The organism is Streptomyces sp. LUP47B (assembly GCF_001746295.1).
GTDB lineage: Bacteria > Actinomycetota > Actinomycetes > Streptomycetales > Streptomycetaceae > Streptomyces.
This window is the reverse complement of the sequence record NZ_MJAH01000004.1, coordinates 286,911-344,581: the sequence shown is the minus strand read 5'-3', so window position 1 is coordinate 344,581 and position 57,671 is coordinate 286,911. Positions and strand designations below refer to the sequence as shown.

The window sequence follows — 57,671 nt, the reverse complement described above, 5'->3', positions numbered from 1 at the left end:
TTCACGCCGAAGGAGCAACCGGCCGGGCAGAACACGGAGTTCGAGGTCGAGCTGGCACAGACCGGCACGACGGTCACCGTGGCCCCGGACGTCTCCGTGCTCGACGCCGTGCGCGCCTCGGGCGTGGAGGTGCTGTTCTCGTGCACCGAGGGCACCTGCGGCACCTGTGAGACCGACGTCCTCGACGGCACCCCGGACCACCGGGACTCGGTGCTCACGGACGAGGAGCGGGAGGCCGGGGAGACGATGATGATCTGTGTCTCCCGGTGCCGCGGGAAGAAGCTGGTACTGGACCTGTAGCCATCCCGAATCGGTCGCGAGGCCCGCGACCGTCTCCAGACTGCTCGCCACCACCTCGCCGCCCCGGTCCGCACCGGGGCGGCGAGCGAGCGCAGCCCCTGCTCCAGTCGCCTTCAGGGAGTTACCGCTTCCCATGAATGTCAACAATATTGTCAGCCAAAGGCATTGACCCCACCCCCGCGAGCCCCATACCTTTCGCGCTGAGCACCACTGTGCGGTCTGCGCACAGCCTGTCGGAACATCAAGTCTGCACAGGAGGAGCCATGCGTCGTCTGCTCGTCGCCCTCGCGGCCGGAGCATTACTGGTCACCGCGTCGGCCTGTGGTTCGTCCGGCGACTCGGGGGCCTCGGACTCGGGATCGTCGTCCGACGGCACCACCACCGTCAAGCTCGGCCTCATTCCTATCGTCGATGTCGCGCCGGTCTATCTGGGCCAGAAGAAGGGCTTCTACGGCAAGCACGGCCTGAAGCTGGAGATTTCGAACGCGTCGGGCGGCGCGGCGATCGTGCCCGGCGTCGCCAGCGGGCAGTTCCAGTTCGGCTTCTCCAACGTCACCTCCCTGCTGATCGCCCAGTCGTCCGGGGTGCCGGTCAAGGCGGTCTCCAACGGCATCGCCTCAACGGGCTTGGCTGGCAAGGACTTTGCGGCGATCGCGGTGAAGAAGGGCAGCTCGGTCAAGTCCGCGAAGGACCTGGAGGGCAAGAAGGTCGCCATCAACACGCTGAAGAACATCAACGAGTCCGCGGTGCGCGAGTCGGTCCGCAAGGACGGCGGCGACCCGGACAAGGTGAAGTTCGTGGAGCTGGCCTTCGACCAGATGCCGGCCGCTCTCGACAGCGGTCAGGTCGACGCGGCCTGCGCGGTCGAACCCGCGCTGGCCACCATCAAGAGCCAGGGCGGCCAGGTGATCGCCTCTCCCATGGTGGACGTGGCGCAGGGCACCACGGTCGCCATGTACTTCACCTCGACGCGGTACCAGCAGCAGAACGCCGACGTGGTGAAGAAGTTCCAGGCGGCCACCGCCGAGTCCCTCGCCTACGCGGACGCCCACCCGGACGAGGCACGCCGGATCATCACGACGTACACCAAGATCCCGGCATCCGTGCTGGCGCAGGTGACTCTCCCGAAGTGGCCGGCCGAGCCGAACAAGGAGTCCGTCGAGGCGCTGGCGAAGCTGGGCGAGGAGGACGGGTTCTTCAAGAAGACCCCCGACGTGGACGCGCTGCTTCCGTGAGGTTCCAGAACGCGGCGCTGGGCGCCGCCGGCCTCGCGGCCTTCCTCGCCCTGGGCGAGGCGGTGCCGCGGCTCGGTCTGGTCAAGGAGGAGTACTTCCCGCCGACCAGCCGGATCGCGAGCGCCTTCGCCGACGAACTCTCCGACAGCGCCTTCTGGACGGCGCTCGGCGACACCCTCACCGGCTGGGCCCTGGGCCTGGCCATCGCCGTGTCGGCGGGGATCGTCATCGGCGTTGTCGTCTCCGTCGTGCCGTATCTGCGCGAGGCGACGGCCTCGACGATCGAGTTCCTGCGGCCGATCCCCTCGGTCGCCCTCATCCCGCTGGCGGTGCTGTTGTACGGCAGCGAACTGCGCTCGGTGCTGTTGCTCGTCGTGTACGCCGCCTTCTGGCAGGTCCTCGTCCAGACGCTCTACGGCGTCCAGGACGTCGACCCCGTCGCCGACGAGACGGCACGGTCGTACGGTCTGGGCACCTGGGCGCGGGTCCGGCATGTGCTGTGGCCGACCGCGCTGCCGTATGTGATGACCGGTGTCCGGCTGGCCGCGGCCGTCGCGCTGATCCTCGCCATCACCGGTGAACTCGTCATCGGCGCACCGGGGTTGGGCGCCAGGATCGCGGTCGCGCAGAACTCGCAGGCGGTCCCGGAGATGTACGCGCTGATCGTGGTCACCGGTCTGCTGGGGCTGCTCATCAACGTGGGCGCGCGTACCGTGGAGCGACGGGCGCTGGCCTGGCACCAGTCGGTGCGCGGGGAGGTGACGGTGTGAAACGGGCCGTTCTGCGGCTGGCCTTCGTGCTCGCGCTGCCCGCGCTGCTGGTCGCCGTCTGGTGGTTCGCGTCGGACGGCAGCAGCGACGTCTTCTGGCCGCCGCTGCGCACCATCCTCCAGACCTTCCCGGACGTGTGGACCGCCGAGCGCCTGCGCGCCGACGTCCTGCCCAGCATCTGGCGACTGGCGGCCGGTTACGCGCTGGCGGCCGTGGCCGGGGTGGCGGTCGGCACGGTCATCGGCTCCTACCGGCGGGTGCGGGCGGTGTGCGAACCGGTCCTGGAGTTCCTGCGGGCGGTCCCGCCGCCGGTCCTGGTCCCGGTCATCATGCTGTTCGCGGGCATCGGCGACACCATGAAGGTCACGGTGATCGCGAGCGGCTGTGTCTGGCCGATCCTGCTCAACACGGTCGAGGGCGTGCGCGCGGTCGACCCGGTAATGCTGGAGACGGCCCGTTCCTACGGCATCACCGGCCCCTCGCGCCTGCGCGACCTGGTACTGCGCTCGGCGAGTCCGCAGATCTTCGCGGGTCTGCGCCAGGCCCTCTCGATCGGCATCATCCTGATGGTCATCAGCGAGATGTTCGCGGCCAGCAACGGCATCGGCTTCACGATCGTCCAGTTCCAGCGCAGTTTCGCGGTCCCCGACATGTGGACCGGGATCCTCGTCCTCGGTCTGCTCGGCTATCTGCTCTCCGTCGTCTTCCAGCTGGTCGAGCGGCGGGCCCTCGCCTGGTACCACGGCCTGCGTGCCTCGGCCCGGCGGTCCCCGTGAATCACCCGAACCCGAAAGGGCGGTCCATGCACGCGCTTCTTGGCGTATCCGGCCTCAAGAAGGTCTACGACGGGTCCGGCCGCCGTGTGGAGGCGGTCCGCGACCTCACCTTCACCGTCGAGGCGGGCGAACTCGTCTGTCTCGTCGGCCCGTCGGGCTGCGGCAAGACGACCCTGCTGAAGTGCATGGGCGGCCTGCTCACCCCGACCGCCGGCGAAGTCCACCTGGCGGGACGGAAGGTGAGCGGACCCCCGCCCGGGATGGCCTTCGTCTTCCAGGAGTACGGCCGCAGCCTCTTCCCCTGGATGCGCGTCGCCGACAACGTCGAACTGCCGCTGAAGCAGAAGGACTTGAGCAAGGCCAGGCGACGTGAACTGGTGGCCGACGCGCTGGAGTCGGTGGATCTCACGGAGGCCTCGGGGGCGTATCCCTGGCAGCTGTCCGGCGGGATGCAGCAGCGCGTCGCGATCGCCCGCGCGCTCGCGTACGAGCCCGAAGTACTGCTGATGGACGAGCCGTTCGCGGCCGTGGACGCCCAGACCCGCGCCGACCTGGAGGATCTCGTACGACGGCTGTGGCGGGAGCGCGGCATCACGATCCTGTTCGTCACCCACGACATCGACGAGGCGGTCTACCTGGGCGAGCGGGTGATCGTGCTGTCCGCCTCGCCCACGGTCGTGCAGGAGCAGCTGAAGATCGATCTGCCGGACGAGCGGGATCAGTTGCACACGCGTGTGGCCCCGCGCTTCGCCGAACTGCGCACCCATGTGTACGAGCAGATCCAGGCGGCGAAGCGCGGGGTCGTTCAGGACGCCGTCGTCACGAAGTCGAGTACGCCTCCACTTCGCTGAACTGCCCTGCGGGCCAGCCGGAGTTGGCGCTGACCGAGAGGCGTAGGTAGCGCAGGCCGGTACCGCCGGGCAGGGAGACGGTGGCGGTGTTGCCGGTCGCCGGGTCGAAGCGGTAGCCCTGCGCGCCGACGACGGTGGCGTAGCTGTTGTTGTCGGTGCTGCCCAGCACGGTGAGGGTCTGGGTGCGCGCGCCCCACGCGGAGGACGGCGGCAGCTTCAGCACCAGACGGCGGACCGTCTCCACCGAGCCGAGGTCCACGGTCCAGGACTGCGGGAAGGCGTTGTTGGCGGACTCCCAGTAGCTGTTCGCGTCGCCGTCGACCGCCTTGCCGGGTGTGTAGACGTCCTGGGAGCCGGTGGCGGTGGCCGGGCGGCTCTTGGCCAGGTTGCGGTTCGGATCGGGGTCCGGGTTGCCCTGTCCGGGCTGCGGCCAGGTCGAGCAGTCCGACCAGGTGGTGCTCCAGCCGGAGTTGCCGCCGCCGTCGGTGAGGGCGAAGGTGCCGGAGTTCGCCGGGTAGGGGCAGTTGTAGACGCCTGCCGCGCCGACGCCCGTCGCCGTGACATCGCGGAAGGTGGCGGCGCCCTGGGCCTCCGCCTGCACGACGACCGTGCCCGTGTTGCGGACGGTCGCGCCGTCCACGGTGACGTTACGGACGGGATACCCCTGTCCGCCGCCGGACACGAACTCGAAGGCGCTGTACGGGCTGTCGGTGATCGTCGTGTTGGTGATGTTCACCGTGGCGTTGATGGCGCTGTCGTACGAGTCTACGCGCAACGCGCCCATCGGGTGGTTCCAGTTGGGGTTCATCGCGCCGGTGCGGACCAGGGTGTTGCCGTCGACCGTGATGGTGCCGGACAGCGGGAAGAACGGGTCGAGGAACTTCTGGTTGGAGATCGCGATGCCGCTGCCGAGGGCGTTGGTGTCGGAGACCAGGTTGTTCCTCACCGCGATGTCGGTGCCGCCGTAGATCGCGATGCCGTTGGCCAGGTTCGGCTGGCTGATGGTGTTGTTCTCGAAGCTGCTGTTCGTGTCCGGCGCGTACAGCGACCACATGGCGAGCGCGTCGTCACCCTGGTTGCGCAGGAAGTTGTTCCGCACGCGGACTCCGCGCGCGTTGCCGTTGAGGTTGAGGCCGTCGGCGGTCATGTCGAGGAAGCGGTTGTTCTCCACGACGAGGTTGTCGTTGTCGCCCGTCAGCCAGAGGCCGACCTTGAGGTGCTGGAGCCACATCCCGGACACCGAACTCCCGGCCCCCAGGGAGCCGTTGACGAAGTTGTCCGGGTTGGAGTCGACGCGCTCCGTCACCTCGCCGATGACCGCGAAGTCCTTGATGTGGACGCCCCCGGAGGAGCCGGACTGGTCGATGAAGCGGGAGGAGTGCACGACCGAGTGCCAGTTTCCGGCGCCCTGGAGGGTGACGTTCTGGACGCCGCTGAGGGCGGACGTCAGCCGGTAGTCGCCCGGCGGAATCCAGACCACTCCCCCTTGGGCGGCGGAGATCGCGTCCCGGAAGGCCTGGGTGGAGTCGCCGTTGCCGGTGGGGTCGGCGCCCTTGGAGGTGACGGACACGGACCCGGCGGGCTGCTCGGCGGCCGCCGCGACCTGCTCGAAGTCGGCCACGTCCACGGTGACTTGGGTCCCCGCCGCCTCGAAGGCGACCTCGTCGCCCGCCTGGACGTTCTGGCCGAGCAGGAGGCGGGCGTTGTCGAAGAAGTGGTGGGTCCTGGCGCCGGGAATCCAACTGGTTTCGACGTAGGAGTACTTGGAGGTTACCGGGAGCGTCCTCGCGAGCCTGGTGCCGTTGACGTAGACGTTCAGCGTGCCGGACTGGCCGTCGGGGACGCTGTAGGCGACGTTCACGGCGTTGGCCGCGCGCGGCACGGTGAACTCGACGCGTTGCCCCGAGCCCAGCCGTACCGCCTGCCGCCCGGACGCCTCCGAGGCGAGCGTGCCCTGCGTGTGGTCGGGGCCGATCCTCGTGCCGGTCGTGGTGGCGGACTCGGCCTCGACCGAGGTGAAGGGGAGGGTGGCACCCGCCGCCGCGTGGGCGGTGGGCGCCGTGGCGGTGAGAAGGCCGGCGGAGAGGGCCACCACCATGACGGTTGGCATGCCCCTGACAGATCTGCGCATGTGCTGATCCCTTCGTGTGGGGGTACTGCGGTCTCAGCTCCGGAGCCAGACCGCGGTGTCCTCGGGCAGTCGGCCCGCTCCGTCCAAGGGGCCGCTGGCAAGCAGCAGTGCGGTGTGCTCGGGCAGGTCCACGGCGGTGTCGGCGAGATTCACCACGCACAGGACACCGCCCGCACGGGCGAAGGCGAGAACGCCCTCGGGCGCCGGTAGCCAGGTGAGCGGGCCGTCGCCGAGGAGCGGCCGGAGCCGGATGCCCTCGCGGTACAGGCTGAGCATCGACCCCGGGTCCACGACCTGCCGGTCGACGGCGTACGACGCCCAGTCGGCGGGCTGCGGCAGCCAGGGCTCGCCGCCGAACCCGGCATGGGGCGCCCCGGCCGCCCACGGCAGCGGCACCCGGCATCCGTCGCGCCCGGGGTCCGTGCCGCCGGAGCGGAAGTGCATGGGGTCCTCGATGCGCTCCCGGGGGATCTCCGCCTCGGGCAGGCCGAGCTCCTCGCCCTGGTAGACGTAGACGGCCCCGGGGAGGGCGAGCGAGAGCAGAGCCGCCGCGCGGGCCCGCCGGGTGCCGAGGTCGAGGTCGCCCGGGGTGCCGAAGGCCTTGGCCGCGAAGGCGAACCCGGTGTCCGTACGGCCGTAGCGGGTGACGGTGCGGGTGATGTCGTGGTTGCACAGCACCCAGGTGGCGGGGGCACCGACCGGGGCGTGCCCGGCGAGGGTCGTGTCGATCGAGGTGCGCAGCCGCCCGGCGTCCCAGGGGCAGGTCAGGAAGGAGAAGTTGAAGGCGGTGTGCAGCTCGTCGGGGCGCAGGTAGCGGGCGAAGCGTTCGGTGTCCGGGAGCCAGACCTCGCCGACGAAGACTCCGTCGTACTCGTCGGCGATCGCCCGCCAGGAGCGGTAGATGTCGTGGAGTTCGTCGCGGTCGACGAAGGGGTGCGGGTCGGGTCCGTCGGCCAGGTCGGGCAGCGCGGGGTCCTTGGCGAGCAGGGCGGCCGAGTCGATGCGGACGCCCGCCACTCCCCGCTCGAACCAGAAGCGCAGGATGTCCTCGTGTTCCCGGCGGACGGCCGGGTGGGCCCAGTTGAGGTCGGGCTGCTGTGGGGTGAACAGGTGCAGGTACCAGTCGCCGTCGGGCAGCCGCGTCCACACCGGCTCGGCGGAGCCGACGAACTGCGAGGGCCAGTCGTTGGGCGGGAGTTCGCCCCGCTTGCCGCGTCCGCGCCGGAAGTGGAACAGCTCGCGTTCAGGGCTGCCCGGGCCCGCGTTCAAAGCTGCCTGGAACCAGGGGTGTTGGTCGGAGACATGGTTGGGCACGACGTCGACGATCGAGCGGATGCCCAGCTCCCGTGCCTCCGCGATCAGCTTCTCCGCCTCGGCGAGGGTGCCGAAGGCGGGGTCGATGGCGCGGTAGTCGGCGACGTCGTAGCCGCCGTCCTTCATCGGGGAGAGGTACCAGGGGTTGAACCACAGGGCGTCCACGCCGAGTTCGGCGAGATACGGCAGCCTGGCACGGACTCCGGCGAGGTCGCCGGTGCCGTCCCCGTCACCGTCGGCGAAGCTGCGGACGTAGACCTGGTAGATGACGGCGGAGCGCCACCACTCGGTGGGCTGTCCCACGAGGAGGTCCCTTCTGTAGGCGGACGGGCGGTGTCAGCCCTTCGTGCCGCCCGCGCCGATCCCGGCGACGATGTGCCGCTGGAAGACGAGGAACAGGGCGACCATCGGGATGCTGGCGATCACCATCGCGGCGATGAGCACGGTCAGTTGGATGTTCTGCGACAGCTGGACGAGTGCCACGCTGATGGGCTGCTTGTCGGTGTCGGAGAAGACCATCAGCGGCCACAGGAAGTCCTGCCAGACGGCGACCAGGGCGAAGATCGAGACCACCCCGAGGACCGGCCTCGACATGGGCAGCACGATCGACCACAGGACGCGCAGCTTTCCGGCCCCGTCGATCTCGGCGGCCTCCAGCACATCGCGCGGGAGCTGGTCGAAGAACCGCTTGAGCAGATACAGGTTGAAGGCGTTGGCGACGGCCGGCAGCCAGATGGCGAGGGGGTCGTTGAGCAGGCCCAGGTCGGCGACGGTCAGGTACTTCGGTACGACCAGGGCCTGGGCCGGGACCATCAGCGTGGCGAGGATCCCGCCGAGGACCACCTTGCCGAAGACGGGCCTGAGCCGGGACAGGGCGTAGGCGGCGGCCGTGCACAGGACGAGCTGGAACGCCCAGGCACCGGCCGCCTGGACCACCGTGTTCCACAGGTGTTGCGGCAGCTGCATGAGGTCCCAGGCGTCGGTGTAGCCGTCGAGGTGCCACTGCTCGGGGACGAGGGTGGGCGGCGTGCGCGTCACCTCGTCCGGCGACTTCATCGCCCCCGTGACCATCCAGTAGACGGGGAAGAGGAAGGCGAGCGCGAAGAGCACGACGACCGTGGTGAAGACGGCCCAGTAGACGGCCCTGCCGCGCGGACGGGCGAGCGTCGCCGGGGAGATCAGGGTGCGGGTGCTCATGCGGGATCCCCCTCCGAGGACCGGGTCAGCCGCAGATATACGGCCGAGAAGGCGCCCAGCAGCACCAGGAGCATGACGCTCAGCGCACACGCGCCGCCGAAGTCGTTGTAGAGGAAGGCGTACTTGTAGATCAGGTAGAGAACGGTGACCGTGGCGTTCTCCGGTCCGCCACCGGTGATCACGAACGGCTCCGTGAACACCTGCATGGTCGCGATGATCTGAAGGAGCATCAGCATCAGCACTACGAACCTGGTCTGAGGAAGCGTCACATGGCGGATGCGCTGGAGGAGGTTCGCCCCGTCCAGTTCGGCGGCCTCGTACAGCTCGCCGGGGATGGACTGCAGGGCGGCCAGGTAGATCAGGACGGTGCCGCCCAGGTTGGCCCAGGTCGCCACGATCACCAGGGAGACGAGTGCGGTGTCGGCGCCGTTGGACCAGTTCGAGGTGGGCAGGTGCAGGAAGCGCAGTACCTCGTTGGCGAGGCCCGCTCCGGGGTCGTAGAACCACTTCCAGAGTAGGGCGCTGACCACCGGCGGGATCATGACGGGCAGGTAGACCACCACCCGGAAGAACGCCTTCGCGTGCCTCAGCTCATTGAGCACCAGTGCCATGACGAAGGGGATCGCGAAGCCGATGAGCAGGGCCAGCAGGGTGAAGGCGAGGGTGTTGCGCCAGGCTGCGGCGAACTCCGGGTCGTGCCACACGCGGGTGAAGTTGGCGGTGCCGACCCATTCGGGCTCGGCACCCGGCGTGTACTTCTGGAAGGCGATGACGACGGCGCGGAGCGCCGGGTACCAGGAGAAGAGGGCGAAGCAGAGCAGTCCGCCGAGAAGGAAGCCGTAGGCGCGGACCTGGTCGGCGAGGCGGCGCCGCCTCCGGTCCCCTGCGGGAGGCGGCGCCTGCAATGGGGGTACGGCGATGGCCTCGTGGGGCGGGCTTTCCACCGTCTTCATGGGGGTCAGCTCCGGGCCAGGATGCCGTCGATCTTGCCGGAGGCGTCCTTCAGGAGCTGGTCGATGTCGGCGTCCTTCTTGGTGAGGACGGCGGAGACGGCTCCGTCGAGGACGGAGTAGATCTGCTGGGCGTTCGGCGGCTCGATCTTCATCGTCAGGGACTGGTTGCCGTCGAGGAAGGCCTGGTAGTTCTCCACCGGCACATTGGCGTTGGCCTTCTTGACCTGCTGGTCCTTGGTGTCGGCGGCGCCGGTGAACAGGCGCGGTTCGGGCAGGCCGACCGGGGCGTCGGCCTTCTTGGCGCGGGCGTAGTCGCCGAGGAAACCCGCGCCGGGCCTGAGGAACATGTGGTCGAGCCACTTCAGGCCCGCCCTGATCTGGTCGGGGCTCGCCTTCTTGTTCACCATGTAGCCGTCGCCGCCGATGAGCGTGCCCTTGCCGCCGGGCATCGGGGCGAGCGCGAGGTCCTTGTAGTCGCCGCCCTTCTCCTTGACCAGGATCGGGATGTTGTCCGGGGCGGAGAGATACATGCCGAGCTTGCCCGAACCCATCATCTGCTGGACGTCGTTGATGACGAGGAGCTGCTTGCTGCCCATGGAGTCGTCGGTCCAGCGCATGTCGTGCAGGTTCCGCAGGACGGCCCGGCCCTCGGGGGTGTCGATGGTGGCCTTCTTGCCGTCCGCGCTCACGACGTCGCCGCCCTGGGAGTAGAGCTCGGCGGTGAAGTGCCAACCGCCCTGGTTCTGGGCGCTGTAGTCGGCGTATCCGACGGTGCCGTCGCCCAGCGCGGCGATCCTCTTGGCGTCGGCGCGCAACTCCGCCCAAGTGGCCGGGGGTTGCTCGGGGTCGAGGCCGGCCTTCGCGAAGAGCCTCTTGTTGTAGATCAGGCCCATCGAGTAGCCGGTGCGCGGGATGCCGTAGATCTTCCCGTCGACGGTGTAGATGTCACGCAGCTGCTGCTGAAGGGTGCCGTAGCTCTTCAACTCCTTGACGTACGGGGTGAGATCGGCCGCCTGGTTGATGTCCACGACGTGCTTGGCGTCGGTGAAGTACGTGTAGAAGACGTCCTCCATCTGCCCGCCGGCGAGCTTGGCGTCGAAGGTCTTGGGGTCCTGGCAGGGGAACGCGTCGTGCGCGACGACGTCGATGTCCGGGTTCTGTTTCTCGAAGGACGCGATGTCCTGCTCGAAGAACCGCCGGTCGACCTTGGCGCTCTTGGGCGGCATGCAGTTGACCGTGATGCGGGTCTTGCCGCTCGCCGTGTCGTCGCCCGATCCACAGGCGGAGGCGGCGAGGGCAAGGGAACAGACACTGAGCGCGGCGACGGTACGGCGGTACCCGGTGCTTCTCATCGGTGGACCCCTCGTGGCAGGAGCGGTGGGCGCCGCACACTCAAGCACCGCCGACATCTGTCCGCAAGATGTCACGCAGAATCTGTAATTATTCGACAGAGCGATGAGAGAGTCGTGGATCTCAGCCGCGAGGCGCTTGCGCGGTGGACCCCCGGACCACCAGCTCGGGTTCGAAGAGCAGCTCCTCGGGCGGCACGGAACTGCCGCCGACCTGAGCGTTCAGCAGCTCCACGGCGGCCCGGCCCATGGCCTCGATGGGCTGGCGGACGGTGGTCAGCGGAGGCTCGGTGCAGTTCATCAGGGCGGAGTCGTCGTAGCCGACCACCGACACCTGGCCCGGCACGTCGAGTCCCTTGCGGCGGGCCGCCCGGATCACACCGAGGGCGAGGGGGTCGCTGGCGCAGATGAAGCCGGTGACGCCGCGGTCGATGAGCCGGGCGGCCGCCGCGTGGCCGCCCTCGATGGAGAACATGGCCCGCGCCACCCGCTCCTCCGGCAGCTCGCCGAGCCCCTGCGCCGCGGCCAGCTTGCGGGCCGACGGCACGTGGTCCGCCGGCCCCAGGACCAGCCCGATCCGTTCGTGCCCCAGGGAGGACAGGTGCCGCCAGGCCTGCTCTACGGCCACCGCGTCGTCGCAGGACACGCCGGGGAAGCCGAGGTCGTCGATGGACGCGTTGACCAGCACCACCGGGATGTTGCGGTCGGCGAGTCGCCGGTAGTGGTCGTGCGGCGCGTCCACCTGGGCGTAGAGCCCGCCGGCGAAGACGACACCGGAGACCTGCTGCTGCAGCAGGAGGTCCACGTAGTCGGCCTCGGACACGCCGCCCTTGGTCTGGGTGCACAGCACCGGGGTCAGCCCGAGCTGGGCCAGTGCCCCGCCGATGACCTCGGCGAACGCCGGGAAGATCGGGTTCTGGAGCTCCGGCAGTACCAGCCCCACGAGCCGCGCGCGCTCACCGCGCAACTGTGTGGGCCGCTCGTACCCGAGCACGTCCAGCGCGGACAGCACGGCCTGCCGGGTGGCCTGCGAGACTCCCGGCTTGCCGTTGAGCACCCGGCTGACCGTGGCCTCACTGACCCCGACCTTCTTCGCCACCTCGGCAAGTCGTCGCGTCATGAACGCAAGAATAGCGCAAGTTATGCAAGTCGTTTGCGTAAGCGGGCAGGGGACGCGTCACGAGGCCGGGCATCGCGACGTCAGACCCGGCTCGCCGTCGCCGTGTCCGCCGACAGCCGCTGGGCCACGTAGATCGGGAGCACGGACAGCAGCACCAGCACGGCCGCCACCACGTTCACCACCGGTGCCTGTTGCGGGCGGGTCATGTTGTTGAAGATCCAGAGGGGGAGGGTCTCGACTCCCGGCCCCGCGGTGAAGGTGGTGACGACGATCTCGTCGAAGGAGAGGGCGAAGGCGAGCAGGCCGCCCGCGAGGAGCGCCGAGCGGACCAGGGGGAAGGTGACGTCGGCGAAGGCGCGGAAGGTGTTCGCGCCCAGGTCCATCGCGGCCTCCTCGTAGGAGCCGGAGGTGCGGCGGAGCCGGGCGACGACGTTGTTGAAGACCACGACGATGCAGAAGGTGGCGTGGCCGACGACCACGGTGAACAGGCCGAGGCCGACGCCCAGCGGCTCGAGCACCGTGCCGAACGCCGAGTTGAGGGCGATGCCCGTGACGATTCCCGGGAGCGCGATCGGCAGGACGACGACGAACGAGAGGGTGCCCCGGCCGAAGAAGCGGTACCGGGCGACGGCGAAGGCGATGAGCGTTCCGAGGACCAGTGCAATGGCGGTGGCGCCGAGGCCCGCCTTGACCGAGACCCACAGCGCCTCACGGGCGCCCGCGTTCTGCCAGGCCACCGACCACCAGTGCAGGGTCAGCGCCGACGGGGGCCAGCTCGCGCTCCGGTCGGGGTTCAGGGAGTTGACGAGGACGAGCAGGAGCGGGACGTAGATCACCGCGAAGCCGAACCCGGCGGCGACGCGCAGTGCGATACGGGCGGAGCGGGACAGTTGCACGAGGCTCCTCTACAGGCTGCTCAGGGCGCCGGTGCGGCGCATCGCCAGCAGGTACAGCACGATCACGGCCACCGGCACCGTGCCGAGCGCGGCGGCCATCGGCAGGTTGAGTTCGATGTTGGAGTAGACGAGGTTGCCGATCAGCTGGGTCTTGCCGCCGACGATCTGCACGGTGATGTAGTCGCCGAGGCTCAGTGAGAACGTGAAGATCGACCCGGCCGCGACCGACGGCAGCACCATCGGGAGCACCACCGACCGGAAGGTCCGGCCGGCCCGCGCCCCCAGGTCGGCCGAGGCGTCGAGCAGATTGGCGGGCAGCTGCTCCAGCGCCGTGTGGATCGGCAGGATCATGTACGGCAGCCAGAGGTACGTCAGGGTCAGCACGGCCGCCGTCAGGCCGAACCCCGGGCCGCTCAGCCCGAACGGCTTCAGCATCCAGTCGGCGAGCCCGCCCTCGGAGAGGATCAGCCGCCAGGCGTACACCTTGACCAGGTAACTCGCCCACAGCGGGGTGAGGATGGCGACGACCAGCAGCGGTCGCCACCTGGGCCGCGCGACCCGTGCCGTGTAGAAGGCGACCGGGAAGGCGATCACCGCGCACAGGACGGTGACGGCCAGCGCCACACCCACGCTGCGCAGGATCACCTGCCGGAACACCGGCGTGGTGAACAGCTCGCGGAAGTTGTCGGTCGACCAGACCTTCACCACCTCGGAGGTGAAGGAGTTCGTCGTCCAGAACGCGGAGACGAACAGCACGGTCAGCGAACCGAGATAGAGCACCGCCAGCCACAGCAGCGGGGCGGCGAGGAGCAGGGAGAGCCTCAGGCGGGGGCGTCGGTGCAGCGCCCCCGCGGTCCGCGTCAGCAGGGCCATGCCTCAGCCCTTGATCTCGGTCCACGCCTGGACCCACTTGGCGTACGGCACGCACTTGACGTCCGTGCGGCCGTCCAGGCACTGCTCGATGGGCGTGTTCCAGAAGGCGATGTTCTTCCAGTAGTCCTCGTCGGAGGCGTGGTAGGTCGTGCAGAAGTTCTTGTCACTGGTGAGGTCGCAGGCCTTGGAGTTGGCGGGTGCCTCGCCGAAGTACTCGGCGACCTGGGCGTTGACCTTCGGCGAGACGATCCAGTCGAGCCACTTGTAGGCGCAGTTGGGGTGCTTGGCCTTGGCGGAGACCATCCAGGTGTCGGACCAGCCGGTCGAACCCTCCTCGGGGACGAAGGCCTTGACCTTGGCGCCCTCGTCCGCGGTGAGGTTGGCGATCACCTGCCAGGTGGTGCCGACCACGGAGTCACCGCTCTTGAACGCGGAGATCTCCTTGAGATAGTCGCTCCAGTACTCGCCGATGTTCGCGTTCTGCCGCTTGAGCAGGGCCACGGCGGCGTCGAACTGCTTCTGGTCCAGGGCGTAGGGATCCTTGATGCCGAGATCGGGCTTGGTCGCCTTCAGATACAGCGCCGCGTCGGCGATGTAGATCGGTGAGTCGTACGCGGTGACGTGGCCCTGGTATGTGGAGGCGTCGTCGAAGACGGCGGACCAGGACGTCGGCGCGGGGGTGACCTTCTCGGTGTTGTACATCAGCAGGTTGGCGCCCCGGCCGTGCGGGATGCCGTACATCCGCCCGTCGACGGAGTTCCAGGCGCCGTTCTTCAACCCGCTGAAGATGTCCCGGTAGTTGGGGACGAGGGCGGTGTTGACGGGGGCCGCGTCGCCGGAGGCTATGAGGCGCAGGGAGGCGTCGCCGGAGGCGGAGACGGCGTCGTACTGACCGGTCTTCATCAGCTTGACCATCTCGTCGGAGCTGGCGGCGGTCTTGGAGTTGACCCGGCAGCCGGTCTGCTTCTCGAAGTCGCTGACCCAGTCGGCCTTCGGGTCGTTGGAGCCGTCCTCGACATAGCCGGCCCAGGCGATCAGATTGACCTGCCCCTCGGTCGCGCCGAGCTTGGTGGGCGCCTTGAGATCGGGCGGGTTGAGTCCGGAGGAGGAGCCGCCGGGGCCGGAGTCGGAGGAGCCGCAGGCGGTGGCGACGAACAGGAGGGTGACGGCCGCAGCCGCCTTGAGGGTGAGGCGCACGACGTACTCCATCTGCGAGAAGGGGTTGGGAACCGTTGCCGCTGGACTTGGCGGAAGTGACTTCTGGTGATCGTGGGTGAGCGCCCGTACTGGATGTGGTGGTTCATCTGCACGCCAAGAGGTCTGCTGATGTGGGTGGGCTGCCTGCGGATTCGGGAGGGAACCGGAGTTCGTGGGTCGAATGGGTGACCTTTGCGGATGCTGCTCGTTGACTGCCGTGGACGGGGGTCTTCGGCAGGGCGGGGGTGTACGAGTGGGCGGGTCGCGGAATGTGGAGGCGTCGTTCGTGGTGCCCGGCCCGGCCGGGGTCGCGATCCGGGACCGACTGCGGGTGTCGGATGCGGACGCGGCGGTGCTCACCGAGGTCGGCGTCTACTTGGGTTCGTTGGCGGCCGGTGATCTCGCGGAGCGGTCCCGGCAGGGGCCAGGTCATGATGCGGCCTCGTGGGCGGTGCGCAAGAGGTCGCTGACGGGGACGTCGTCGGCTCGGTGGGCGGGCAGTATCACCAAGGCCAGCCATGATCAGTGGGCGCTGGCCCGGCGCGGGCAGGCCGCCCACATGGCCTGGCTGCGAGGGCAGATCACGTCCATCGAGGCGCGGCTGGCCCGGCCCTTGGGGGCCAAGGCGGACAAGCGGGACGGCCTGGTGCGCGGGTACGGCTCGCGCGCTGAGTGGCACGCCAAGTCCCGCCGCCTGCAGACGCTGAAGGCCCGCCTCGTGGGGTTGGAGGCGGACTGGGCGGCGGGCCGGGTGCGGGTGGTGCGCGGTGGCAAACGCCTCGCGAAGACCCGTCACCACCTTCAAGCGGCCGGCCTGGACGAGCAGGCCTGGCGGCAGCGCTGGCGCGCGGAGCGGATGTTCCTGACCGCAGACGGGGAGTCCGGCAAGCGCTTCGGCAACGAGACGATCCGCGTCACCGACACCGGCCGACTCTCGGTCAAGCTCCCGGCCCCGCTGGCCCACTTGGCCAACGCCCCGCACGGCCGCTACGTCCTCGACGCCCCGGTGGCGTTCCGACACCGCGGGCAGGAGTGGCGTGACCGGGTCACCGCGAACCGGGCGGTGGCCTACCGCATCCACCACGATGTGATGCGCGGACGTTGGTATGTCACCGCGTCCTGGCAGCGCGCAGCCGCTCCCGTCCTGCCGCTTCAGGCGGCGCTGGCGCGGGGCGTGGTGGGGGTGGACATGAACGACGACCACCTCGCCGCCTGGCACCTGGATGTGCACGGCAACCCGGTCGGCGAACCGCAGCGCTTCTTCTACGACCTCACCGGGAGCACCCAGCACCGGAACGCGCAGATCCGGCACGCCCTGACCCGGCTGCTGCACCACGCCCGGCGCTGCGGGGCCGCCGCGATCGCGATTGAGGACCTCGACTTCAGCGACGGCACCAGCCGCGAGAAGCACGGCCGCAACAAGCGTTTCCGCCGCCTCATCTCCCGCTTCCCCACCGCGAAGCTCAAAGCCCGGCTGGTGTCGATGGCCGCCGAACAGGACATCGTCGTCGTCGCGGTCGACCCCGCCTACACCAGCCGATGGGGCGCCCAGCACTGGCAGAAACCACTGACCACCCCACGACGCACGATTTCCCGGCACGATGCGGCAAGCATCGCGATCGGGCGACGCGCCCTCGGACATCCGATCAGGCGACGGACGACACCGCCCCCGCATCACCGGAGTGATGGTGCGGGGCATCGGACCGTCCAGGCCCGACCGGAGATTCGTCGGCGTGAGGGACCCCGCCCCCACATTCCCGGACCGCGCACCGGATGCGCGCCGCCCGGCAGTGGAGCGAAAGCGGGCGACCAGGGTGCCCAACACCGTTCGGGACACCCGGCTGAGCATGCGTTCTGGCAACAGGACCCACTCTCGCTCAGTCTTTAGGAACGGTCAGTCAGTGGTGGGCACCGCGACGGCATGCCGCCTGTGCCATTGCAGTCGCACCCGGGCACCCCGGTACCCGGCCACGTCCTCGGACGACGTCTCCAGGTTCTGCTGAAGGGCGGTGAGGCGGCCGCCCCCGTCGAGGTCGACGAGGAAGCGCGTGGCGTCGCCCAGGTAGACCACCTCGGCGACGGTCCCGGTGACAGAGGCGTGTTCCGGCTCGTCCGGCTCCGCGGACTCCTTCAGGATGCGGATCTTCTCGGGCCGGACACTGTAGGTACCCGGCACGCCGACGATCCGGCGGGCGGTGTCCCCTTCGAGGAGATTGGACGTGCCGACGAAGGACGCCACGAAGGGCGTCGCGGGGCGTTCGTAGATCTCGGCCGGGGTACCGACCTGTTCGATACGGCCCTGGTGGAAGACGGCGATACGGTCGCTCATCGTCAGGGCCTCCTGCTGGTCGTGGGTGACGAGCACGAAGGTGATGCCGACCTCGCGCTGGAGCGCCTTGAGCTCGACCTGCATCTCCTCCCGCAGCTTCAGATCGAGCGCCCCGAGCGGCTCGTCGAGCAGCAGCACCCGGGGACGGCCGACGAGGGCCCGGGCGAGAGCGACCCGCTGGCGCTGCCCGCCGGACAGCTGCGCCGGACGCCGTCTGCCGAAGCCCTCCAGACGCACCTCGCCGAGTGCCTTGCGCGCCCGCACCGCCCGCTCCGCCCTGGGCACCCCCCGGACCTTGAGCGCGTAGGCGACGTTCTGCTCGACACTCATGTGGGGGAAGAGGGCGTAGTCCTGGAAGACGGTGTGGACGTCCCGCTCGAAGGGTGCGAGGCCGGTGACCTCCTGTCCGGCGAGCTCGACGCGGCCCTCGGTGGGGGTCTCGAAGCCGGCGATCAGGCGCAGGACCGTGGTCTTGCCCGAGCCGGAGGGGCCGAGCATCGAGAAGAACTCCCCGTCCCGGATCTCCAGGTCGATCCCGGCCACGGCGGTCGTCTCCCCGAACGACTTCCGCAGGTGGTGCAGCCGGATCGCGCTTCCCTCCATGGGCGGGAACCTTTCTGGCTCGCTCGAGAGTTGACCGATAGACCGGAAACATATGAAGTCATAGTTCCAATCTCAAGGGCCCCTTGGGGTAAAGTTTGAGTCAACGTGCAAGGTGGTGGCCGTGAACCAGCAGCGCATCGACGGCGGCGCCCGCAGAGCCGTCTTCGCCCCGGTCGACAGCAGGGCGCGGGTGGACGCGGTCGTGCGCCGGATCGGCGACGCCATCGAGCTCGGGCTGCTCGGCGACGGTGAGCAGCTGCCGGGCGAGAGCGAACTGGCCGGTCAGCTCGGCGTGTCCACGGTGACCCTGCGGGAGGCGCTCATGGCGCTGCGCCAGCAGGGGCTCGTCACCACCCGCCGGGGCCGCGGCGGCGGCTCCTTCGTCTCGCTGCCCGAAGCCCCGGGCGAGGAGCGGCTCAAGGTCCGTCTGCGCGGCTGGAGCACCGAGGAACTGCGTGACCTCGGCGACCACTGGGCCGCCCTGTCCGGTACGGCGGCGAGGCTCGCGGCCGAGCGCACGGAGCCCGAGGACCTCGTACAACTACGGCGGACGGCCGGGGAGTTGACGCAGGCTCAGGACGCGGCCGGGTGCAGTCGCCTCTACGGCCGCTTCCATGTGGAGCTGGCCGCGGCCGCGCAGTCGGCGCGGCTGACCCGGGAGCAGGTCGCCCTGCAGACGGAGGTCGGGGCACTGTTGTGTCTTGTGCTCGGGGACGGCGAATATCGTGAAGAGGTGTCCGAGCGACTCCGTTTCGTCATCTCCGCCGTGCAGGATGGGGCCCACGAATCGGCCAGGGAACTGGTCGAGCGATGCGTGCGGGAGTCCACGGCACGGCTGATCGCCCTGCGTCTGTCGCTGTAGCCGCCTCGCTCGAACGGTCCCCGTCCGCTGGAGGGCAGCCATGGGCCTCGCGACGGCAATGCTCGACAAGGCACCGGAGGAGTCGGTCGCGGCGCGGGTCCGCTCGGCCGTGGAGACGGTCTTCGACGCCGTGGCCGCGACCCGCGCGGACACCACGGCCCTGCTGGAACGGGTGACCGCCGAGGGCCGCCGCCCCGCCACCGTGGACCTCGCCACCCTGCGCCCGGGTCTTCATCTACGGCTCGCCCGGCACGAGTTGGTGTCCGGGGTGGGCTTCGTCGCCGCCCCGGGACTGCTGACGGACGTACCCGCGTGGCTGGAGTGGTGGCAGACCGGCTCGGAGGGTGACGTACGGCCGCTGCTGCTCGACCTGGACCCCGAGCACTCGGCGTACGCCGACTACACCCACTGGGACTGGTTCGCGCTCCCCCGTGACACCGGGGAGCGGGCGGTGGCCGGGCCGTATGTCGACTACCTCTGCTCCGACGAGTACAGCCTGACGCTGTCGGCGCCGGTCGAGGTGGCGGGCCGGTTCGCCGGGGTGGCCGCGGCCGATGTGTACCTACGGCACTTCGAGGCGGCCGTGATGCCGATGCTGCACCAACTCCCGCGCCCCGCCCGTCTGGTGAACGCCCGCGGCCGGGTCGCCGCCTCCACCGACCCGCGCCGGCTGGTCGGTTCCCTCGACAAGGGCCCGGACTTCGCGGGGGCGTTGGCGACAGGGAGGCCCGGGCGGGCCGACGGGGTGCGGCTGGTGCCGTGCGAAGGGGTGCCTTTGGTGCTCGTGGTGGCGGAGTGAGCCGCGAGGGGCGGCACCGTGGAACACCCGTGCTCCACGGGGCCCGACATCTACTGACGAGGCGCCGTCGACGACCTGAACGCCGACGGTGCCCGTCAGACCTGGGGGGTGGGGACCACCGTGAGGTGAGTCGCCGCGCGACGCGGGCGACGCCGGGTGGGAGCCGTGCGGAGCACCAGGGTCAGCCGGGTGTAGCCCAGGTCGCGCAGGGTGCGCGGGGTCTCGTCGACGATCCGGCAGTCCGTGGCGCCCCAGCGCGGGTCGGGGTGCACCAGCGGGCGTACGGAGCCGTCGTGCTCCACGGCCCGCTCGCCGACGGCGCGGATCCAGTGCGGCAGTCCGTGCCGGTAGGCGGCGTCCATGATCGGGTCCTGGGCGATGTCCCGGCGGATCGCCTGGATGCCGTGGTCGTGGCCGTGCCGCTCCACCGCGGCCGCGAAGTGCGCGAGCATCGGCAGACACCAGCGCGACTCGTGCTCGCCGAGGACACTGCTCGCGTCCGGGTGAAAGAGGACGAACCGGAGGAAGTTGTCGCCCGGCATGGCCGTCGGATGCGGACCCACGGCACGGAAAAGTGACGCGAAAGCGGCGTTGGCGAGGACGACGTCCCAGCGGTGGTCGAGGACGACGGACGGGAAGGGGACGGCTTCCAGGAGCGTGGCGTAGTCCTGAAGATACGCCTGGGCTTCGAGCCCCTCGGGGACGGGCCGCAGTTCCGACCGCTGCCCACCTGCCTGATATGCCATCGGGAGGTCACCCCTCTTGCCTATGCGGCCTTCACGCGGCGCCTTGATCCTGCTTCCCCGGAGCGAGCCGTGTCAACTATCGTGGCATTCCGTAGCGGTTGACGGCTGAAATTGGCCACAGTTGTGGCGACACCTGGATGTGAGTTCGAACAACGGGCTACTCTCCGGGAAGTTCACGGCGACCGCCTGTGACCAGTCGGGTGAGAGACGTAGGAGATCTGTCGGTGTCGGATGGCTTCGAGAGCCCGGACGACGCGGCAACGGTCGTGCTGACGGCCGTCGTCGCCCGCGTCACCGCACTCTCCGACCGGCTCGGCGTGCCGCATGCGCAGGTCTTCGACACCGGTCGGCTGTCGGTCGCCTCCGGTGTCCCCGAGCCCGTGGTCAAGGCCCTGCTGAGCGGGCGCCCGGCGGGTGAACCGGACGTCCAGGCGCGGTTCCTGCAGCGGCTCGACCTGTTGCGGCGCACCCGGCTCAAGCCCAACGGGCGCAAGTACACCCAGCAGGAGATCGCCGACGGCGCGGGCATGTCCCGGCAGCAGGCGGGTGCCCTGATCAACGGCGACCGGCGCCCCACCATGGAGCACTGCGACGCCATCCAGCGGTTCTTCCGGGTGCACGCCGGGTTTTTGACGGCCGAGGACCCCGAGGCGCTCGCGGGTGCGCTCCAGCACACCGAGCAGGAGCTCCTGCACAAGCTCGCCGACCGGGAGCGGGAGGCCGCCGCGGCCGCCCGCGACCCGTTGGAGCGGCTGCTCCAGGACCACGGCGTCCGCGGGATCGCCTGGCGGGCCGCGCAGCTGCCCACCGACCAGCACCGTGACAAGGTCGCCGAGTGGCTGGACATGCTCCTGGAGAGCGTCAAGCGGCCCGAGTCCTGATCCGGGAGACAACTGTGGGCATCGGTAAGCACATGCGCCGTCTGAGCGGCGAGTTGGTGGCGGAGCTGGAACTCGACGCCCCGGCACGGCCCGAGGACCTCTACGGCGCCCTGTGCGACGCGATGAGCAGACGCCGGGGCCGCCCGGTCCACTTCCGTACGGCGCCCTTCCCGCCCGGCACGGCCAGCGGGCTGTGGCTCGACATGGCCGACCAGGATCTCGTGGTGATCGAGGAACGCACCGCCCCGGACCACCAGTTGGTGATCCTCGGCCACGAGCTGTGGCACATGAACGCCGGCCACTGCTCCCACCACGTCGAGGGCGCCGCGGTCGCCGCCCGCCTCCTCAGCGACGACGCCGATCTCCAGGCCACGGTCCGCAAGGTGGCCGCCCGTAGCCGCTTCGAGCTCGACGACGAGGGGGAGGCGGAGAGCTTCGGCCTGTTACTGGCCAGCAAGTGCCGGACCTGGCTGGCCGGTTCGTCGCTGCGAGGGCCGGTGCAGCGGGACCGTCTGGCGGGACGGATCGAGGCGTCGCTGGGCTATCTGGGCCCACAGGGCTGAGCCCCGCCCCGACGTCACGTCGCGCTGCGTTCGCTCGCCTCCCTCAGATCACGCTCCCCGCGCCGTGCCCGCGAGGTGCCGGGGCCGCCGTCCCGGAGCAGTTGCCTCCAGTGGTCACGGCTCCAGTCCGCCGGAGCCGTGGTCGCCGTGAACTCCTCGACCAGCGAGACGAACCGCGTGGGATCACTGTGGAACGGGAAGTGACCGGCGCCCTCGAAGATCTCCAGGCGGCTGCCCGGCATCGCCTCGTGCGCCCCGAAGGCGTGCCGGACGGGTACCACGCTGTCCCGGTCGCCCCACAGCAGCATGGTCGGCATGCCCTCGGTGAGGTAACAGCGGTCGAGCATGGTGACGACCTGGCCACGCCAGTCGACGACCGCGCGCAGGGTGCGGATGAAGGCGTTGCGGGAGGTCTCGTCCGGGAGCGCGTCGACGAGGTTGAGCAGATCCGGGGCGTCCTGGCCGAGGTCGGTGTCCAGGAGCTTCATCAGGCGGATGCCGAGGCCCACTTGGAGCCGCATGCCGGGCAGCCGCAGCGAGGACAGCATGAGGTGGGCGCCGGGCAGGGAGACCAGCCGCAGCACGGGGTTGACCTCGCGGCCCACACCGCCGGCGCTGACCAGGATGAGCCGCTCGGTGCGCTCGGGGAACTGGTAGGCGAACTGCATGGCCACTCCCCCGCCCAGTGAGTGCCCGACCAGGGTGGCCGACTCGATGTTCAGGGTGGTGAGCAGATCACGGACGCCGTTGGCGTACGCGGCCACCGAGTAGTCGGCCCGCGGCTTGTCGGAGTCGCCGTGACCGAGCAGGTCGGGGGCGATGACGGTGTGGGTGCGGGCGAGGTCGGGAATCAGCTCGGCCCAGGTCGCCGAGGAGTCACCGATGCCGTGGATGAGGACGAGCGGCGGGCCCGTGCCCGCCATGCGGAAGGCACGGCGGTAACCGTGCACCACGCGGTACTGCAACTCCAGTTCCGCCTCGCCCACCGAGCGCAGCCGGACGGCGCGCACCGGGCGCCGGCGCGGGTCGTCGACCATGCTCGCCTCCCGTTCACCCGGCCGCGGATCAAGGCGGCCGAAAGCCCTCCCTCCCAGCGTAGGACTGCTTTCCCACCAGTGGTTTCGGGGAGGTTTCGCCTCCGCTAAGCGGGCGAACGCAGGGGCGCGCAAGCCGGATTGTCAGTGGTGGACGGCAAGCTGGAGATGCACGCCCGTACGGGCTGCGAACCGACGCGCCCCGGCCGGGGGTGCGACCGACGCCGACTTGGGGAGAGCCGCCGATGCCCACCGCCGTACTGACCGACCGTGAGCGCACCGCCGTCCAGGCCTATCTGCGGCTGTTGCACACGGTCCGAGCCGCCTTCGACACCGCGGCCGGCCCACCCGACACCGCCCGACCACCGGTCGTCCCGCCGGCGGTCCTCGCCGAGGCCGAACAGGCCCTGGCGGACGCGGGCCTCGCGGGCAACGAGGAGGCGTTCTTCAGGCTGCTGCAGAGCTGGTGTCCACCGGAGTCCTAGACATTCGACCCGCGCCGCGCGCTCAGGCGTGCGGCACGGTCATCGATGTGGCGACCAGGCCGCCCTGGACCATCCAGCGGCCCTCGAGGACACCGCGGCGCTCGCCGCCCACCAGCGGGCCGGGGACGAGGAGTTCGGCGCGCAGAGCGCCTCCGGAGGGCCGTGCGGGGTCGACGAGGATCTCTATGTCGGCCTCGGCGAAGTCCAGCCACTTGCCGGTGAGCGGGAACCACGCCTTGTAGACGGACTCCTTGGCGCTGAACAGCAACCGGTCCCAGTGGACCGCGGGGTACGTCACGGCGAGTTCCCGCAGCCTGACCCGTTCCCCCGGCAGGGAGACACTCTCCAGCACGCCTTCCGGGAGCGGTCCGTGGGGTTCGGCGTCGATGCCGAGGGAGGCCAGGTCGGCGGTGCGGACCAGGGCGGCGGCGCAGTAGCCGTCGCAGTGGGTCATGCTGCCGGTGAGGCCCGCCGGCCACCGCGGGGCGCCGCGTTCCCCGGGCAGGACCGGCTGCGGCGGCACCCCGAGCTTCTCCATGGCCCGGCGGGCGCAGGCCCGCACGACGGTGAACTCACGTCGGCGTTTGGGGACCGCCGAGGCGACGAGCGCGGCTTCCTCGGGGTACAGCGTGATGTTCGCCGGCTCGTCGTGACCGTGGACCTCGACGGCCACCACCGAGTCCGGCAGGAGTTCCTCGATCACAGTGCGCCGACCTCCCTGGGCACGATCCGGCGCAGCCGTCCGGGCGGCTCCGGCCGCTTGCGCCACTCCCGCGGGTAGCCCACCGACACCTCCTCGAAGCGGACGCCCTCGTGCCAGGTGGTCCGCGGGATGTGCAGATGGCCGTAGACCATGGTCTCGACGCGGAACCTGCGGTGCCAGTCGGCGGTCAGCGTGGTGCCGCACCACATCGCGAACTCGGGGTACCACAGGACGTCCGTCGGGTGCCGGTCCAGCGGGTAGTGATTGATCAGGACCGTGGGCAGGTCGTCGGGGAGCGCGGCGAGTCTGCGCTCGGTCTCGGCGACCCGGGCCCGGCACCAGGCCTCGCGGGACGGGTAGGGGTCGGGGTGCAGCAGGAACTCGTCGTTGCAGACGATGCCGGTGCCGTGCGCGTACTCGAGGCCCTGCTCCTTGGTGGTGCAGCCGGGCGGCAGGAAGGTGTAGTCGTACAGCAGGAACAGCGGGGCGACGGCGACGGGACCGCGGGGGCCGTCCCAGACGGGATAGGGGTCCTCGGGGGTGAGGACGCCGAGTTCCCGGCACATCTGGACGAGGTGCTCGTAGCGGGCGACCCCGCGCAGGGTGACGGTGTCCTTCGGATGGGTCCACAGTTCGTGGTTGCCGGGGGCCCAGACGACCTGACGGAAACGGCCGGCGAGGGTCTGCAGGGCCCAGCGGACGTCGGCGACGGTCTCGGCCACGTCACCGGCCACCAGGAGCCAGTCGTCGTCGGTGTCGGGGCGCATCCGCTCGACGAGGGAGCGGTTCTCGGGATATCCGATGTGCAGGTCACTGATGGCCAGCAGCTGGGCCGCACCACCGGCCGTAGACGTCACCTCTCGCCCCCTCCGAGCACGCGGGTGGGACCACGAGATCACATTTGTTTTCCTGGTACAAGAGTGGCCCGGGCGGCGGAGTTTCATGATCGGAAATTCCGTAACACGGGTGTTGCACGCGTGCCCTCCGGAAAGCCGTATGATCGCCCCACCACCACCGCTCTGAAAACTTCCCCTTCGCAAGGGGCTGTTTGGTGACCCTCCAACCACCCTGCCCGGGCACGGGCCTGCTTCGCCCTGCCCGCAAACCCGAAAGGCGGCCTGCATGCTCTCTCGCGTACGCGTCTGGCTCAACCGCACGTACGCGGAGAACGTGTTCTTCATGGATCAGTTGCGGCGAAATCCCAGCGCCAGAGCCGTCGAGATCCATGCGACGCACGGAGACGCCGACTCGCCCGTGCTGGCCGCCGCGGACACCGCCGAGCTGGAGCCGGAGGGACTGTCCCCGGCCGGCTATGTCGAGTTCGCCCTCGACCAGTGCCAGCGGCGCGGCATCGACGTGTTCGTGCCCCGCCTGCACCAGGCGGCGATCGTCGCCCATCGTGCCGACTTCGCCGCGATCGGTACGGCGCTGCTCGCACCGCCGCCGGAGGCCGTCGCCGTCTTCCATGACAAGGTCGTCGCCTACGAGGCGGTCCAGGCGGTCGGCGTTCCGGTGCCGCCGTGGTGGCGGGTGCGGACCGCGGACGAGCTGGTCGCGGCCGTGGAGGAACTGGAGGCCGGCGGTCACAAGGCCTGCTTCAAGCCCGCGTCCGGCGCGGGCGGGGTCGGCTTCCGGATCATCACACGCGCACCCTTCTCGCTCGCGCAGCTCAACGGCTTCCCGGGCCCCTACGTGTCGCTCGACATGGTCGTGGAGGCGCTGAAGGAGGCCGAGGAGCGGGTGGACTGGCTGGTCATGCCGCGTCTCGAGCAGCCGGAGGTGTCGGTGGACACGCTCACCGGTCCCGACAACCGGGTGCGGCTGGCGATCGGCCGCACGAAGAACGGGCGGCGGCGCGGGTTCACGCAGGACGAGCAGTGGCTGGAGCCGGCACGGCTGGTCGCCGAGGGGTTCGGGCTGCACTACCTGTCCAACATCCAGTTCCGGATGTTCGGTGACCGGCCCGTGCTCATGGACGTCAACACGCGGCCCGCGGGCGGGCTGCACCAGCTCTCGCTGTGCGGGGTCAACGTGCCTTGGGCCGCTGTGCAGTTGGCGCTCGGTGAGGACACCGGGGTGATCGAGCCGCCGTTCCTGGGGCAGGACTACACGGTGGTGTCGGGGCTCAGGCAGTTGCGGCCGGTGTCGATTCCGGCTCAGCGGGAGGTTTCCGAGCCGTTGCCCGCGGTGCCCGCGCCTGCGGCTGCTGAGCCTGTTGTTGTTCAGGCGGCGGGTCAGGTACTGCCGCTTTAGGTTGTCTGCCGGGCGCGGGTCGTCTGTGGCTTGTCGCGCAGTTCCCCGCGCCCCTGGGCAGGTTCAACTTCCGTCAGTTGTCTTGACAGGTCGATTGGTCCATACCAACTTGGTTGCGCACCCCCGCTGCACTCCCCTGCAGCTTTCTGCACTCCCGAACACCCCCATTTCTTCAGGGAGATCGCGTGCGCAACCCACTCAGACGTTCCAGACTTCTCGCTCTGCTCGGCACCGCAGCCCTCGCGCTCGCCGGTGCCGTCGCTCTGCCCGGCACGGCCCAGGCGGCCAACGTCCTGACCAACCCCGGCTTCGAATCCGGGAACCTCTCCCCCTGGACGTGCACCGGCAACCTCGGCTCGGTCGTCTCCTCGCCCGTGCACGGAGGCGCCAAAGCCCTTCAGGGCGCGGTGAGTTCGAGCGACAACGCCCAGTGCAGCCAGACCGTCGCCGTCCAGCCGAACACGACCTACAGCCTCAGCGGCTGGGTGCGCGGCTCCTACGTCTACCTCGGCGTGGACGGCGGCGCCTCCACATGGACGACCTCCCCGTCGGCGTACAGCCAACTCACCACGACCTTCACCACCGGCGCCTCGCAGACCAGCGCCACCGTCTACGTCCACGGCTGGTACGCCCAGGGCACCTACTACGCCGACGACATCAGCCTCGACGGGCCCGGCGGGGGCGGCGGTTCGGACACGCAGGCGCCGAGCGCGCCGACCGGACTCGCCACCACGGGCAAGACGTCGTCCAGCGTGTCCCTGAAGTGGAACGCCTCGACGGACAACGTGGGCGTCACGGGCTACGACATCTACAGCGGCTCCAACAACGTCCTCACCGTCTCCGGGACGTCCGCCACCGTCAGCGGTCTCTCGCCGAGCATGGCGTACACCTTCACCGTCAAGGCGCGCGACGCGGCCGGGAACACCTCCGGGGCCTCCAACTCCGTGAGCGTGACGACCGACGCGGGCGGCGGGGGCGGCACCGGCTTCAAGCAGGCCGCGCCGTATCTGTACGAGGGCTGGGGCGATCCGCCGAGCCCGAGCACGGTGATGAGCGCGACCGGCGTCAAGTGGTTCACGATGGCGTTCGTGCTGGACTCCGGTGGCTGCAACCCCGCCTGGGACTCCACCCGGCCGCTGACCGGCGGTGTCGACCAGACCGCCATCAACCAGATCCGGGCCGCCGGAGGTGACATCGTCCCGTCGTTCGGCGGCTGGCAGGGCAGCAAGCTCGGCGCCAACTGCTCCTCCGCGAGCGCCCTCGCGGCCGCACTCCAGAAGGTGATCGACGCCTACTCGCTCAAGGCGATCGACATGGACATCGAGAACAGCGACGAGTTCGAGAACGAGGCCGTGCAGGCGAGGATCCTGACCGCGCTGAAGACGGTCAAGGCCAACAACCCGGGCCTGAAGACCATCGTCACCTTCGGCACCTCGACCACCGGCCCGACCTACTACGGCAACCGGCTCATCGAGCAGGCGCAGTCGCTGGGCGCGAACATCGACGTCTTCACCATCATGCCGTTCGACTTCGGCGGCGGCTCCGACATGTACGGCAGCACCGTGAACGCCACGGAGGGGCTGAAGGCCAAGCTGAAGTCCACCTTCGGCTGGGACGACGCCACCGCGTACTCCCACATCGGCATCTCCGGCATGAACGGCCTCTCCGACCAGCAGGAGAACACGACCCCGGCGATCTGGACCCAGATCCGTGACTGGGCGAACTCCCATCACATCGCCCGGCTCGCCTTCTGGTCGGTCAACCGCGACCGGCCGTGCCCGGGCGGCGGAGTCGTCAGCAACTGCTCCGGCATCAGCCAGAGCAACTGGCAGTTCAGCTCGATCACGGCCGACTTCACCGGCTGAGGACGCACGAGGTCCCCGGCGCCGCCGTGCGGCTGCCGGGGACCTCCCGCTGTCTCTCAGCCCCGCGCCGCGAGCGCCTCGCGCCACACCGGGCTGTCGACGTAGTGGTTGTCGAACCGCTCCGAGGAGTCCTTGATCTCCTGCGGATCGGCCTCGCCGCGCATCACCCGGCCGAGCAGTCGCAGGTAGTCGAAGCGGCCCGCGCCCGGCGTGAAGACGAACAGCACGTCGGCCGTCCTGCCGGGCGCGGCCGCGAAGGCGTGCGGGGTGTGCGGCGGCACCACGAGGAAGTCGCCCGCCTCCAGGACGGTGATCTCCTCGCCCACCAGCACCTGGAGCGCCCCCTCGATCACGAAGAACATCTCCGAGGCCCTGGTGTGCAGATGCGCGGGCGCGCCGACCGCGCCCTCGGCGAAGGTCGACCGGTAGCCGGTGAGCCGCCCGCCGGTGTGGTCGGAGTCCGCGAGGAGCGTCATCACACTGCTGGGGTCACGGGTCGTCTCGGCGTCGGCGGCGCGGGTGAGGACCGGGGTGAAGTCCGTGGTCTGCGCGGTCTCGTCGTTCTTCGTCGTCGTCATGCCTACGACGTTACGGACCCGACCGACCGATGGCGGGGGGCATTTTCCGGCCGGAATCATGGGTCAATTCCGGGTCCGGTGCCCCCGCCTCACGGGACCACGGGCGAGGAGCCTCAGAACCGGCCCGCCCCCCGGTACAGCTCCGCTTCCCCGTCCAGTTCCACCTTGAGCACCGTGGCGTACGGATCGAGGTCGGCCTCGGCGGGCGGGTCGATCCACACGGTGCCCACGGCCTCGTGGAGTCCGCCGACCACCTGGTGGCCCAGTTCCTTACCGGTGCCCAGGACCGTGACCCTGCGGACCGGGGTGACCAGGCCCCGGAGACCCACTTCGGCGCGGGGTGCGTCGAAGAGCACCAGGTACAGCGCGCGGCGGTCCGCGGAGAGCGTGCTGGGTCCGTAGTGGTGCCCGGCGGGCAGCCCGCGCACGGTCCCGTACACGGCCTCGGAGTGCTTGCGGATCCACTCCCCAAGCCCCTCCAGGCGCTCCACCTGGGGCTCGGGGATGGTGCCGTCCTCCATCGGGCCGACGTCGAGCAGCAGATTGCCGCCCCCGCCGATGGTCTCGGTGAAGTAGCGGATCAGCTGGGCGAGCGACTTGTGGTGGTGGTCCTGGTGCTGGTACCCCCAGGAGTCGTTGATCGTCAGGCACAACTCCCAGGGACCGTCGGGCGGTTCGATGGGAGCGCCCTGTTCGGGGGTGGCGTAGTCGCCCTCGCTGAGCATGCGCGCGTTGAAGACGACGTCCGGCACGTACGACCGTATGAGCGCGGCGAGTTCGGGGATGCGCCACTGCTCCTCGCTGCGGTCCCACTCGCCGTCGAACCACATCAGGTCGGGCCGGTAGCGGGAGGCGAGTTCGCGGATCTGGCCGTCGCGGTAGGCGATGAACCGCTCCCAGGCGTCCAGGTCCTCGAACTCGGCCGCGACCTCGGAGTAGCGGTTGTCCTCCTGCTCCGGCGGGCGGCCCGGCTTGCGCGTGGAGGCGTAGTCGGGGTGGTTCCAGTCGGAGTGGGAGTAGTAGAAGCCGACCTTGAGGTCCTTCTCGCGCAGGGCCTCGGCGTAGGGGCCGACGTAGTCCTTGCCGAGGTTCAGGTCGCCGTACTCCGTGTCCCACAGGGCCACGCCGTCATGGTGACGGGTCGTCAGCACGGCGTACCTGGCGCCGGCCCGGGCGAACAGGCCGGCCCACTCACGGGGGTCGTACTTCGCCCCCGTGAAACGCTCCAGCTGGGACATGTACTGATCGTGCGGGACGATGTCGTCGTAGAACGACCAGGACTCCTGGACGCCGTCCACGGCGTAGATGCCCCAGTGGATGAAGATCCCCAACTTGGCGTCGGTGAACCAGGGTTGCATCGGCACCGGGTCACCCCCTGCGCAGTCGGAGCGTCAGCACCTGGAACGGCCGCAGCGAGACCGGCACACCGCCGTCGGTGACCTCGGCCGTCTCGTCCTCCAGCGGGCGCTCCAGCAGGTCGGTGACCTGGGCGCCGGCGAGCGGGAACCCGGTGCGCAGCACGCCCCGGGCGCGGCCGCCGCCCGACTCGTACAGCCGGACCACGACGTCACCGGACCCGTCGTCGGCGAGCTTGACCGCCTCGACGGTCACGCCCTCGCCGTCGACCGAGACGACCGGCTCGGGGGCACCGGCCGCGTCCGCCACCCGGAGCGGGAGGTTGAGGGAGTAGCCCTCGGCGACGGTGTCCTCGATGCTCGCGCCGGGCAGCAGCGAGTAGGTGAAGCGGTGCGTGCCCTGGTCGGCCTCCGGGTCCGGGATGCGCGGGGCGCGGACCAGGCTGAGCCGGACCGTGGTCGTCGTACCGCCGTCCTCCCGGACGGTACGGGAGACGTCGTGGCCGTAGGTGGAGTCGTTCAGCACGGCGACGCCGTAGCCCGGTTCGCCGACGTGCACCCAGCGGTGGCCGGAGACCTCGAAGCGGGCCGCCTCCCAGCTGGTGTTGGTGTGCGTGGGGCGCTGGATGTGGCCGAACTGGATCTCCGCGGAGGAGTGCGCGGCCCGGACGTCCACCGGGAAGGCGGCCTTGAGGATCTTCTCGGCCTCGTGCCAGTCGATCTCGGTCTCGAAGTCGATCCGGGGGCTGCCGGCGCGCAGGGTGATGGTCTGGGTGATCGTCGAGCCCTTGCCGAAGGCCCGCGTCACGCGGATCGCACCCAGCAGCGGGTCCTTGGAGACGACCTCGACCGACGTGGGCTCGAGCAGATCCGTGTACCGGTTGTTGTAGTGCTTGTCGATGTCCCAGGCGTCCCAGTAGTTCGGCAGGTCGGTGTGCAGGCGGAGCAGGTTGCCCTTGTCGCCCAGCACCTCCCGGCCGGCCCGCAGATCGAGGACGGACGACAGCGTGCCGTCCTCCGCCACCTCCACCCGCACCAGACCGTTGTCGAGGACGCGACCGGCGACCCGGACCGGCTGCGCGGGCTCGGCGTCGGACAGCGGCGCGCTGCCGTTCGCGGGCACCTCCACGTACGCCAGAGCCTGGTCGCCGGTGCGCACCACCTCGGAACGGTCGAACGGGCTGGTGTTGAAGACCCGGGTGCCGCCGGCGCCCAGCGCGGCCACCGCCTCGGCGGTCAGCGCCTCCAACTCCTCGGCCACGCGGGCGTATTCGGCCTCCGCCTCGCGGTGCACCCAGGCGATCGAGGAGCCCGGCAGGATGTCGTGGAACTGGTGCAGCAGGACCGTCTTCCACAGGCGGTCGAGCTTGTCGTACGGGTACGAGTAGCCCGACGCGTGCAGCGCGGCCGTCGTCGCCCACAGCTCGGCCTCGCGCAGCCGGTGCTCGGAGCGCCGGTTGCCCTGCTTGGTGCGGGCCTGCGAGGTGTAGGTGGCGCGGTGCAGCTCGAGGTAGAGCTCGCCGACCCAGACCGGGGCGTCGGGGTACTCCTCGCGGGCCTTGGCGAAGAACTCGTCGGGGTGCTCGACGACGACCTTGGGCGAGCCCTCCAGGTCGGCGAGGCGCCTGGCCCGCTCCATGATCTCGCGGGTGGGGCCGCCACCGCCGTCGCCCCAGCCGAAGGGGGCCAGGGAGCGCGTCCCGCCGCCCTTCTCGTTGTAGTTGCGGACCGCGCGGTCCATCTCCTCACCGCTGAAGCGGGCGTTGTAGGTGTCGACCGGCGGGAAGTGGGTGAAGATCCGGGTGCCGTCGATGCCCTCCCACCAGAAGGTGTGGTGGGGGAACTTGTTGGTCTGGTTCCAGGAGATCTTCTGGGTGAGGAACCAGTCGTTGCCGGCCAGCTTGGCGAGCTGCGGGTAGGCGGCGGTGTAGCCGAAGGAGTCCGGCAGCCAGACGCCCTTGGTCTCGACGCCGAAGTGCTCGATGAAGAACCGCTTGCCGTGGATGAGCTGGCGGGCGATGGCCTCGCCGCCGGGCAGGTTGCCGTCGGCCTCGACCCACATGCCGCCGACCGGGGCCCACTGGCCCTTCTTCACCGAGTCCTGGATACGGGCCCAGACGTGCGGGTAGTTGTCGCGGACCCACTCGTACTGCTGGGCCTGGGAGCAGGCGAAGATGAAGTCGTCGTACTCGTCGGCGAGCGCCGTGACGTTGGAGAAGGTGCGGGACGTCTTGCGCTTGGTCTCGCGGATGGGCCAGAGCCAGGCGGAGTCGATGTGGGCGTGACCGACGCCGGAGACCGTGTGCGCGCTCGCGTGGGCCGGCTTGGCGAGGACGGGCGCGAGCACCTCGCGGACCGCCGCCGCGCTGCCGGAGACGTCGTCCAGGTCGAGGACGTCCATGGCCCGGTCCAGGGCGTGCAGGATCTCGTGCCGGCGGGGCTCGTGCTCGGCGAGGTGGACCATGAGCTCGCGCAGCACCTGGAGGTCCAGGTCGAGGTGGAAGACCTCCTCGTCGAGGACGGCGAGATCGGCGCGCTGGAAGGTGTAGAGGGGCGCGGAGCCGGCCGTGAGCTTGTCGCCCATCGGCGTGATCTTCGAGAAGTTGTCCTTGAGGATGTCCGGGTTGGAGGCGGCCTCGACCAGGTAGTCGATCTCCTCGCCGCCGGTCGCCGGGTTGGCGATCGGGACGTACTGGTTGAGCGGGTTGACGGCCTTCAGGGGGCGTCCGTCGGCGAGGTGGACCAGGGCCTCGGCCTGGTTGCCGGGCCAGTCGCCGACGAAGCCGAGGTCGATCACCGCCTCGACGCGCTTTCCGGCCCACTCGGCGGGCACCCGGCCGCGCATCCGGAACCAGGTGGTTCCCCAGGGCGGACCCCAGGGGGTGTCCATCGCGAAGGGCGTGTAGCGGGCGGCCGCGGCCTCCTCGAAGGAGACCGGCTCGCCCGGCGCCTGCCAGGCCTCGACCTCGAAGGGGACGGTGGCCGCGTAGATCGCGGACTTGATGCGCTGGTCGTGGGCGCGCTGGACGCGCTCCTCGATACGGCGGCGTTCGTCGTGCATGAAGGGTCTCCAGGGAGGGGGAGAGCGAGCTGGTGGGGCCGACAGGCGTAGGGAAAGCGCTTTCTAAGAAATGGACGCTACTTAAGGTACGCGAGCCCGGGATGCACCGAGGTGTAGCCCTCGACCAGCTTGCGGGCCACATTGACGGAGTCGACAAGGGGGTGCAGCGCGAAGGCCTTCACCGCGGTCGCGCGCGAGGCGGACTCGGCGGCGGCCAGCACCTCCCGCTCGACCGCCTTGACCGAGCAGACCAGTCCGGTGGCGTGGTCGGGCAGCGGTGCGACGGAGACCGGGTGGGCGCCGTTGGCGTCGACGAGGCAGGGCACCTCGATGACGGCATCGTGGTCGAGCACGGACAGCGTGCCCTGGTTGCGGACGTTGAGGATCAGCGTGGTGCGCTCGTCGCGGGCGATGGCCCGCATCAGGGCGAGGGCGACCTTCTCGTAGCCGCCGGAGAGATCGTCGGCGTCGCGTTCTCCGGCACCGGCCGTCTCCCGGTTCTCGGACATGTAGGTGGCCTCGCGCTCGGCGCGCGTGCGGTCCCAGACGTCCAGCGCCTTCGCGCCGGGAGCGCCGACCTCGTCGTAGAACCGCGCCTGCTGGTCGGCGAGGAAGGCGCCGCGGGTCTTCTCGGCGTGCTGGTAGGCGCGGACGGCCTCGCGGTTGAAGTAGTAGTAGTGCAGGTACTCGTTGGGGATCGCGCCGAGGGACTGGAGCCAGTCGACGCCGAAGAGCTTGCCCTCCTCGAAGGAGCCGAGCAGATCGGGGTCGGCTAGCAGCCGGGGCAGCTCGTCCCGGCCGGCGATCGTCAGACCGCGGACCCAGCCGAGGTGGTTGAGGCCGACGTAGTCGATCCAGGCCTCGTTGGGATTGGCGCCGAGCACGCGCGCGATACGGCGGCCGAGGCCGACCGGGGAGTCGCAGATGCCGATGACACGGTCGCCGAGGTGGCGGGACATGGCCTCGGTGACCAGGCCCGCCGGGTTGGTGAAGTTGATGACCCAGGCGTCGGGGGCGAGGCGGGCCACGCGCCGGGCGATGTCCACGGCCACCGGGACCGTGCGCAGGCCGTAGGCGATGCCGCCCGCGCCGACCGTCTCCTGGCCGAGGACGCCCTCCGCGAGGGCCACCCGCTCGTCGTCGGCACGGCCCTCCAGACCGCCGACGCGGATCGCCGAGAAGACGAAGTCGGCACCGCGCAGGGCCTCGTCGAGGTCGGTCGTGGTGGTCACCGTGGGGGCGTCGGGGACGGTGGCCGCCTGTTCGGCGAGGACCCGGCCGACCGCGGAGAGCCGGCCCGCGTCCAGGTCGTGCAGGACCACCTCGGTCACCCGGCCCTCGGCCCGGTCGGTGAGCAGCGCGCCGTACACGAGCGGGACCCGGAAGCCGCCGCCGCCAAGAATCGTCAGTTTCACCGGGTTCCTCCAAAGCTGCCCCGGCGTTCAGGCTGGGACGAATGATCTCCGCACAGCGCGTCGCGAGAACCGGTCACGCGCTGTCTCCTTGCACTTGTTCCAAGCCCCCGGGCCGGTGTCGACCCGACCGGTGCCGAGGGGACAGGCTTCACGTCTGAGCCTTTCCCGCCACCACGACCTCGACTCCGGCCTCCTCGAAGGCGGCCCGCGTCGCGACGTCGACCGGCGCGTTCGTCACCACCACGTCCAGGTCCTCCGGGCCGCAGACCTTCGCCATGCCCGTGCCCGGGAACTTGGCCGTGTCGGCGAGCAGGACGGTCCTCTCGCTCGCCTTGATCATGGCCCGCTTGACCGGCACCTCGACGACCGTCGTGTCCATCACCTGCCCACCGGGGCGCACTCCACTGGTGCCGAGGAAGAGCCAGTCGGCGTGCAGCTGGCGGAGGTTGTCCTCGGTGAGGAAACCGACCAGGGAGCGGTACTCGCGGCGGACCATGCCGCCGAGCAGCACCAGCTCGATGCCCTCGTCGTCGGCGAGCTCCTCGTAGACCACCAGGTTGCTGGTGATCACGGTGAGCCGGCGGCCGTGCAGCTGCCGGGCCAGGCGGTACGCGGTGGTGCCGATGTCGAGCAGCACGGACTGGCCGTCGGCGATCAGCGCGGCCGCCCGGGCGGCTATGGCGTCCTTCTCCGCCACCCGGACCTCGGCGACCTCAGCGAAGGGCTGGTCGCCCTCCTCGGCGCGCGCGCCGCCATGGACCCGGGTGAGCAGCCCGTCCTCCTCCAGCTTGACGAGATCACGCCGGATGGTGGCGGGGCTCACACCGAGTTGCTCGGAGAGATCCGTCACGGCCGCGGGACCGCCTGAGCGCAGGGCCCGCAGGATGAGTTGGTGTCGTCGTTCAGCCAGCACGCCGTGAACACTACTCGTCATCTTCAATCATTTCTATGCTCAGTTCTGCTTGGGTATTGACCAATCTCGCCGAGCGGCGCACGATTCCCGTCATCGAAATTGACGTGTTTTGACGAGAGGCGCTCACGTGGACGACGACCGGCCCGAGGTGCTGCTCACCGGGCTGCTCTTCTACGACCTCGTCCTGACGGGCCTGGGAAAGCCGCCCACGCCGGGCGAGGAGATCTGGACGGCCGGCATGGGCTGCGGCCCCGGCGGCATCGCCAACCTGGCGGTCGCCGCGTCCCGCTTCGGCCTGCGCACCTCCCTGGCCACGGTCTTCGGCGACGACTTCTACGGCGCCTACTGCCAGGAGATCCTCGCGGGTCAGGAGGGCGTCGACCTCTCGCTCTCACGCGTCGCGGACGGCTGGCACACCCCCGTCACCGTCGCCCTCGCCCACGGTGACGACCGGGCACTGGTCACCCACGGCCAGGAACCGCCGTACTCCCAGGACGCGCTGATGGGCGACCCGCCCGAGGCCCGCACCGCCCTGGTGCACCTGGAGGCCGAGCCGCGCGCCTGGCTCTCCAAGGCCGCCGCGAGCGGCACGCAGATCTACGCGGACGTCGGCTGGGACCCCACCCAGGTGTGGTCCACCGACCTCCTCGACCAGCTGGCCCTGTGCCACGCCTTCCTTCCCAACGAGACCGAGGCGATGGCCTACACCCGCACCGACAGCGCGGTGGCGGCCCTCGGCACGCTCTCCGAGCTGGTGCCGGTGGCCGTGGTCACGCGGGGCGGGGACGGCGCGGTCGCCGTCGACCAGATCACCGGCGAGTACGCGGACGTGCCGGCCCTGGCCGTCGACGTCCTCGACGCCACGGGCGCGGGTGACGTGTTCGGCGCGAGCTTCGTCGCGGCCTCGCTCGGCGGCTGGCCGCTGGAGGAACGGCTGCGGTTCGCCGTCCTCGCCGCGGGTCTTTCCGTACGGCATCACGGCGGGGCCCTGGCCGCCCCGGGCTGGTACGGGGTGGACCGGTGGTGGCGCTCGCTGACGGACCCCGACCTGAAGCGGGCGTACGGATTCCTGGCCGACCGGATCCCGGCGGACGCGGGCCCCCCGGTCCACTACGCGCCGGTCACCCCGCCGGTCCGGCCGGCACTCCTCGCGCCGGTGGCTCCAGGGTCCGAGCACGCGCCGGGCACCCCGAGGACCCGGTCGGCCGAGCACGCCCCGGGCACCTCGAAGACCCCGCCGGCCGAACACCCGCCGACCTCCCCGGACACCCCGCCGACCGAGCACGCCCTGACCTCCCCAAACATCCCGTCGGCGGAGCAGGCCCCGGACACCCCGCCGGCCGAGCAGGCCCCGGGCACCTCGAAGACCCCGTCGGCCGAGCACCCGCCGATCTCCCCGGCCTCCCCGGACACCCCGCAGTCCGCGCACTCCCCCGTCCCCCCGTCCGACGCCGCACGGCAGCACTGACCCCGCAACTCCCACGCAAGCCCTCCCCCATGCACGTCCCGAAAAGATCCGAAAGGCGGTGGGAGCTGTGCGGCTCTCACGAAGAGGCCTGCTCCGCGCCGGCCTGGGCGGTACAGCCGCCACGGCACTCGGCGGCCTGGCCACCGGCTGTGCCGTCCCGACCGGTTCGACCGGCCGGAACATGGTCCTGTGGTACTGGAGCGGCGGTCTGAGCGACACCGTCGTGAAGAACGCCAGGGCCCGCTACGACAGCTCCGTGAGCCTGGACGCCATCCAGATCGGCGGCCAGTACCGCTCCAAGCTCATCACCACCATCACCGGCCGGGCCCACATCCCCGACATCGCGGGGCTCAAGGGCGAGGACATGGCCGCCTACCTGCCGAACGCGGACCAGTTCATCGACCTGCGGACGCTGGGGGCGGAGAAGTACAGGAGCCAGTACCTGTCCTGGAAGTGGGACCAGGGCATCGCCGACGACGGCACGATGGTCGGCTTCCCGATCGACTGCGGGCCGGTCGCGCACTACTACCAGTACGAGGTCTTCCGCAAAGCGGGACTGCCGTACGAACCCGACGACGTGTCGAAGCAGCTGAACACCTGGGAGAGCTTCTTCGACGCGGGCGTGCAGCTGGGCAAGCGTGTTTCGGGGGCCAAGCTCCTCACCGACATCAACTCCGTCTTCGAGAACGTCGTGCAGCAGGGCGCGAAGCGGTACGTCGACAAGGACCGCCACTTCATCGGCGACCAGGAACACGTACGCCGGGCCTGGGCGCTCGCCGTGGAGGCCAAGCAGCGGAAGATCGTCTCGGACCTGGTCAGCGGTACTCCGGACCAGTTGTCGGCCATCCAGGAGGGCAAGCTGCCGAGTCAGCTGAACGCCTCCTGGGCCAGCTTCGACATCAAGAGCGGCGTGCCGAAGACCAAGGGCAGGTGGCGGGTGGCGCAGATGCCCGTGAGCCCCGCCAACAACGGCGGCTCGTTCCTGTCGATCACCAAGGCGTGCCGGGACCCCGAGCAGGCCTTCGAGATCATCACCTGGATCCTCAACGCGTCCAACCAGGCGCAGGGTTACGTCGACGCGGGCCTCTTCCCCTCCACGCCCGCCTCGTACGGCCTCAAGCAGATGCAGGAGCCCGACCCCTTCTTCGGCGGCCAGGTCACGACCGACATCTTCGGGCCGGCCGCGCAGAAGATCGTGGTCGCCTACAACAGCCCGTTCGACGTGGCGCTCGGGCAGCCCATCAAGGACGAGATCAAGAACGTCGGCGTCCTCGGCAAGGACCCCAAGAAGGCCTGGAGTGACGCCATGAGCAAGTGCCGTCGCATCGCGAAGCACCTGGGGGTGAGCTACTGATGGCCGTCCTCGAGCAGACTCCGCCCGCTGTGGCCCAGCCCTCGCCCACGCGGCCCAAGAAGGGCCTGCGCAAATACTGGCACCTCTACGCCGCCATCTCCCCCTTCTATCTGATCTTCCTCGGCTTCGGCCTGTTCCCGGTCGGCTTCTCGCTCTACCTGTCCTTCCACCGCTGGGACGGCCTCGGCTCGATGGAGTGGGCCGGGCTCTCGCAGTACCAGTACCTGCTGAGCGACGGCGACTTCTGGAACTCGATCGGCAACACGATCATCATCTGGGCGCTGGCCACCTTCCCCATGATCTTCCTGGCGATGGTCACGGCCGTGATGCTCAACTCGGCGGTCCGGTTCAAGGGCCTGTACCGCGTCGCGTACTTCCTGCCGAACGTCACCTCCGTCGTCGCGATCGCCATCGTCTTCGGCTCGATCTTCTCCACCAACGCCGGCATGGTGAACGCCGTCCTGCACGCGGTCGGGATCGACCAGGTCGCGTGGCTGAACACGCCATGGGGCATCAAGGTCACCATCGCCGCCCTGATGACCTGGCAGTGGACCGGCTACAACGCCATCATCTTCCTCGCCGGGCTCCAGACCGTCCCGGGCGAGCTGTACGAGGCGGCGCGCATGGACGGCGCCGGCCCGGTCCAGACGTTCTTCCGCATCACGCTGCCCCTGCTGCGGCCCACGCTGCTGTTCGTGCTCGTCGTCTCGACGGTCACCGGTCTGCAGAGCTTCTCCGAACCACAGGTCCTGCTCCAGACCTCGTCCAACGACTCGACGTTCGCGGGCGGTCCGGGCCACTCGGGCCAGACGATGGTCCTCTACTTCTTCCAGCAGACCTTCGACAACAACGACTTCGGGTACGGCGCCGCGGTGGCGTGGGGCATCTTCCTCGTCGTCGTCCTCTTCTCGATCATCAACTGGCGCCTCGTGCAGCGCCGCGGCGACTAGGAAGGGCGCGCATCATGGCTGCCATCAAGGGATCCCTCCGCAGAGGGATCGCGCTGCACCTCCCGCTGATCATCGGCACCGTGCTCTCGGCCTTCCCGTTCTACTGGGCCGTGATCATGTCGACGCACAGCTCGACGGAGATCTTCTCCTACCCGCCGAAGCTGCTGCCGGGCACGCACTTCCTGGAGAACGTCCGCAACCTCTTCGACGCCATCGACTTCTTCGGATCGATGTGGAACTCGCTGCTGGTCGCGGTGTCGGTGACCTTCCTCGTCCTGCTCTTCGACTCGCTCGCGGCCTTCGTCTTCGCCAAGTTCGAGTTCCCGGGCAAGAACGTGCTGTTCGGACTGCTCATGGTCATCTTCATGGTGCCGGCGCAGCTCTCGGTCATCCCGCAGTTCGTGATCATGGCGAAGATCGGCTGGATCGGCTCGATGACCGCGCTGATCGTGCCGGCCGCGGCCAACGCCTTCGGCATCTTCTGGATGCGCCAGTACATGAAGTCCGCCATCCACGACGAGCTGCTCGACGCCTCCAAGCTGGACGGCGCGAACTTCCTCCGCCAGTACTGGCACGTGGCGCTGCCGGTGGTCCGCCCCGGTCTGGCCTTCCTCGGCATCTTCACCTTCATGGGCCAGTGGAACGACTTCGCCTGGCCCCTGATCGCCCTCACCAACCCCGACAACGTGACCCTCCAGGTCGCGCTGTCCCAGCTCAACGGCACCCACGGCACGACCGACTACGGCATCGTGATGACCGGTGCCCTGCTCGCCCTCGTCCCGCTGCTGATCGTGTTCGCCATCGGCGCCAAGCAGATCATCGGTGACCTCGCCAAGGGGGCCGTGCGCGGATGACGGACGATCCCCTGAACTCCTTGCGCCCCTGGGAGGCACCTGAGGTGACCTCCTGGCGGAGGCTGCCCATGAACGCCGTCGACCGGCGCTCCGGAGAACTCCCCCTGGACGGCGACTGGCGCTTCCAGTTGCTGCCCGCTCCGGACGCGCCGGTCGGCGGCTCCTGGTCCTCGGCCTACGTGCCGGGGGCCTGGACCGTGCAGGGCACCGACGACCTGCCGCAGTACACGAACGTGCGGATGCCGTTCCCCGAGTACCCGCCCCACTCCCCCGCGGCCAACCCCACGGGCTTGTACGAGCGCGAGGTGGACGTGCCCGCCGAGTGGGCCGGACGCCGGATCGTGCTCCAGGTCGGGGCCGCCGAGAGCGTGCTCCTCGTGCACGTGGACGGGCGGCCCGTCGGCGTCTCCAAGGACTCCCATCTGGCGGCCGAGTTCGATCTGACGCCACATGTGCGCGCCGGCGCGCGGAGCGTCGTACGGCTGACGGTGGTCAAGTGGTCGGACGCCTCGCACATCGAGGACCAGGACCAGTGGTGGCACGGCGGGATCACGCGGTCCGTGCTGCTGTACGCGACGGATCCGCTGCATCTGGCGGACGTGACCGTGCGGGCGTCCCACAGCGGCGAGCTGCGGGTGGACTGCCGGGTGCGGGACGCGGCCGGCGCACTGCCCGAGGGGTGGTACGTCAGCGGCGAGCTGGAGGGGCAACTGCTCACCCAGGACGCGGAGTTCGACCGGTTCAACGCCGAGGACGAGCGGGTCTCCGACTTCCTCGGCGAGGCCCGGCTGCGGACCGTCGTGCAGGGCGTCCGCACCTGGAACGCCGAGACCCCCGAGCTGTACTCGCTCACCGTACGGCTGCACCGCGCCGACGGCACGGTCGCCGACACCTCACGGCACCGGACCGGCTTCCGGGACGTCGAGATCACCGGCCGGGACCTGCTGGTCAACGGCGAGCGGATCTTCGTCCGGGGCGTGAACCGGCACGACTTCCACCCGCTGACCGGGCGGACGGTGTCGTACGACGACATGCGCGCGGACCTGATCACGCTCAAGCGCTTCGGGTTCAACGCGATCCGCACCTCCCACTACCCGGGCGATCCCGCCCTCTACGACCTCGCGGACGAACTCGGTTTCTACGTCGTCGACGAGGCGGACATCGAATCCCACGACCACGCCCACGAGATCGCCGACGACCCGCGCTATCTGAACGCCTTCGTGGACCGGGTCTCGCGGATGGTGCTGCGGGACAAGAACCATCCGTCGGTCGTCATCTGGTCGCTGGGCAACGAGTCGGACTACGGGGCGAACCACGACGCGGCCGCCGGGTGGGTGCGCCGGCACGATCCGACGCGGCCGATCCAGTACGAGGGGGCGGCCAAGCTCGACTGGGCGGCGACCGGTGACGCGACCGACATCGCCTGCCCGATGTACGCCTCGCTGGAGGAGTGTGTGGAGCACGCGCTCTCCGGGCGCCAGACCAAGCCCCTGATCTGGTGCGAGTACTCCCATGCCATGGGCAACAGCAACGGCACGCTCGCGGACCATTGGGCCGCCATCGAGTCAACGCCAGGTCTTCAGGGCGGGTTCATCTGGGAGTTCTGGGACCACGGCATTCTGCAACGTGTGAACGACGGCAGACCGGTCGGACGTGGGGGCGTCGGGCTCTATGACAACGGTGTCGCCGCACCCGGCCACCGCTGGGCGTACGGCGGCGACTTCGGCGAACTCCTCCACGACGGCGCCTTCATCGCGGACGGTGTGGTCTTCCCCGACCGCACGCCCAAGCCGGTGATGTACGAGCACCGGGAGATCGCGGCGCCGGTGCGCATCGAGTGCTTCCGGCACGAGGGCATCGTGCTCGGCAACCACCAGCACTTCCGGGGCCTGGCCTGGCTGACCGGCGAGTGGGAGCTCTCGCTCGCCGACGGACGCACCCTGACCGCGTCCGCCGAACTGCCCGATCTGCGGCCCGGCGAGACGGCAGCGGTACCACTGCCGTTCGAGCTGCCCGAGGAGGGCGGCGAGGCATGGCTGACACTCAGGGTGACGACCGCCGGGGACGAGCCCTGGGCGCCGCGCGGGACGGTGGTGTGCGTGCCGCAGGTGCGGCTGCGTGAGGCGGTTCCGCAGTCCCAGGTGAGGGTGAAGAACCGTTCCGTCAAGGTGGACGACGACGGTCTCCTGGTCCACCCCCTGCTCACCTCCGCACCCACGCTCTCCCTGTGGCGGGCGCCCACCGACAACGACGAGCTCGGCGGCATGGCACCGCGCTGGCGTGACTGGGGGCTCGACGCCCTGGTGCGCAAGGTCGCCGACGTACGCCTGAGCCCCGGACAGGTCACCGTTCACGCCGAGTACGCCTCCGAGGCCGGTGTCGTCCGCCATCTGCAGGTCCTCACCGCGGTCGAGGGCGGAATCCACGTCGCGGAGTCGGCCGAGCTGCCGGACGAACTCGTCGACGTGGCGCGGGTCGGCTCCGTCTTCGAGACGGTCGCCGGGCTCGACCTGATGGAGTGGTACGGACAGGGACCCTGGGAGTCGTACCCGGACCGCGCCTTCGGAGCGCCCGTCGGCCATCACTCGGTGCCCGTGGACGAACTGTTCACCCCCTATCTGCGCCCGCAGGAGAGCGGCGGCCGGCACGGCGTACGGCACTTCACGCTCTCCGCGCCGGACGCCACCGGCCTCGAGGTCGTCCTGGACGAACCGCGCCAGGTCGGTGTGAGCCGGTACCGCGCCGCGGACCTCACCGGCGCCACCCACCACGACGAACTCGTCCCGCGGGCGGGCTGTGTCGTGCACATCGACGCGGCCCACCGCGGCCTCGGCACCGCCTCCTGCGGACCGGACACCACCGCCTCCTATCTCGTCGCGCCGGGCGTCCATCGCTGGAGCTGGACTCTGCGCGCCCTCTGACTCCCCCTTCTTCTTCACTTCCCCTGCAATGGAGCACACGTGTGCACTTCGCATGAGCACGATCAGGGCGAGGCCGCCCAGGCCGGTGCCGGACGGCGCAGTTTCCTGCGGGCGACGGCACTGCTGGGCGCGGCCGCCACGGCGGGCGTCGCCCTGCCGACCGTGGCCGAGGCCGCGGTGTCCGGGTATCGTCCCGACACCCGCAGCCGGCGGTTCACGCTCGCCGTCATGCCCGACACGCAGTACCTCTTCGACGGGCCGAGCATCGACAAGGCTCCCGTCGAGGCCGCACTGCGGTATCTGCTGGAGCACGGGAAGGACGAGAACATCGTCTTCCTGTCCCACCTCGGCGACCTCACGCAGAACGGCGCGGCACCCGAGTTCGCCGCGATCGGCGAGGCGTTCGAGCTGCTCGACCGCCGGGGTGTCGGCTACAGCGTCCTCGCGGGCAACCACGACGTGAAGTCCTCCACCACCGACCAGCGCGGTGCGACGCCGTACCTGGACGTCTTCGGGCCCGACCGGTTCAAGGGTCACAGAACCTTCGGGGGTGCCTCCGCCGACGGCTACAACACGTACCACGTCTTCGAGGCCGCGGGCCGCGAGTGGATGGTCCTCGCCCTGGACTGGCGTCTGTCGGACCAGGGGTACGCCTGGGCGAAGAGCGTCCTGGCCGCCCACCCGAGGACGCCGGTCGTCCTGACCACGCACGAGCTGGTCGTCGAGGACGACACCCTCTCGGACTACGGTCAGCAGCTGTGGGACCGGCTGGTCAAGGACCACGACCAGATCTTCCTGACCCTCAACGGGCACTACTGGCCGGCCGGGCGGGCGACCCTCAAGAACACCGTGGGCAACGACGTCCACCTGCATCTGACGAACTACCAGAACCGGTACTTCGGCGGCGCCGCCATGATCCGCCTGTACCGCTTCGACCTCGACCGTGACGTGATCGACGTGGAGACGGTCTCCCCGTGGATCCTGGGTCGGGCCTCGAAGGGGCTCAACGAGCTGGAACGGCAGGAGATCGAACTCAGCGGCGAAGCCGACCGGTTCTCCGTCGACATCGACTTCGCCTCGCGGTTCGCCGGCTTCGATCCGCAGCCCGCGCGTGCGGCGCGGCCCGCGTCGAAGATGCTGATCCGGGACACGGCCGCCTACTGGCGCTTCGACTCGCCCGTCTCCGGCACCGTCCGTGACCTGTCCGGGCACGGCAACGACCTCACCGTGGTCTCGGTGGGCGGCGGCTCCCTCGGCTGGTCGGCCGACCACCACCCCGACCAGCCGGGCCACGGCAGCCTGGAGTTCCAGGGCTACAAGTCACCGCTGAAGGGCGCGTATCTGCGGACCGTCGACGGGGCTCCGCTCAACTCGGCCACGTTCAAGGACGGTTACACCATCGAGGCGTTCTACTGGGTCCCCGCGGACTGGGACGCCTCGCACAACGCCTGGTCCGGCCTCGTCAGCCGCACCGGCCGCAACGGCTCCGTCGGCACGGTCACCGACGACCCGGACGAACCGCTGGCCACGCTGTCCCTCTCCGACGGACCGGGCCCGCAGTGGGCGGTGCATCCGCTCAACCAGCAGCAGCTCGCCACCAACTGGGGTGACGAGACCGCCCGCGAGACGTGGTGGCACGTGGCCGTGGTCAACGACGGGCGGCACACGATTCTGTACGTCCAGGGCTGCCCCGTCGCCCGCAACCCGCACGCCCCCGCCGTCGGCATCGCCTCGGCCGGGCTGCCCTGGCTGCTCGGCGGCTACGAGTACGCCGACAAGATCGACCAGATCCTGCACGGCCGCCTCGGTGACGTCCGGATCGTCGGACGCGCCCTGCCCGTCTCCTCCTTCATGACTCACTGACGGGAATCACCATGAACGAGCAGCGACTGCCCTCCTGGGCCGACCCCACCGTCAAACCCGCCGACCTCGACGCACAAGGCGTGTCGAGACGCGGGCTCCTGCGCCGCGCCGGCCTGTTCGGCGCCGCGTTCGCCCTCGGCTCGGCGGCGACCCCCGCCTTCGCCTCCTCCGAGAAGCGGGGTTTCGGGGGCGACGACCCGCGCCTCGCCTATCTGGTGGGCGACCACCACGTCCACTCCGTGTACAGCCACGACGCGAAGTACACGTTCTCCCAGCAGGCGCAGGCCGCCGCCCGGTACGGCCTCGACTGGATGGTGTTCAACGAGCACTCCAACTTCGGACACGCCTACTACGGCGCCGAGCTGGAGCACGCGGAGATCGTCAAGGCCCGTGCGGAGAACCCGCGCCAGCTGATCTTTCAGGGCCTGGAGTGGTACATCCCGGCCGCCGAGCACTGCACGGTGTTCGCGGCCCCCGGCCCGCACGAGACCGACCTGCTCACACAGTTCGAGCTCGCCTACGACGGCAAGCTCCTGGGCTACACGGAGGGATCCGCGGGCGCCGCCGACACCGCGCGCAACGAGGCCCACGCCGTCAAGGCGATCAAGTGGCTGGCGGAGCAGCGCCGTTCGGGCTACGTCGACGACGTCCTCGTGCTCGCCAACCACCCGCTGCGGCTCGGCATCGACTCCCCGCACGAGATGCGGGGCTGGCGGGACGCGGCCCCCGAGATCATGATCGGCATGGAGGGCGCACCGGGCGCCCAGGGCGCGGCGCTCCCCGGCTGGCGCGGGGCCACCTCGATCCGCGGCGAGTACGAGAACAAGCCGTCGGCGCAGTCGTGGTCGGGCTATCCGACGGACGCGTATCTGACGTACGGCGGCTTCGACTGGGCGACGGCGACCGTCGGCGGGCTGTGGGACTCGATGCTGGCGGAAGGCAGCCTGTTCTCGATCACCACGAACTCCGACAACCACCGCACGGTCTTCGACACATGGAAGAACGGCGACTGGCCGGCCGGCCAGAACTTCGACAACACCGGCAGGCTGCCCGACCCGGTGAACACCGACACCCCGCAGCCCGGCAGCGACTTCTGGCCGGGCGAGTTCAGCCGCACCCACGTCGGCGTGACCCGCTACGGCTACCGCGCGGTGATGGCGGGCCTGCGCGCGGGCCGGGTCTGGGTGGACCACGGGCATCTGCTCGACGGGCTCGACGTCCGGGTGAAGCGGGACTGCGACCCGGGACGCGGGGTCACGCTGGGCGGGCGGCTGCGGGTCCGCAAGGGCGAGAGGATCACGCTGTACGTCACCGTCACCAGCGCCTCCCGGGCCAACCCGCAGGGGATCCTGCCGGAGCTGGCGCACGTGGACGTGATCCGGGGCGCGGTACGGGGTCCGGTGAGCGACCGGGACGGCTGGAAGGCTCCCGACACCAGGGTCGTACAGACGAAGGACGTGTCCGGCCGGAAGGGGACGTACACCCTGCGCATCCCGCTGACCGCCGGGGACGAGTCCTTCTACGTCCGGCTGCGCGGCAGCGACGGCAAGCGGCACGGTGCGGGGTATCTCGGCGCCTCGGTCGACCCGCACGGTCCGATTCCGCACGAGCCCGGGAACGGTGACCCGTGGGCGGACACGTGGTTCTACTCCAACCCCGTCTTCGTGGACGTGGCGGGTAGCTGATCACGGGCACACTCCGGGCGGAGACGATCCCGCCCGGGGTGTGCGCTCTGTCGACGGCCGTGTACTCCTGCCGTCAGGCGTAGAACCGCGACAGACTCTGCAGCACCGCGGCCGGCTTGGCCCCGCCCTCGATCTCGATCGCCCCGTCGACGGTGACCTGCACACCGCCGGGCACCTCCTCGACGTCCGTGAGCTTGGCGACGAGGCGGATGCGCGCGCCCACCTTCACCGGCGAGGGGAAACGGACCTTGTTCAGGCCGTAGTTGACCTTGGTGGTGACGCCCTGGACGTCCAGCAGCTCGGTGAAGAGCGGGATGAACAGCGAGAGGGTGAGGTAGCCGTGCGCGATCGGTGCGCCGAAGGGGCCCGCCGCCGCCTTCTCGGGGTCCACGTGGATCCACTGGTGGTCGCCCGTGGCGTCGGCGAACGTGTTGACGCGCTCCTGGGTGACCTCGATCCACTCACTGGTGCCGAGGTCGCTGCCGGCGAGCTTCTTCAGTTCGTCGAGGCCGTTGACGGTGACGCTCATGTAGCTGTCCTTACCTAAGAGTTGGAGCCGAAGCGCTTGCGCACCCGGGACTTGAGGAGCTTTCCGGAGGCGGTGCGCGGGAGTCCGTCCGCGATCACCACCGACTTGGGGATCTTGTACTTGGCGAGCCGTCCGGCCAGGGAGGCCAGGACCTCGTCCGGGTCGGGCGCGCTGCCCTCGCGCGGCACGACGACCGCCCGCGGCACCTCGCCCCACTTGTCGTCCGGGACACCGATGACCGCGCACTCGGCGATGTCCGGATGGCCGAGGAGCAGGTCCTCGATCTCGGCGGGGTAGATGTTCTCGCCGCCGGAGATGATCATGTCCTTGATGCGGTCGACGATGAAGACGTAGCCGTCCTCGTCGACGCGGGCCGCGTCCCCGCTGCGGAACCAGCCGTCCGCGAAGGAGGCGGCGGTCTCCTCGGGCAGCCCCCAGTAGCCGGGCATGACGTGCGGCCCCCGGAGCACGACCTCGCCGGTCTCGCCGACGTCGACGGGCGCCAGGTCCGGCCGTACCACCCGGACATCGCTGAAGAAGTGCGGCACGCCCGCCGAACCCGCCTTGCCGATGGCGTGCTCGGCGTCCAGGAACAGGGTGCCGGGCGAGGCCTCGGTCATGCCGTAGCCCTGGAGGAAGGTGAGCCCGCGCTCCTGGTACGCGGCGATCAGGGGGCTCGACACCGGGGAGCCGCCGCAGGTCAGGATCCGCAGGGAGGACAGGTCCGCGTCCGCCCAGCGCGGGTGCCTCGCCACCTGCTCGAACATCGTCGGGACCCCGAACATGAAGGTGATCCGGTGCTGTTCGATCAGGTCGAAGGTCGCGTTCGGCTCGAAGGCCTCGACCAGGACGCAGGTGCCGCCCTTCAGCAGCACGGGCAGCGTCAGCATGTTCAGGCCGGCCGTGTGGAACAACGGTGCGGAGACCAGGGCGCGTTCGTCGGCGATCAGGTCGGTGTCGACGAGGACGTTGATCGCGTTCCAGGTCAGGTTGCCATGGGTGAGCATGGCGCCCTTGGGGCGGCCGGTCGTGCCCGAGGTGTACATGATGATGCAGGTGTCGTCGGCGGTGACCGGCTCGTCGATCGGTTCCTGCGCCGACTCGGCGAGCAACCGCTCGTATTCGGCGCCGACTTCGACGTAGGTACGGACGTCGGTGCTGCCCGGCAGTCCGGCGACGAGCCCCGCGTGCGAGGGGCCGTAGACCAGTGCCCTGGCCCCGGAGTCGGAGAGCTGGTAGCCGATCTCCGGTCCGGCGAGGCGGGTGTTGAGGGGGACGAAGACCGCGCCCAGGGAGCCGGCCGCGAACAGTGTCTCCAGGTAGGAGGGGTGGTTCGGGCCGAGGTAGGCGACGCGGTCGCCGCGCCGGATGCCCCGGGCGCGCAGGGCGTGCGCGAGGCGCGTGACGCGGGTGTGCAGTGCGGCGTACGTGAACGTGGTGTCGCCGTGGATCAGGGCGGTGCGGTGCGGGGTCTTGCGGGCCCGGCGTGCGGGCCATGAGCCCAGTCCCTCGTTGCGCATCTGAGGCCCCTTTATGGCTTGGTGAGCCCGAGCAGACGGGCGGCGTTCTCCTTGAGGATCCTCGGCTTCACCTCGTCCTTGATCGACAGCTTCGCGAAGTCGGCGAGCCAGCGGTCGGGGGTGAGGACGGGGAAGTCGGAGCCGAAGAGGACCTTGTCCTTGAGCAGGGTGTTCGCGTACTGCACGAGCTGCGGCGGGAAGTACTTCGGCGACCAGCCGGACAGGTCGATGTGCACGCCCGGCTTGTGGGTGGCGACGGCGAGGGCCTCGTCCTGCCAGGGGAAGGACGGGTGCGCCAGGATGATCTTCAGATGCGGGAAATCGGCCGCCACGTCGTCCACGTGGAGCGGGTTGGAGTACTTCAGGCGGATGCCGCCCCCGCCGGGGACGCCCGCCCCGATCCCGGTCTGGCCGGTGTGGAAGAGGGCGATGGTGCCGGTCTCCTCGATGACCTCGTAGAGGGCATAGGCCACCGACCGGTCGTTGGGGAAGAAGCCCTGGATGCTGGGGTGGAACTTGAAGCCCTTCACCCCGTACTCCTCGACCAGACGGCGGGCCTGCTTCACGCCCGCCTTACCCCGGAACGGGTCGATGGACGCGAAGGGGATGAGGACGTCCGCGTTGGCGGCGGCCGCCTCGGCGACCTCCTCGTTCGGGACCGGCGCGGTGCCGGTCGCGGACTCCGCGTCCACCGTGAAGATCACGGCGGCCATCTTCCGCTCGCGGTAATAGGCGGCGGTCTCCTCGAGGGTCGGCTTCCGCTTGCCCTCGACCTTGAAGTAGGCCGAGGACGCGTCGTGCAGGTCGTCGTCCAGGGAGGAGTGGCCCTTGGAGGACACCTCCGCATGGGTGTGGACGTCGATCGCGACGAGGTCGTCGACGTTCATGGAGAGGTCCATCACGCCTCCGGAAGCTTCGGTGCCGGGATGCCGACCGTCTGGAGTTCGGCGCCCACCGACGTCGGGAAGGCGTCGGCCAGGGTGTCGGGGGTCCAGCCGCCGTCGGCGTAGGCCGCCCTGATCTCCTGCGGGTGGGACCAGAGTGCCACCTTGTCGCCGCCGATGCCGATGGCCTGCCCGGTGATGCCCCGGGCGGCCTCGGAGGCGAGGAAGGGGACGAGGGCCGCGCAGTCCTCGGGGGTGCCGAAGCCCTCGCCCTTGCGGAGGAAGTCCGGGAGCGGCTCGCCGTTCCTCATGGCCTCGATGTACGGGGCGAAGGCGGGGATGGTCTCGGTCATCGCGGTGGCCGCGACCGGCACGATCGCGTTGACGGTGATGCCGGCGCGGCCCAGTTCCATGGACCAGGTGCGGGCGAAGGCGGCGATGCCGGCCTTGGCGGCGGAGTAGTTCGTCTGCCCGAAGTTGCCGCGCTGCCCGGCCGGGGAGCCGACCAGGATCAGGGAGCCGCCCTCGCCCTGCTCGCGCATCCGGACCGCGGCGGCGCGGGCGCAGGTGAAGGTGCCCTTGAGGTGGGTGGTGATCACCGCGTCGAAGTCGTCGTCGGTCATCTTCCACAGCACCTTGTCGCGCAGGATGCCCGCGTTGGTGACCAGGATGTCGAGCCGTCCGAACTCCTCCACCGCCCGGTTCACCAGCCGCTCGGCGGCCTCGGTGGTGCCGACCGGGACCACCTCGGCGACGGCGGTGCCGCCCGCCTCCGCGATGGACTTCACGGCCTGGTCGGCGACCGCCTCGTCGACGTCGTTGACGACCACGGAGGCGCCGTGGGCGGCGAGGGCGTGCGCATAGGCGAGGCCGAGGCCCCGGCCGCTGCCGGTGACGACGGCGACCTTGCCGGAGAGATCGATGCTGGGCACGAGCGGGTCCCTTCACGAACGGATGCACGGGGGTGCGGCTACGAGATCGAAGCTAAGAGCAATAATTGGTGACGTCAATAGTTGTTGGAGACCTTCGGGTGCGTCATGCTGGAATCTCCCTGACACACCGAGCCCGAGGAGCCCGCCATCACACGCCAGCACGTCACCCCGAAGCCCATCGACTCGGAGGAGCCGTGGATGCGCGGACTGCACGCGGACACCGGTTACCTGCTGTACCGCCTGGGCCTGCGCTCGGGTCAGTTGTTCAACACGTTCCTCCAGGAGTCGGGACTGCGGCTGCGCCACTACGCCGTGCTGCGCTATCTCGCCGGGTCCGCGGGCGCCCTCCAGCGGGAGCTGAGCACCCGGCTCGGCTACGACCCCAGCGCGATCGTCGGCCTGGTCGACGACCTGGAGAAGCTGGGCCTGACCGAGCGCCGCCCCTCCCCCGACGACCGCCGCAGCAAGACCGTCGTGCTCACCGAGGACGGCCGCGCCTTCCTGCGCGGCACCGACGAGGCCGGCCGACGGGTGACCAACGACCTGCTCGCCCCGCTCGACCCCGCCGAGCGCGAGACGCTCCAGGCCCTTCTGCTGAGGGTCGCCGACCAGCCATGACCACGCGTTCCGCGCCGGACCGGCTGCTCTCCGTGCTCGCCGCGTTCGACCACGGCCATCCGGCGCTGTCCCTGACCGACATCAGCCGGCGCGCGGGGCTGACGCTGACCACCACCCACCGGCTGGTGGCCGCGCTGACCGACTGGGGCGCGCTGGAGCGGGACGACGCCGGCGTCTACCACGTCGGACTCAGACTGTGGGAGGTCGCCGCGCTCGCGCCGCGCGGGGTCGCGCTCAGGCAACTGGCACTGCCGTATCTGGAAGACCTCTACGAAGCCACCCACGAGAACGTGCAGTTGGCGGTGCGGGACGGCTCGGACGTCGTCTACATCGAGTGGATCGCGGGGCGTTCCTCGGTCGGCGTGCACATCAGGGTGGGGGCGCGCTGGCCGCTGCACGCCACCGGGGTCGGGCTGGTGCTGCTGGCACACTGCGAGCCGCGCGAGCAGGAGGAGTACTGCGCGACCCCGCTCGCCGTCTTCACGCCGTACACCATCACCGAACCGGCGAGACTGCGCCGGGTGCTGGCCGAAGTGCGGCGCACCGGCGTCGCGGTGAGCAGCCGTCAGGTCACCGACGACGCCCTCTCGGTGGCCGCCCCCGTGTGCGGACCGGACGGGACGGTGGTCGCGGCCGTGTCGGTCGTGGTGCCCCAGGACGACGCCCGGGTACCGGCGTTGGTCCCCGCGGTACGGCTCGCGGCGCTCGGCATCTCGCGGGCACTGGGCTGGCAGCCCACGGTCCCGCCCCGTTCGGGTGCCGGATATCCCTCTCACCGGTGAGGACCCGGCCGCGTCGGCGTCGTGATACTGGAACGGCCCCGGCCCCGGCCCCGAGGAGCCGCTCATGTCCGCCGCCCGGTCCTGGTACGCCCCCGTCGTGACCCGTCTGAGGACGACGAACCCGTACGTCGTCGACAGCGCGCTCGCCGTGCTGGTCCTGTTCGCCGCGTCACTGCAGTGGATGTTCCCGGACGAGGGGGACGACCGTCTGAGCCTGGTGGGCTGGCTGCTGGGGGCCGCCACCGCCGTCCCCCTCGTCTGGCGGCGCCGCTCCCCCTACGCGTGCGCCCTGGCGGTGTCCGCGGCCACCACGGCGATGGCCTACTACCACGCACCGCCGCCCGACGTGCTCTACGGCGGCTTCGTCGTCCTCTACACGATGGCCGCCCTGGGCCTGCCCTGGCAGCGCCGCACGATGCTGGCGAGCTGGCTGCTCGGGGCCGTACTGACCATGCGGCACAAGGAGCACTCCGAGCCCTTCGAGTACGCCTTCCACCTCACCGGCATGATCTGCGCCTACGGCCTCGGCGTACTGGCCCGCGTCCAGCACGCGTACACCGCCGCCGTCGAGGACCGGGCCGGCCGGCTGGAGCGGGAGCGGGCCGCGGAGACCGCGCGGGCCATCGCCCAGGAACGCTCCCGGATCGCCCGGGACATGCACGACATCCTCGCGCACGCGGTGAGCCTGATGGTCGTCCAGGCGGAGGCGGGCCCGGTCGTGGTGCGCAGTGATCCGGACCGCGCCGAGGCGGCGTTCGACGCGATCGCGGCCAGCGGACGGGACGCGATGTCCCAACTACGGCGGATTCTAGGGGTGTTGAAGGAGGACGAGCGCCGTGGCGGTGCCGTCAGGCTGCCCCAGCCGGACCTCGCCGGACTGCCCGGCCTGATCCGGCAGGTCTCCGACTCGACGGATCTGCAGGTCGAGTTGAGCGTACGCGGCCGACCGCGCCCCCTCCCCCAGGACACCGAGGTCGCCGCCTACCGCGCGGTGCAGGAAGCCCTGACCAACACGGTGAAGCACGCGTACGCTTCCTCCGCACAGGTGGAACTCGACTGGGCGGAGGACGAGTTGACCCTCACGGTGACCGACGACGGCCGAGGTCCGGCCCGCTCGGACGGCGGGCACGGGCTGATCGGACTCAGGGAGCGGGCGACCGCCTGCGGGGGCAGCGCGGAGACCGGGAGGGGCCCGGAGGGGGGCTTCCGGGTCGTCGTACGACTGCCCGCCGGCGCGGACCGGGAAGCGGCCCTCGGGTGAGCATCCGGGTGGTCGTCGCCGACGACCAGGAACTGGTCCGCAGCGGCTTCACCATGATCCTGGAGGCGCAGCAGGACATCGAGGTGGTCGCCGAGGCCGGGGACGGCGCCGAGGCGGTCGACGCGGTGCGCCGGCACACCCCCGACGTGCTGCTCCTCGACATCCGGATGCCGGTCATGGACGGCCTGGAGGCGGCCCGGTGCGTGTGCGCGCAGTCGAGCTGCAAGGTGGTCATGCTGACCACGTTCGACCTCGACGAGTACGTGTACGACGCGCTCTACGCGGGGGCCAGCGGCTTCCTCCTCAAGGACGTGCGCCGGGACGACCTCGTGCACGCGGTCCGCGTCGTCGCGGGCGGCGACTCCCTGCTCGCGCCGGCCGTCACCCGCCGCCTGGTCGCGGACATCGTGCGCCGCCGCCGCGAGGAGGCCGCCACCGGGGCCACCCCCGACCGCCTGGACGTCCTGACGGCCCGCGAGGTGGAGACCCTGCGGATGCTGGCCCGCGGCCTGTCCAACGCGGAGATCGCGACGACGCTGTTCGTCAGCGAGCACACGGTGAAGACCCATGTCAGCAACGTCCTGAGCAAGCTGGGCCTGCGGGACCGGGTCCAGGCGGTGATCTGCGCGTACGAGACGGGTCTGGTGGCGCCGGGGGCGCCCTAGGCGCCCCAAGGGGCGCGGGGCTGTATCGATATGCCGCTCCGCCGCGTGGGCGCGACCAGCCCCCACGCAGCCGCGGGTTCAAACGCTCCTACTCGCCCAGCTCGGTGAACAGTGTCAGTTGCAGCGAACCAGGCGCCTCCAACCTGGAATTCAAAGAGTTCCAGGGCGTACGAGTCGGCTCGGCGACCACCGCGGCCCCGGCCTCGGCCAGCCTGGCTGTCGTGAGAGCCGAGTCGTCCACCTCGAACGCCACACGAACATGCCCTGCGACCCGCCGCCCCACCTCGACCTCGTCGATGAACGCCGCATGGTTCGGGTCGGTCAGCTCCAGTGTCGCCCGCCCCGCCTCCAGAATGGTGACCCGCCCGTCGGGTGACGAGAACGCGGCCCGTTCGGGCAGTCCGAGGACGTCCCGGTAGAAGCGCAGTGCCTCGTCGTAGTCCTCCGCCGTGACGACGAGCCGGAGTTCACGGACGGCGGCTGGTACCTCGGACATACGGCCTCCTCGATGGTGTCTGCCCGGTCAACCCCGCGACCGGTACCCGGGATTCCTCACTCCGAGGAGTGAGGGAGCACCCCGTCTCACCCGTACGGCGGAGACCCGGAAACCGCCCGTCCCGGCGATCCGGTGATCACGCCATCGGCACGAACCTGGGGACGGCATCACTCCTCAACTCGCCGGGAGGCGACCGTGCTCTCCACCCTCGCCCGGGCAGCGACCCGCCGCCCGCTGACCGTCATCGGCCTCTGGGCCGCCTTCCTGCTGCTGGGCTTCGGCCTCGGGACGGGCGTCTTCGCCGACCTCTCCGACGACGTGCCCGACGTGCCCGGCACCGAGTCCGACCTGGCCGACGACTATCTCTCCGGAGTGGACCCGACCGGCGAGTCCGTCACCGCGGTCGTCGCGGGCGAGCCGGTCTCCGACGCCGCCCTGCGCGCCCAGGTGGAGCGAACCGTAGCCGAGGTCCGGAAGATCGCCGGGGTGGCCGAGGTACCGGACCCCTACACCACGCCCGGCCTCACCGCCCGCGACGGCCGGGCCCTCGTCGTCCCCGTCACCTTCGAGGGCGGCCTGAGCGACGAGGCCGAGGAGGCGGCGACGGACTCGGCCGTCGAGACCATCAAGCGGATCGACGCGCCCGACGTCCACGTCAGCGGCGGCGAACTGCTCGGGCGGCAGCTCGGTGAGCGCGCCCAGGAGGACGTGAAGAACGCCGAGTTGATCTCCCTGCCGGTCGTCCTCGCCCTGCTGCTCGTCGTGTTCGGCGGACTGCGCGCCGCCGCGCTGCCGCTGGTGATCGCCGTGAGCGGGATCGCGGGTGCCTTCCTGGGACTGTTCGCCTTCAGCCAGGTCACCGACATCTCGGTGTACGCGATCCAGGTCACCACCATGCTGGGTCTCGGACTCGCCGTCGACTACGCCCTGTTGATGCTGGTCCGCTTCCGCGAGGAGCGACGGCGCACCGACGATGTGGTGGAAGCCGTGCACCGCACGGTCGACGCGGCCGGACGGACCGTGCTGTTCTCCGGGCTCACCGTGGCCGTCAGCCTGACCGGCCTGCTGGTCTTCCCGAGCGTGTTCCTGCGCAGCATGGGCCTGGCCGTCGCCGCCGTCGTGGTCGTCGACATGCTGGCCGCGGTCACGCTGCTGCCCGCGCTGCTCACGAAGTTCGGCGGCAGGATCCGGCCCTCGAAGGTGCGCTCCGAGGACGAGGAGGGCCGGCTCTTCGCCCGCCTCGCCCGCTTCGCGCAACGCCGCCGGATCGCCGTCCTGGTCACCGTCGTCCCGGCCCTGCTGCTTCTCGCCCTGCCCGTGACCGGCATGAAGATCGCCATCGGCGACGCGCAGCAGCTGCCCTCCAGCACCGAGGCACGGCAGTTGTACGACACCGTCGACGCGCACTTCCCGAAGGGCACCGGTGTCTCCCCCGTGATCGTCGTCCTGAAGCCCGGCACCGACGCCGCGACCGCCGACCGCATCCGTGCCCTGGTCCCGAACTCCGCGTCCAGTGAACTGCCGGGCGGCAACACCGTCGTGGAACTGCAGCCGCCCGGCAGTGTGGACGGCGAGGCGGCCACCGACCTCGTCGAGCGGGTACGGGACGTGCGCGGCGACGAGCCCGCCGAGGTGACCGGGGTCGCGGCCCGGCTGGTCGACTTCCGCGCGATGCTGGCCGACCGGGCGCCCTGGGCGGCCCTGACCGTCCTGGCCGGCATCTTCGTCCTGCTGTTCGCCTTCACCGGCTCGGTGCTGATCCCGCTGCGCACGATCGCGACCACCCTATTCAGTCTGGGCGCGGCGCTCGGCGTGGTGGTGTGGGTCTTCCAGGACGGCCACGGGGCCGGGCTGCTCGGCGGCGAGGGGCTGGGCGCGCTGAGCCTGACCGCACCGCCGCTGATCGTGTCGATCGCGTTCGGGCTCGCCATGGACTACGAGCTGTTCATCCTGGCCCGGATGCGGGAGAGCCGGCAGCGCACCGGGGACGAGCACGAGGCCGTGGTGACCGGGCTGCGCCGCTCCGGGCGGGTCGTCACCTGCGCCGCCCTGCTCCTCGCGGTCGTGTTCGGCGCCTTCATGACGGGCGGGTTCTCCCCCATCCTCCAGATCGGCCTCGGCCTGACCCTGGCGGTGCTGATCGACGCGACGGTCGTACGGATGCTGCTGGTCCCGGCGACCATGGCGCTGCTCGGCCGGCGCGCCTGGTGGGCGCCCCAGCCGCTGCGCGGGGTGCACGACCGGTTCGGTCTGCGGGAGGCGGCCACGGCCGAGCCGTCGGTGACGACGAAGGTCTGACGGCTGCGGCGTACGGTGCCCGGGCGCTCGCCCCGAGCGCCCGGGCACCTCGCGCGCGTCCTCGGGGCGACCACCGTGGCGTGGGCCGGGCCACCCGGGCGCGCGGGGAGGCCCCGGTCGCCGGCGATGCGGGTGACGGCCCCGACGACTGTGCACCTGGACGATCGCGGCGCCCGCACTGCGCGCACCGGCGGCGACCTCGGCGGCCCAGTCGTGGGCACGACTCCGCCCTCGTCCGCAAGGCCCGCGCGGCCCGCAAGCGTGAACTGGGCCGACAGCCACCACGTAGTGCCCGCTTCAGCGACTCCTCACCGGAATCTCAGACAGTCACCCACCGTTTCAAAGGATCAACCCAGGTAAGAGGCGCACGCTGCACCCGCGAAGGTGGATATCTCAGGAAGGTGTGCCGTGGGCGTCCCGCACATATCGAACCGGTCCGAGCGAGAGCCGGAGAGGTGGTCCCGGCGCGGGATGCTCGCCGCCCTGGGCGCCGTGCCGGCGGCCGTCGCTCTGACGGGCTGCAGCGGATCCGCGGACGCCTCGGAGGAAACGCCGACCGCTTCCGCCCGAGCGGCCACGAAGAAGGCGGCCATCACGGTCACTCCCGCCGACGGGACCAAGAAGGCCGACTTCGCCGCCCCCGTCGAGGTCACCGTGACCGACGGCACCCTGGCATCCGTGAAGGTGACGGGCAACGACGGCTCCACGCCGGCCGGGACCCTCAACGACGCGAAGACCAGCTGGACTTCGACGACGAACCCGCACTCGGGCACCCGGTACACGGTCGCCGTCACGGCACAGGACGGCACCGAGGAGACGGCGACCTTCACCACGAAGTCCCCCGGCGAGACCTTCGTCGGCTACTTCACCCCCGAGGCGAACACCACCTCCGGCGTCGGCATGCCGGTCTCCATCAACTTCTCGCACGCCGTGTCCGACAAGGCCGCCGTCCAGAAGGCGATCACGGTGACCGCCGAACCCGCGGTGGAGATCGTGGGCCACTGGTTCAGCGGCACCCGGCTCGACTTCCGGCCGGAGACCTACTGGGCGGCCGGCACGAAGATCACGCTCGGCCTGCGGCTCAAGGACGTCCAGGGCGCCGACGGGGTCTACGGCGTGCAGTCCAAGGACGTCACCTTCCACATCGGCCGCGAGCAGATCAGCACGGTCGACCTGTCCACCAA

Annotated in this window: 49 protein-coding genes and 1 pseudogene (2 of these 50 cut by a window edge); 26 read left to right on the top strand and 24 right to left on the bottom strand. The window is 70.3% G+C overall.

Annotated elements, in window-relative coordinates; genetic code table 11:
• The 5 genes from BFN33_RS15105 to BFN33_RS15085 all read left to right on the top strand — a co-directional run.
• Positions 1-300 carry the end of a PDR/VanB family oxidoreductase gene (locus tag BFN33_RS15105; protein ID WP_069760536.1) on the top strand. The gene continues 639 nt to the left of window position 1, outside the view, so 300 of the gene's 939 nt are visible here — the last part of the coding sequence; its start codon lies off the left edge, out of view; the stop codon is at positions 298-300.
• Between the two features lie 263 nt (positions 301-563).
• Entirely contained in the window at positions 564-1,535 is a 972-nt protein-coding gene (locus BFN33_RS15100; protein WP_069760535.1) for an ABC transporter substrate-binding protein, read from the top strand.
• Entirely contained in the window at positions 1,532-2,305 is a 774-nt protein-coding gene (locus tag BFN33_RS15095) for an ABC transporter permease (protein ID WP_069760534.1), read from the top strand. The genes BFN33_RS15100 and BFN33_RS15095 overlap by 4 nt, the downstream gene beginning before the upstream one ends.
• A complete protein-coding gene (locus tag BFN33_RS15090) occupies positions 2,302-3,081 on the top strand; it encodes an ABC transporter permease (RefSeq protein WP_069760533.1) in 780 nt (259 codons plus the stop codon). Before BFN33_RS15095 ends, BFN33_RS15090 begins: the two co-directional genes overlap by 4 nt.
• Positions 3,082-3,107: 26 nt before the next feature.
• Entirely contained in the window at positions 3,108-3,932 is an 825-nt protein-coding gene (locus tag BFN33_RS15085) for an ABC transporter ATP-binding protein (RefSeq protein WP_176742391.1), read from the top strand.
• On the opposite strand, the gene BFN33_RS15080 is transcribed toward BFN33_RS15085, so the two are convergent.
• The 9 genes from BFN33_RS15080 to BFN33_RS15040 all read right to left on the bottom strand — a co-directional run bounded on the left by BFN33_RS15080 (position 3,901) and on the right by BFN33_RS15040 (position 14,974).
• On the bottom strand, positions 3,901-6,063 hold the full coding sequence (locus tag BFN33_RS15080; protein ID WP_069760532.1) for a discoidin domain-containing protein: 2,163 nt from the start codon (positions 6,061-6,063) through the stop codon (positions 3,901-3,903). The genes BFN33_RS15085 and BFN33_RS15080 overlap by 32 nt on opposite strands.
• A 33-nt stretch (positions 6,064-6,096) precedes the next feature.
• Positions 6,097-7,680, bottom strand: coding sequence for a glycoside hydrolase family 13 protein (locus tag BFN33_RS15075; RefSeq protein WP_069760531.1), 1,584 nt, complete (start codon positions 7,678-7,680; stop codon positions 6,097-6,099).
• 33 nt (positions 7,681-7,713) lie between these two features.
• The gene (locus tag BFN33_RS15070) at positions 7,714-8,574 is read right to left on the bottom strand and encodes a carbohydrate ABC transporter permease (protein ID WP_069760530.1); all 861 of its coding nucleotides are present in this window, start codon (positions 8,572-8,574) and stop codon (positions 7,714-7,716) included.
• Positions 8,571-9,527: a carbohydrate ABC transporter permease gene (locus BFN33_RS15065; protein WP_069760529.1), complete on the bottom strand. Its 957-nt coding sequence runs from the start codon at positions 9,525-9,527 to the stop codon at positions 8,571-8,573. Before BFN33_RS15065 ends, BFN33_RS15070 begins: the two co-directional genes overlap by 4 nt.
• 5 nt (positions 9,528-9,532) lie before the next feature.
• Complete coding sequence (locus tag BFN33_RS15060) at positions 9,533-10,879, bottom strand: ABC transporter substrate-binding protein (RefSeq protein WP_069760528.1); 1,347 nt, start codon at positions 10,877-10,879, stop codon at positions 9,533-9,535.
• A 121-nt stretch (positions 10,880-11,000) separates the two neighbouring features.
• Complete coding sequence (locus tag BFN33_RS15055; RefSeq protein ID WP_176742390.1) at positions 11,001-11,996, bottom strand: LacI family DNA-binding transcriptional regulator; 996 nt, start codon at positions 11,994-11,996, stop codon at positions 11,001-11,003.
• Between the two features lie 80 nt (positions 11,997-12,076).
• Positions 12,077-12,892: an ABC transporter permease gene (locus tag BFN33_RS15050; protein ID WP_069760526.1), complete on the bottom strand. Its 816-nt coding sequence runs from the start codon at positions 12,890-12,892 to the stop codon at positions 12,077-12,079.
• A 9-nt stretch (positions 12,893-12,901) separates the two neighbouring features.
• On the bottom strand, positions 12,902-13,765 hold the full coding sequence (locus BFN33_RS15045) for an ABC transporter permease (RefSeq protein ID WP_069760525.1): 864 nt from the start codon (positions 13,763-13,765) through the stop codon (positions 12,902-12,904).
• Positions 13,766-13,768: 3 nt separating this feature from the next.
• Positions 13,769-14,974 (bottom strand): ABC transporter substrate-binding protein, encoded by a 1,206-nt coding sequence (locus tag BFN33_RS15040; protein WP_069760524.1) that lies wholly within the window; start codon positions 14,972-14,974, stop codon positions 13,769-13,771.
• Positions 14,975-15,215: 241 nt separating this feature from the next.
• Between BFN33_RS15040 and BFN33_RS15035 the strand changes: the two genes are divergently transcribed.
• Complete coding sequence (locus tag BFN33_RS15035; protein WP_256122760.1) at positions 15,216-16,850, top strand: transposase; 1,635 nt, start codon at positions 15,216-15,218, stop codon at positions 16,848-16,850.
• 6 nt (positions 16,851-16,856) lie between these two features.
• Here the strand turns inward: BFN33_RS15035 and BFN33_RS15030 are convergent, their stop codons facing one another.
• The gene (locus tag BFN33_RS15030) at positions 16,857-17,894 is read right to left on the bottom strand and encodes an ABC transporter ATP-binding protein (RefSeq protein ID WP_069760523.1); all 1,038 of its coding nucleotides are present in this window, start codon (positions 17,892-17,894) and stop codon (positions 16,857-16,859) included.
• A 121-nt stretch (positions 17,895-18,015) separates the two neighbouring features.
• Here BFN33_RS15030 and BFN33_RS15025 point away from each other — a divergent pair, with 121 nt between their 5' ends.
• Together BFN33_RS15025 and BFN33_RS15020 are read left to right on the top strand one after the other, a co-directional pair.
• Positions 18,016-18,756, top strand: a complete 741-nt coding sequence (locus BFN33_RS15025) for a FadR/GntR family transcriptional regulator (protein ID WP_069760522.1) — start codon at positions 18,016-18,018, stop codon at positions 18,754-18,756.
• A 40-nt stretch (positions 18,757-18,796) separates the two neighbouring features.
• The gene (locus tag BFN33_RS15020; RefSeq protein WP_069760521.1) at positions 18,797-19,555 is read left to right on the top strand and encodes a cache domain-containing protein; all 759 of its coding nucleotides are present in this window, start codon (positions 18,797-18,799) and stop codon (positions 19,553-19,555) included.
• Positions 19,556-19,650: 95 nt separating this feature from the next.
• Here the strand turns inward: BFN33_RS15020 and BFN33_RS15015 are convergent, their stop codons facing one another.
• Positions 19,651-20,301 carry a hypothetical protein gene (locus BFN33_RS15015; protein WP_069760520.1) on the bottom strand — a complete coding sequence of 217 codons (651 nt, stop codon included), beginning with the start codon at positions 20,299-20,301 and terminating at the stop codon, positions 19,651-19,653.
• 224 nt (positions 20,302-20,525) lie between these two features.
• Here BFN33_RS15015 and BFN33_RS15010 point away from each other — a divergent pair, with 224 nt between their 5' ends.
• On the top strand, positions 20,526-21,182 hold the full coding sequence (locus BFN33_RS15010) for a helix-turn-helix transcriptional regulator (protein WP_069760519.1): 657 nt from the start codon (positions 20,526-20,528) through the stop codon (positions 21,180-21,182).
• Between the two features lie 32 nt (positions 21,183-21,214).
• Positions 21,215-21,745, top strand: coding sequence for a toxin-antitoxin system, toxin component (locus tag BFN33_RS15005; protein ID WP_069760744.1), 531 nt, complete (start codon positions 21,215-21,217; stop codon positions 21,743-21,745).
• A gap of 14 nt (positions 21,746-21,759) precedes the next feature.
• On the opposite strand, the gene BFN33_RS15000 is transcribed toward BFN33_RS15005, so the two are convergent.
• The gene (locus tag BFN33_RS15000) at positions 21,760-22,782 is read right to left on the bottom strand and encodes an alpha/beta fold hydrolase (protein ID WP_069760518.1); all 1,023 of its coding nucleotides are present in this window, start codon (positions 22,780-22,782) and stop codon (positions 21,760-21,762) included.
• Between the two features lie 242 nt (positions 22,783-23,024).
• On the opposite strand from BFN33_RS15000, the gene BFN33_RS14995 reads away from it, so the two are divergent.
• Positions 23,025-23,264 (top strand): hypothetical protein, encoded by a 240-nt coding sequence (locus tag BFN33_RS14995; RefSeq protein WP_057610106.1) that lies wholly within the window; start codon positions 23,025-23,027, stop codon positions 23,262-23,264.
• A gap of 22 nt (positions 23,265-23,286) precedes the next feature.
• On the opposite strand, the gene BFN33_RS14990 is transcribed toward BFN33_RS14995, so the two are convergent.
• Together BFN33_RS14990 and BFN33_RS14985 are read right to left on the bottom strand one after the other, a co-directional pair.
• Positions 23,287-23,967, bottom strand: a complete 681-nt coding sequence (locus BFN33_RS14990; RefSeq protein WP_069760517.1) for a 4'-phosphopantetheinyl transferase — start codon at positions 23,965-23,967, stop codon at positions 23,287-23,289.
• Complete coding sequence (locus BFN33_RS14985) at positions 23,964-24,824, bottom strand: metallophosphoesterase (protein WP_069760516.1); 861 nt, start codon at positions 24,822-24,824, stop codon at positions 23,964-23,966. Before BFN33_RS14985 ends, BFN33_RS14990 begins: the two co-directional genes overlap by 4 nt.
• A 265-nt stretch (positions 24,825-25,089) precedes the next feature.
• On the opposite strand from BFN33_RS14985, the gene BFN33_RS14980 reads away from it, so the two are divergent.
• Positions 25,090-26,220 carry an ATP-grasp domain-containing protein gene (locus tag BFN33_RS14980; protein WP_069760515.1) on the top strand — a complete coding sequence of 377 codons (1,131 nt, stop codon included), beginning with the start codon at positions 25,090-25,092 and terminating at the stop codon, positions 26,218-26,220.
• Positions 26,221-26,405: 185 nt separating this feature from the next.
• Positions 26,406-28,085, top strand: a complete 1,680-nt coding sequence (locus tag BFN33_RS14975) for a carbohydrate binding domain-containing protein (protein WP_069760514.1) — start codon at positions 26,406-26,408, stop codon at positions 28,083-28,085.
• A 56-nt stretch (positions 28,086-28,141) separates the two neighbouring features.
• Here BFN33_RS14975 and BFN33_RS14970 read toward each other — a convergent pair whose 3' ends face one another.
• The 5 genes from BFN33_RS14970 to BFN33_RS14950 all read right to left on the bottom strand — a co-directional run bounded on the left by BFN33_RS14970 (position 28,142) and on the right by BFN33_RS14950 (position 35,407).
• A complete protein-coding gene (locus BFN33_RS14970) occupies positions 28,142-28,663 on the bottom strand; it encodes a cupin domain-containing protein (protein WP_069760513.1) in 522 nt (173 codons plus the stop codon).
• Positions 28,664-28,776: 113 nt separating this feature from the next.
• Positions 28,777-30,027 carry an alpha-L-fucosidase gene (locus BFN33_RS14965; protein ID WP_176742389.1) on the bottom strand — a complete coding sequence of 417 codons (1,251 nt, stop codon included), beginning with the start codon at positions 30,025-30,027 and terminating at the stop codon, positions 28,777-28,779.
• Positions 30,028-30,031: 4 nt separating this feature from the next.
• Positions 30,032-33,079: a glycoside hydrolase family 38 C-terminal domain-containing protein gene (locus BFN33_RS14960; RefSeq protein WP_069760511.1), complete on the bottom strand. Its 3,048-nt coding sequence runs from the start codon at positions 33,077-33,079 to the stop codon at positions 30,032-30,034.
• A gap of 77 nt (positions 33,080-33,156) precedes the next feature.
• Positions 33,157-34,494: a 6-phospho-beta-glucosidase gene (locus BFN33_RS14955; RefSeq protein ID WP_069760510.1), complete on the bottom strand. Its 1,338-nt coding sequence runs from the start codon at positions 34,492-34,494 to the stop codon at positions 33,157-33,159.
• A gap of 148 nt (positions 34,495-34,642) precedes the next feature.
• Entirely contained in the window at positions 34,643-35,407 is a 765-nt protein-coding gene (locus BFN33_RS14950; RefSeq protein ID WP_069760509.1) for a DeoR/GlpR family DNA-binding transcription regulator, read from the bottom strand.
• Between the two features lie 127 nt (positions 35,408-35,534).
• Between BFN33_RS14950 and BFN33_RS14945 the strand changes: the two are divergent.
• The 7 genes and pseudogenes from BFN33_RS14945 to BFN33_RS14915 form a co-directional block, all read left to right on the top strand.
• Positions 35,535-36,539: pseudogene (locus tag BFN33_RS14945) on the top strand (carbohydrate kinase family protein); the annotation flags it as partial.
• Between the two features lie 403 nt (positions 36,540-36,942).
• Complete coding sequence (locus BFN33_RS14940; protein ID WP_069760508.1) at positions 36,943-38,229, top strand: ABC transporter substrate-binding protein; 1,287 nt, start codon at positions 36,943-36,945, stop codon at positions 38,227-38,229.
• Positions 38,229-39,179, top strand: coding sequence for a carbohydrate ABC transporter permease (locus BFN33_RS14935; RefSeq protein WP_069760507.1), 951 nt, complete (start codon positions 38,229-38,231; stop codon positions 39,177-39,179). The genes BFN33_RS14940 and BFN33_RS14935 overlap by 1 nt, the downstream gene beginning before the upstream one ends.
• 14 nt (positions 39,180-39,193) lie before the next feature.
• Entirely contained in the window at positions 39,194-40,033 is an 840-nt protein-coding gene (locus tag BFN33_RS14930; RefSeq protein ID WP_069760506.1) for a carbohydrate ABC transporter permease, read from the top strand.
• Complete coding sequence (locus BFN33_RS14925; protein WP_069760505.1) at positions 40,030-42,954, top strand: glycoside hydrolase family 2 TIM barrel-domain containing protein; 2,925 nt, start codon at positions 40,030-40,032, stop codon at positions 42,952-42,954. Before BFN33_RS14930 ends, BFN33_RS14925 begins: the two co-directional genes overlap by 4 nt.
• A 39-nt stretch (positions 42,955-42,993) precedes the next feature.
• Positions 42,994-44,817 carry a LamG-like jellyroll fold domain-containing protein gene (locus tag BFN33_RS14920; protein WP_069760504.1) on the top strand — a complete coding sequence of 608 codons (1,824 nt, stop codon included), beginning with the start codon at positions 42,994-42,996 and terminating at the stop codon, positions 44,815-44,817.
• 11 nt (positions 44,818-44,828) lie between these two features.
• Positions 44,829-46,502, top strand: coding sequence for a PHP domain-containing protein (locus BFN33_RS14915; protein WP_069760503.1), 1,674 nt, complete (start codon positions 44,829-44,831; stop codon positions 46,500-46,502).
• Between the two features lie 73 nt (positions 46,503-46,575).
• Here BFN33_RS14915 and BFN33_RS14910 read toward each other — a convergent pair whose 3' ends face one another.
• Genes BFN33_RS14910 through BFN33_RS14895 form a run of 4 tightly spaced genes read right to left on the bottom strand, consistent with a single transcriptional unit; the run spans position 46,576 to position 50,367 of the window.
• Positions 46,576-47,031, bottom strand: coding sequence for a MaoC family dehydratase (locus tag BFN33_RS14910; protein WP_069760502.1), 456 nt, complete (start codon positions 47,029-47,031; stop codon positions 46,576-46,578).
• A gap of 14 nt (positions 47,032-47,045) precedes the next feature.
• Complete coding sequence (locus BFN33_RS14905; protein ID WP_069760501.1) at positions 47,046-48,551, bottom strand: long-chain fatty acid--CoA ligase; 1,506 nt, start codon at positions 48,549-48,551, stop codon at positions 47,046-47,048.
• An 11-nt stretch (positions 48,552-48,562) separates the two neighbouring features.
• Positions 48,563-49,438 carry an amidohydrolase family protein gene (locus BFN33_RS14900; RefSeq protein ID WP_069760743.1) on the bottom strand — a complete coding sequence of 292 codons (876 nt, stop codon included), beginning with the start codon at positions 49,436-49,438 and terminating at the stop codon, positions 48,563-48,565.
• An 11-nt stretch (positions 49,439-49,449) separates the two neighbouring features.
• Entirely contained in the window at positions 49,450-50,367 is a 918-nt protein-coding gene (locus tag BFN33_RS14895) for an SDR family NAD(P)-dependent oxidoreductase (RefSeq protein WP_069760500.1), read from the bottom strand.
• Positions 50,368-50,565: 198 nt separating this feature from the next.
• Here BFN33_RS14895 and BFN33_RS14890 point away from each other — a divergent pair, with 198 nt between their 5' ends.
• The 4 genes from BFN33_RS14890 (at position 50,566) to BFN33_RS14875 (ending at position 53,693) form a co-directional block, all read left to right on the top strand.
• Entirely contained in the window at positions 50,566-50,985 is a 420-nt protein-coding gene (locus tag BFN33_RS14890) for a MarR family winged helix-turn-helix transcriptional regulator (RefSeq protein ID WP_062047896.1), read from the top strand.
• Complete coding sequence (locus BFN33_RS14885) at positions 50,982-51,767, top strand: IclR family transcriptional regulator (RefSeq protein WP_069760499.1); 786 nt, start codon at positions 50,982-50,984, stop codon at positions 51,765-51,767. The genes BFN33_RS14890 and BFN33_RS14885 overlap by 4 nt, the downstream gene beginning before the upstream one ends.
• A 64-nt stretch (positions 51,768-51,831) precedes the next feature.
• Entirely contained in the window at positions 51,832-53,028 is a 1,197-nt protein-coding gene (locus BFN33_RS14880; protein WP_069760498.1) for a sensor histidine kinase, read from the top strand.
• Positions 53,025-53,693, top strand: a complete 669-nt coding sequence (locus BFN33_RS14875) for a response regulator transcription factor (RefSeq protein WP_069760497.1) — start codon at positions 53,025-53,027, stop codon at positions 53,691-53,693. The genes BFN33_RS14880 and BFN33_RS14875 overlap by 4 nt, the downstream gene beginning before the upstream one ends.
• Positions 53,694-53,781: 88 nt before the next feature.
• On the opposite strand, the gene BFN33_RS14870 is transcribed toward BFN33_RS14875, so the two are convergent.
• Positions 53,782-54,189, bottom strand: coding sequence for a VOC family protein (locus BFN33_RS14870; RefSeq protein ID WP_069760496.1), 408 nt, complete (start codon positions 54,187-54,189; stop codon positions 53,782-53,784).
• Positions 54,190-54,384: 195 nt separating this feature from the next.
• Between BFN33_RS14870 and BFN33_RS14865 the strand changes: the two genes are divergently transcribed.
• Together BFN33_RS14865 and BFN33_RS14860 are read left to right on the top strand one after the other, a co-directional pair.
• Positions 54,385-56,487, top strand: coding sequence for an MMPL family transporter (locus BFN33_RS14865; RefSeq protein WP_069760495.1), 2,103 nt, complete (start codon positions 54,385-54,387; stop codon positions 56,485-56,487).
• A gap of 408 nt (positions 56,488-56,895) precedes the next feature.
• Positions 56,896-57,671, top strand: partial view of an Ig-like domain-containing protein gene (locus BFN33_RS14860; RefSeq protein ID WP_069760494.1) — the 5' portion only. It continues 457 nt past the right edge of the window; only the first 776 of its 1,233 coding nucleotides appear in the window; its start codon is at positions 56,896-56,898; the stop codon falls past the right edge of the window.

What these genes read in the sequence shown, in the direction of transcription:
- BFN33_RS15045 (WP_069760525.1), bottom strand. Translation starts at nt 13,765, where the DNA reads ATGGCCCTGCTGACGCGGACCGCGGGGGCGCTGCACCGACGCCCCCGC.
- BFN33_RS14930 (WP_069760506.1), top strand. Translation starts at nt 39,194, where the DNA reads ATGGCTGCCATCAAGGGATCCCTCCGCAGAGGGATCGCGCTGCACCTC.
- BFN33_RS15030 (WP_069760523.1), bottom strand. Translation starts at nt 17,894, where the DNA reads ATGGAGGGAAGCGCGATCCGGCTGCACCACCTGCGGAAGTCGTTCGGG.
- BFN33_RS15040 (WP_069760524.1), bottom strand. Translation starts at nt 14,974, where the DNA reads ATGGAGTACGTCGTGCGCCTCACCCTCAAGGCGGCTGCGGCCGTCACC.
- BFN33_RS14905 (WP_069760501.1), bottom strand. Translation starts at nt 48,551, where the DNA reads ATGCGCAACGAGGGACTGGGCTCATGGCCCGCACGCCGGGCCCGCAAG.
- BFN33_RS15005 (WP_069760744.1), top strand. Translation starts at nt 21,215, where the DNA reads ATGCGCCGTCTGAGCGGCGAGTTGGTGGCGGAGCTGGAACTCGACGCC.
- BFN33_RS14880 (WP_069760498.1), top strand. Translation starts at nt 51,832, where the DNA reads ATGTCCGCCGCCCGGTCCTGGTACGCCCCCGTCGTGACCCGTCTGAGG.
- BFN33_RS15080 (WP_069760532.1), bottom strand. Translation starts at nt 6,063, where the DNA reads ATGCGCAGATCTGTCAGGGGCATGCCAACCGTCATGGTGGTGGCCCTC.
- BFN33_RS14885 (WP_069760499.1), top strand. Translation starts at nt 50,982, where the DNA reads ATGACCACGCGTTCCGCGCCGGACCGGCTGCTCTCCGTGCTCGCCGCG.
- BFN33_RS15055 (WP_176742390.1), bottom strand. Translation starts at nt 11,996, where the DNA reads ATGACGCGACGACTTGCCGAGGTGGCGAAGAAGGTCGGGGTCAGTGAG.
- BFN33_RS15070 (WP_069760530.1), bottom strand. Translation starts at nt 8,574, where the DNA reads ATGAGCACCCGCACCCTGATCTCCCCGGCGACGCTCGCCCGTCCGCGC.
- BFN33_RS14910 (WP_069760502.1), bottom strand. Translation starts at nt 47,031, where the DNA reads ATGAGCGTCACCGTCAACGGCCTCGACGAACTGAAGAAGCTCGCCGGC.
- BFN33_RS14870 (WP_069760496.1), bottom strand. Translation starts at nt 54,189, where the DNA reads ATGTCCGAGGTACCAGCCGCCGTCCGTGAACTCCGGCTCGTCGTCACG.
- BFN33_RS14935 (WP_069760507.1), top strand. Translation starts at nt 38,229, where the DNA reads ATGGCCGTCCTCGAGCAGACTCCGCCCGCTGTGGCCCAGCCCTCGCCC.
- BFN33_RS14915 (WP_069760503.1), top strand. Translation starts at nt 44,829, where the DNA reads ATGAACGAGCAGCGACTGCCCTCCTGGGCCGACCCCACCGTCAAACCC.
- BFN33_RS15065 (WP_069760529.1), bottom strand. Translation starts at nt 9,527, where the DNA reads ATGAAGACGGTGGAAAGCCCGCCCCACGAGGCCATCGCCGTACCCCCA.
- BFN33_RS14925 (WP_069760505.1), top strand. Translation starts at nt 40,030, where the DNA reads ATGACGGACGATCCCCTGAACTCCTTGCGCCCCTGGGAGGCACCTGAG.
- BFN33_RS15015 (WP_069760520.1), bottom strand. Translation starts at nt 20,301, where the DNA reads ATGGCATATCAGGCAGGTGGGCAGCGGTCGGAACTGCGGCCCGTCCCC.
- BFN33_RS14900 (WP_069760743.1), bottom strand. Translation starts at nt 49,438, where the DNA reads ATGAACGTCGACGACCTCGTCGCGATCGACGTCCACACCCATGCGGAG.
- BFN33_RS15100 (WP_069760535.1), top strand. Translation starts at nt 564, where the DNA reads ATGCGTCGTCTGCTCGTCGCCCTCGCGGCCGGAGCATTACTGGTCACC.
- BFN33_RS15060 (WP_069760528.1), bottom strand. Translation starts at nt 10,879, where the DNA reads ATGAGAAGCACCGGGTACCGCCGTACCGTCGCCGCGCTCAGTGTCTGT.
- BFN33_RS15085 (WP_176742391.1), top strand. Translation starts at nt 3,108, where the DNA reads ATGCACGCGCTTCTTGGCGTATCCGGCCTCAAGAAGGTCTACGACGGG.
- BFN33_RS14960 (WP_069760511.1), bottom strand. Translation starts at nt 33,079, where the DNA reads ATGCACGACGAACGCCGCCGTATCGAGGAGCGCGTCCAGCGCGCCCAC.
- BFN33_RS14995 (WP_057610106.1), top strand. Translation starts at nt 23,025, where the DNA reads ATGCCCACCGCCGTACTGACCGACCGTGAGCGCACCGCCGTCCAGGCC.
- BFN33_RS14980 (WP_069760515.1), top strand. Translation starts at nt 25,090, where the DNA reads ATGCTCTCTCGCGTACGCGTCTGGCTCAACCGCACGTACGCGGAGAAC.
- BFN33_RS14890 (WP_062047896.1), top strand. Translation starts at nt 50,566, where the DNA reads ATGCGCGGACTGCACGCGGACACCGGTTACCTGCTGTACCGCCTGGGC.
- BFN33_RS15000 (WP_069760518.1), bottom strand. Translation starts at nt 22,782, where the DNA reads ATGGTCGACGACCCGCGCCGGCGCCCGGTGCGCGCCGTCCGGCTGCGC.
- BFN33_RS14970 (WP_069760513.1), bottom strand. Translation starts at nt 28,663, where the DNA reads ATGACGACGACGAAGAACGACGAGACCGCGCAGACCACGGACTTCACC.
- BFN33_RS15020 (WP_069760521.1), top strand. Translation starts at nt 18,797, where the DNA reads ATGGGCCTCGCGACGGCAATGCTCGACAAGGCACCGGAGGAGTCGGTC.